This is a genomic window from Parasulfuritortus cantonensis (genome assembly GCF_004337445.1).
Taxonomy (GTDB): Bacteria; Pseudomonadota; Gammaproteobacteria; order Burkholderiales; family Thiobacillaceae; genus Parasulfuritortus; species Parasulfuritortus cantonensis.
On the sequence record NZ_SJZB01000031.1, the window covers coordinates 1 to 55,983 of the forward strand.

A 55,983-nucleotide genomic window follows, 5' to 3' on the forward strand; every position below is an offset into this window, starting at 1 on the left:
GGTATGCGGCTTGCCGTCCGCGCCGAGCGCGCGCACGGTGAGCTGGGTGATCTCGTAGTCGAAGTCGACGAAGCCCTCGACGATGACCCGGCCGCGGTTGACCCGGCCGGCTTCCTTGGCGTAGTCCCAGGCCGCCCGCAGCTCGTCGGCGCCGTCGACCTTGCTCTGGCCCTTGCCGGACGACGACATCACCGGCTTGACCAGGCAGGGGTAGCCGATGCCGGCATCGACCGCCCGCTTGAGTTGCTCGTAGGAGTCGGCAAAGGCGTACGGCGAAGTCGGCAGTTTGAGCACTTCCGCGGCGAGCCGCCGGATGCCTTCGCGGTTCATGGTCAGGTTGACCGCGCGCGCAGTCGGGATGACCTTGCACAGGCCGTCCGCTTCCAGCTGCATCAACGTCTCGGTGGCGATGGCCTCGATCTCGGGCACCACGAGGTGGGGCTTTTCCGAGTCGATCAGACGCGCCAGGACGTTGCCGTTGGTCATGTCGATGCACTGCGTGGCATGCGCCACCTGATGCCCCGGGGCGCCTTCATAGCGATCGACGGCGGTCACTTCGACGCCCAGCCGCTGCAGGGCGATGATGACTTCCTTGCCCAGTTCACCGGCCCCCAGCAACATCACCCGGGTCGCCGAGGCGGTCAACGGAGTCCCAATTTGCATTTACCACTCCTCTCGTTCGCGCATGCCACATAGAATGTGGCCTACCGAACACAAGCATATCGGAATGACCGGGGTTCCGGCCATCCCCAGGAAGGATAGAACCATGCGCCGCATGCTCCCTTTGGTCCTGCTACTGTGCGCCCAGGCCGCGCCCGCCGAGGACTGGCTGTACCTGACCTATCCGGGCGACACGCCGCTCAAGATCGGCCGCGACTACCTGAACAAGCCGTCCGACTGGGACAAGGTGCTCAAGCTCAACAAGGTCAAGAACGAGTACGTGCTGCCGGTCCACACGCGCATCCGCATTCCGGTCGAACTGCTCAAGGTGACGCCGGCCCCGGTCACCGTCAGCCACGTCGAGGGCAACGTCCGGGTCAAGCCGGACGGCGGCACCTTCCGGCCCCTGGCGGTGGGCGACAAGCTGACCGGCGGCGAAACCGTGCTGACCGGGCCGCGCAGCTTCGCCGGCTTCGTCCTCGCCGACGGCAGCAAGCTGACCCAGCAGGCCTCCTCCAAGCTGAGCTTCGGCCGCCTCGCCGCCTACGGCAAGACGGGCATGGTCGCCACCGAGCTGGACCTGGAAAACGGCCGCATCGAGGCCGGCGCCAGCAAGCAGATCGGCCCCGCCGGCGGCTTCAAGGTCCGTACGCCGGTGGCGGTGGCCGGCCTGCGCGGAACCGCCTTCCGGCTCAACGTCAGCGACGACGGCAAGGTGCTGCGCAACGAGGTCCTCGAAGGCATCGTCGGCATCGACGCCCAGGACCGGGAGGTCCAGGTCAAGGCCGCCGAGGGCACGGTAACCGAGCAGGGCAAGGCGCCGGAAGCGCCGCGGCCACTGCTGCCGGCGCCCTCCGCCCAGGGCATCCCCACCCATCTGGTCGCCCTGCCCCTCAACTTCGCCTGGCCGGGCATGCCGGACGCCAAGGGCTGGCGTGCCCAGGTCGCCGCCGACCCCGGCTTCCAGAAGATACTGCTCGACAGCGAAGGCAGCCAGCCGAGCGCGCAATGGGAAGCGGCACCGCCTGACGGCCATTACTTCCTGCGCATCCGCGCCGTCGACACCGCCGGGCTGGAGGGTCTCAACACCGACCTGGCGTTCGATCTCGACGCCCGCCCGCTGCCGCCCCAGGCCCTCGCGCCCAAGGCCGACGAACGCAGCTACCAGGAACAGGTCACCTTTAGCTGGGCGGCCGCGCCGGAGGCCCAGGGCTACGTGCTGCAGATCGCCCCGAACGGCGATTTCGCCCCCGGCCAGACCGTCGAGCGGCGTCTGGAGGCCGTCCTCAGCGCCACCGAGAAGCTGGCGCCCGGGCAATACGAGTGGCGTCTCGCCAGCCTGGACGAAAGCGGCCAGGCGCACGGCTGGGGTGCCGCCCGCGGCGTCCGCGTGCAGCCGCTGCCGAACCCGCCCAAGGCGGACACCCGGACCGAGAACGGCCAGGCCGAGTTCGCTTGGTCGGCGGCCGGCGCGGCCGCCAGCTACGACGTCGAGATCGCCCGACGCGCCGACTTCGCCAGCCTCGAAGGCAAGCTGCACGTGACCGAAACCAAGGCGGCCGCCAGCCTCAAACCGGGCCGCTACCACTGGCGCATCCGCGCCCTCGAGGCCGACGGCCAGGCCGGGCCCTGGAGCCGGCCGGCGGCACTGGTCATGCCCCCGGAAGCGCCCGGCGACATCCGGGTCAACGTCAGCATCGGCGTGCTCTCGATCACCTGGCAGGGCAACGCGCCGGCCTACCGGCTGGAATTCGCGCGCGACGCCAACTTCGAGGTGCCGCTCTTCAACCACCGCGAGGAAGTCACCCACACCCGCCTGGCGACGCCGGAACCCGGGCAGTACTGGGTGCGCGTGATCGCCCTGAGCGAGACCGGCTCGCGCGGCGGCCAGAGCAAGCCGGTGAGCTTCACCATCGACCGCTGGCAGTGACCGGGCGCGGCGGCTCCGGCTGCCGCCCCGTCTAGGGCGCCTTCTCGTCAGTTGAGCTGGATGCGCACGCCGAACGGTACCGGCGCCTTGCCCTTGACCAGCCAGACCACCGGGAAGCGCGGCTCGGCCGCCGGGAAGCGCCCCTCGGCATCGGTGAAATAGACCAGCAGGTCGGGGTCGAGGCGGTCGCGGTCGAGCCACTCGAAGACCGGCCGGAAGTCCGTGCCGCCCCCGCCCAGCAAGCCGTCCGGGAGGTTCATCGCCTCCCACATCGCATAGCGCCAGGGGCCGCCCTCGGCCAGCTTGTCGTCGCAGGCGTGCAGGACGACGTCGGCACGCACCTGGGCCTTGAGGGCGTCGATCTCGGCCAGGAACTCGCGCAATTCGTCGTCGCCGATCGAGCCGCTGGTGTCGAGCACCACGGCCACCTTGACGCTCTGGCTGTACAGGCGCGGCATCATGGCCTCGCCTTCGCGCCGCGAGGTGCGCTGGAAGCTGTAGTCGTCGCGCGCCGCATTCATCATGTAGCGCGCCAGCAGGGCGCGCCAGGGCAGCTTGGGGGCGAGCAGGTCATCGACCAGGCGCATCATCGAGCTGGACAGCTTGCCGGCCTGGCGGGCCGCGGTGGCCGCCGCCGCCAGGCGGCCCTGCCACTGTTCGTCGAGCTGGTCCAGGTCCATGGGCGGCTGGGGCGGCGCGTCCTGTTCCCCGGCCTCGGCCTGGCTCGCCTCGGACGCGTCGCCCTGCTCGCCGGCCCCGCCCTCCTCCTCGCCCTCGCCCTGGTCGCCGCCCTGGGAATCGTCGTCCCGGTCCTCGTCCTCGGGTTCGCCCTCGCCGCCCTGGCCGCTGCCGCTGTCGTCGAACAGGTGCTGGTCCATGGTCTGCTCGGGCGGATCCTCATGCAGGAGCGGGTAGATCTCCTCGGCCGACAGGCCGCGGTACTGGGCGTTCATGAGCGCCGCGTCGGGCGGCGGCATGCGCTCGTCGTCGAGGATCATGTTGACCGCGTAGTCGCAGGCCACGTCCCAGCGATGCTTCTGGCGATGGTTGCGGCGGTTGAAATGGGACAGGGCGCAGTGCATGGCCTCGTGGGCGAGGACGAACTGGGTCTGGTCCAGGGTCAGGCGGGCGATGTAGTCGGGGTTGAAGTAGAAGAAACGGGCATCGGTGGCCGTGGTCTCGCACCACTTCGGGTCGGCCGCCTTGAGCGGCAGGTGCATGACCAGGGAACCCAGGAAGGGCTTGTCCAGGATCAGCCGCGTGCGCGCCGCCGCGAGCTTGGTCTCGATGGCCTTGATGTCCTGCGCCATGGCGGGCTCAGATGGCCGGCTTGAAGTCGTACAGCATCAGCTCCGCCACGCTGTTGGCCCAGGCGACGAACTCGGGCACCCGGAAGAGCGGCTGGCCGACGGCGCGGTGCAGGTCGGTGACCAGCATGACGCCCATCTCGCGCTGCGGGAAGGTCTTGGCGTACTTCAGCACGTTGCCCAGCTTGGCGGGATCGCCGGCCGACTCCTTGGCCCGCCGGACCAGGGCGGCGGCGACGCCGTACTGGAGGTCGATGCTCTTGGGCACGCCGACGTCCTGGCCGGCCAGGATGGCGTCGATGTCGGGCAGGTTCTCCAGGTTGTCGATGAAGGCCTTCAGCTCGACGCCGCAGGCCTGGCCGACGCAGGCCTGCAGGGCGTCGCCCAGGAGGTCGTGGCGGTCGGCGAACTTGTGCAGGGCACGGTGGGCGTATTCCCAGGAACGCGGGCTCGGGAAGGCCACCGGGTTGTGGGCGGCGTCGTAGTTGAACAGCATGTCCGGCCGAAAGCGCAGGAAGCCGAGGATGCGCTCGTCGATGCCGTGGTCGAGCGCCCAGCCGATCCAGTCGTCCAGGTTGGCCTCGACGTCGAAGTGGGTGAAGCGGTTCGCCAGGGGCGCCGGCATGGCGTAGGTGACGCCGCGGTCGCCCTGGCGGTTGCCGGCGGCGAAGATCGCCCAGCCGTCCGGGATGGTGTACTCGCCCAGGCGGCGGTCGAGGATGAGCTGGTAGGCGGCGGCCGACACCGTCGGCGGCGCGGCATTGATCTCGTCCAGGAACAGGATGCCCTGCTCGCCGTGGCGCCGGGCGTCCGGCAACATGGCCGGCACCGACCACTCGACGTTGTCGCCCTTGCGGAACGGGATGCCGCGCAGGTCGGTGGGCTCCATCTGGGACAGGCGGATGTCGATCAGCGGCACGCCGTGCTTCTTGGCGATGCCGGCGATGATCTGCGACTTGCCGACGCCGGGCGGCCCCCAGAGCATGACGGGGGTGTGCTGACCGTCGGCGCAACTGGCGAATTCGCGGTCCAGGATGGTCTCGATATGCGATGGGCGCATGCTGTTCTATTCCTCGCGTTGTCCGGTGCCGCAGCGCGGCCTTGCAAACTGTGCCCCCGTCCAGACGGGGACGACGAAATCGATCTGCCCAGCCTCAGCCGAAGCCGTCTTCCTCGGCATTGGCGGCCTCCTGCAGGCGTGCCGCCACCAGGGCGGCGTTCAGGCCAGCCCGGTCGATCACCTTGGGCAACAGGCGGTACACCTGGGCCAGCCAGCGTGGCCGCCGCCAGGCGGCAAGCTCCAACTCGGCCCGGGTAGCATCGGTCAAACCGGGCCAGCAAAGCAAGAAGGGCGACAGCCACGCATGATAATCGTGAATAGCCGACTTTTCCAGTCGACTATTCCAGGCGTCGGTCACCAGCAGCTCGGGAAACTCCGCGCCGCCCAGGTGCCGGCCCTGCCAGGCGGGCGCCAGGCGGTAGCCGGTCAGGCCTTCGCCGGCGCCGTCCGGGCGGCGCCGGAACCACTGCGCTCCGGCATAGGGTCGGGCCCGGCCGTTGACCTGGCGTTCCAGGAAGTCGCGATGGCGCGGCGCCCCGGCCCCGGCCGGCAACCGCTCCGCCAGGGCCGCGGAGTGGTAGCCGCGATAGGTGAGCGCGAACGGCAGCCAGGCCAGCTCAGCCAGGCCGTGGTGATGCCGGCTCGGCGCCTGGGCGTCGAGCAGCGCCAGGGGCCGGCCGGATTCCTTGTCGAGCAGCCAGAGTTCGACGCTGTCGATGAGCGGGAAGGGCAACGCCGGGCGGCCTTGCAGGGCGGCGAGCAGTTCGGGGTGGCGGGCGCCGACCCCGGCCACCAGGCCGCGGCCCTCGACCCAGACGCCGACCGGCCGTACCCAGCCCTGACCGTCGTCGGCGCGCAAGTGCCAGGTCACCCCGTCCAAGCTGCGTGCCTCGCCGTCGCCGACCTCGACGTACTGGACCACACCACGGTAAGGGTTCAGGCGGCGCTGGGCGTAGTACCGGGCGCTCACGTGGCCAGCAACTGGCGCAGCAGCGCCTTCACGGTGGCCGGCTCGAACGGCTTGTCACAGACGCCCACGACGCCGAGGTTGTGCACGGCCGCCAGGCGGCCCTGGTCGGTCTCGCTGGTGACCATCAGAATGGGTACCGATTTCTGCCAGCCGGCGCGGACGTACTCGATCAGCGCCTTGCCGTCCATCTCGGGCATGTTGTAGTCGGTCACCACCAGGTCGACCGCGTGCTCCGCCAGCAACGCCGCCGCCTCGGCCCCGCCTCCGGCCTCGATGAAATGACGGGCGCCCAGGTTTTCCAGCACGTGCCGGATGTAGCGGCGTGCCATCGGGCTGTCGTCGACCACCAGGATGCGCAGCTCGTCGAGCGCCAGGCCGCCCGCTTCCAGGCTGTCGTCGGGATTCAGCCAGTCCAGCGTGGCCCGCAGGGCGGCCGCCAGCTTGTCGAGCCCGAACGGCTTCGGCAGGATGGCGCAGGCGCCCGACTGGCGTACCGGATCGAGCAGCTGCGGGCGCTCCTCGCTGGAGATCAGGATGAACGGCAGGTCGGCCAAACGCGGGTCGGCGCGCATCGCCAGGATCAGGTCGGTGCCGGTCATGTCGGGCAGGTACATGGAACTCAGCACCAGGTCGGGCGGCTCGGCCGCCATGGCCGCCAGGGCCTCCCGGCCGCTCTGGACGGTCGCCACGCCGGCGACGCCGAAGCCGTTCAGGTGGCCGGCGATGATCCTGGCCTGGATCGCCGAAGGCTCGACCAGCAACAGGGATAATTCGTGTACCGAGGTGGGCGCGTCCATGCTCGCGGGCGGGTTGGAGGGTTCGAGGCGTTACCTGTGCTACCGTTCAACTGTAGCAACGAACCGGCCCGTACGCACATGCCCCAAGTCATCCGTCGCGAACACATCCGGACCTGGCTGCCGCCGCGCCCGCGCGATTGCCACAAGGGCGACTTCGGCGACGTCGGCATCCTGGGCGGCGCCCCGGGCATGGCCGGCGCCGCGCTCCTGGCCGGGCGCGCGGCCCTCTGGCTGGGTGCCGGGCGGGTCCACGTCGGCCTGCTCGACGAACGCCTGGCGGTCGATCCGCTGGTTCCCGAACTGATGCTGGCCGCGCCCGAGCGGCTGCTCCGCCTGGCCCTGCCGGCCTGCCTGGCGGTCGGCCCCGGCCTCGGCCAGGGCGAGGCCGCGCACGCGTGGCTGGAGGCCGCCGTGGCCAGCGACCTGCCGCTGCTCCTCGACGCCGATGCCCTCAACCTCGTAGCCGGCGACGCCGAACTGGCCGGCCGCCTGCGCGGCCGCCCCGCGCAAACCCTGCTGACACCCCATCCCGGCGAGGCCGGGCGCCTGCTCGGCCTCGCCACGGCGGCCGTCCAGGGCGACCGTCCGGGCGCCCTCGCCGCCTTGGTCGACCGTTACGACACCGGCGTCCTGCTCAAGGGCGCGGACAGCCTGATCGGATTCCCGGACCGGGAACCCTGGCGCAACGAGACCGGCAACCCGGGCATGGCGGCGCCCGGCATGGGCGACGTCCTGACCGGCATGATCGCCGCCCTGGTGGCCCAAGGCCTGGATATGGAACGCGCCGCGGTGCTCGGCGCCCACCTGCACGGCGCCGCCGGCGACCGCGCCGTGGCCGACGGCCGCGGCCCGAACGGGCTCACGGCCGGCGAACTGGCGCGCACCGCGCGCACCGTGCTGAACGGCTGGCTTTACGGCTGAACGAGCTTGCAGGGACCGCAGAAACGCTCGCGCAGGTAGGTGCTGAACTCGTCCGCCACCTCGGGGTGCTTCATGGCGTATTCGACCGTCGCCTGCAGATAGCCGAACTTGGAACCGCAGTCGTAGCGGGTGCCCTCGAAGGCGTAGGCGAGCACCTGCTGCTCCTTGAGCAGGGACTGGATCGCATCGGTGAGCTGCAACTCGCCGCCGGCGCCGCGCTCGATCTGGCGCAGGTGCTGGAAGATGCGCGGAGTCAGGATGTAGCGACCGACCACGGCACGGTTGGAGGGCGCGTTCTCGGGCTTCGGCTTCTCGACGATCCGGGTCACCCGCGACAGGCGCTCGGACATCGGATCGCTGGCGACGATGCCGTAGGAGCCGGTCTCGGACGGATCGACGGTCTGCACGCCGACGATGGAGCTCTGGTAGTAGTCGTACTGGTCGCACATCTGCTTGACGACGCCCGGCTCGGCGTCGATCAGGTCGTCGGCCAGGATGACCGCGAAGGGCTCGTCGTTCACGGCCGGCTCGGCGCACAGTACGGCGTGACCGAGGCCCAGGGCCTCGGCCTGGCGGATGTAGATGCAGTTGACGTAGCTGGGCAGCAGGTTGCGCAGCTCGGCGAGCGCCTGCAGCTTGCCGCGCGTCTCCAGCTCCACCTCCAGTTCGTAGGCCTTGTCGAAGTGATCCGAGATGGCCCGCTTGGTGCGGCCGATGATGAAGATCAGGTCGGTGATGCCGGCCGCCACCGCCTCCTCCGCCGCGTACTGGATCAGCGGCTTGTCGACGATGGGCAGCATCTCCTTGGGGGTGGCCTTGGTCGCGGGCAGAAAGCGGGTGCCCAAACCCGCGGCCGGGAATACGGCCTTGGTGACGCGTTTCATTGCTGACCTCCACTGGCACCGGGCCAACGGCCGGCGGTGTGGCTGGAATGGAAAACTCCCTGTATGTATTTCAAGTCAATTCCTCTCTACTTGTTGCAACAACATTACCAGACTGTGCTCGTCGAGCACGGTAATACCCAATTCTTGCGCCTTGGTGAATTTTGACCCCGGATCGGCCCCGGCGACAACATAGTCGGTCTTTTTCGACACGCTGCCGGCCACCTTGCCGCCCGCCGCCTCGATCATGGCCTTGGCCTCGTCGCGGGTCAGCCCGGGCAGGGTGCCGGTCAGGACGACGGTCTTGCCGGCCAGGTGGCCGGCCGTGGCCCGCCTGGCCTCGCCGTCGCGCCAGGCGCCCGCGCCGCGCAGGCGTTCGATGACGGCGCGGTTGTGCGATTCGGCGCAGAAGGCCAGGATGGACTCCGCCACCACCGGGCCGACGTCCGGCACCTCGAGCAGGGCCGCCTCGTCGGCCGCCATGAGGGCGTCCAGGCGGCCGAAGTGGCGGGCCAGATCCTTGGCGGTCTGTTCGCCGACGTTGCGGATGCCGAGCGCGAAGACGAAACGGTGCAGGTCGCGGCCCTTGCTGTCGGCGATGGCCTGGACCAGGTTGGCGGCGGATTTCTCGCCCATGCGTTCGAGCCCGGCGAGGCTGGCCTGGTTGACGCGATCCGGGTCGTACAGGTCAGCCGGGTTCTGCACCAGGCCCCGGTCGACCAGTTGCTCCACCAGCTTGTCGCCGAGCCCCTCGATGTCCATGGCGCGGCGGCCGGCGAAGTGGATGATGGCCTGCTTGCGCTGGGCCGGGCAGCTGAGGCCGTTGCTGCAGCGGGCCACCGCTTCGCCATCGATGCGCACCACCGGGCCACCGCATTCCGGGCAGTTGTGCGGCAGTTCGAAGGGCGCATGCAGGGGCGTCACCAGGTCGTGCATGGGGCGCCGGTCCAGGACCACCGAGACCACCTCCGGGATGACGTCGCCGGCCCGGCGCACGATCACGGTATCGCCGACCCGGACGTCCTTGCGCCGTACCTCGTCCTCGTTGTGCAGGGTGGCGTTGGTGACCGTGACGCCGCCGACGAAGACCGGCGCCAGGCGTGCCACCGGGGTGATGGCGCCGGTACGGCCGACCTGGACCTCGATGGCCTCGACGGTGGTCAGTTCCTCCTGGGCCGGGTACTTGTGCGCCACCGCCCAGCGCGGCTCGCGGGCGACGAAGCCGAGTTGCCGCTGCAGGTCGAGCCGGTTGACCTTGTAGACGACGCCGTCGATGTCGAACGGCAGGCTGTCGCGTTGCGCCGCGACGGCGCGATGGAACTCGACCAGGGTGGCGCCGCCGGGACCGACCGCGCGCACCTCGCTGACCGGCAGGCCGAGCCCGGCCAGGGCGTCGAGCAGGGCGCCGTGGCTGGCCGGCAGGTCCCAGCCCACGGTCTCGCCGATGCCGTAACAATAGAACGACAGCGGCCGCTGCGCGGCCACCGCCGGGTCGAGCTGGCGGATGCTGCCGGCGGCGCCGTTGCGCGGGTTGACCAGGGTGGCCCGGCCGAGCGCGCGCTGCCGGGCGTTGTAGCGCTCGAAGTCGTCCCGGCGCATGTACAACTCGCCGCGCACTTCCAGCACCGCCGGCGGCGCGTCGGTCGCCAGGCGCAGCGGGACGGCGTGCACGGTGCGCACGTTCTGGGTGACGTCCTCGCCGGTCTCGCCGTCGCCACGCGTGGCGGCCTGGACCAGGACGCCGTCCTCGTAGCGCAGCGACATGGCGAGGCCGTCGAACTTCAGCTCGGCGGCGTACTCGATCGGCGGATCGGTCTCGGCGAGGCCGAGTTCGCGGCGCACCCGGGCGTCGAACGCCAGGGCGCCGGCCGCCGTGGCGTCGGTCTCGGTGCGGATGGACAGCATGGCCACCCGGTGGCGTACCGGCGCGAACGCGGCCAGTGCCTTGCCGCCGACCCGCCGGGTGGGCGAGTCGGCGCGCGCCAGCGCCGGAAATTCCGCCTCGAGCCCTTGCAGCTCGCGGAACAGGCGGTCGTACTCGGCATCCGGGATGGTCGGGTCGTCGAGTACGTAATAGGCGTAGTTGTGGCGTTCGATCTCGGCCCGGAGCTGCGCGGCCCGGGCGGCCGCCTCGGTGGCGGTCATGCGAACAGGCGCAAGGCCCGTTCGCCCCCGGCCGGCACGCCGTGCCCGGCCATGCGGGCGTAGATGGCTTCCAGGCTGCGCCGGTCGCGCTCAAGGCTGGCCCGGCTGACCGGGCGGCCGCCGTCGTCGACCAGGTGGCCGTGCAGGCGCTCGGCCAGGGCCAGGCCCAGTTCGGTCATGCGGTCGAAGGCGGCGAGGCCGTCGGCGACGCGCGGCACGTCGAACAGCAGCGAGACGCCGTGGGCCGTCTCGTCCTGGCCGGCGCCGCCGTCGGTCAGGGTGAACAGCGGCCGGCGCGCCGCGTCCTTGAGGACGTAGGTGCCGTCGGCGCCTTGCTCCAGCCCGGCCTGGACGGCCAGTTCGTTGACCGTGTCGTTGGCGAAGCCTCCTTCGCTAGGGATGACGTTGAGGCCGATCAGCATGTCGACCTCGGCGCAGAAGCCGTCCAGCGCCTTGGCCCGCTCGACCGCCTCGGCCTTGTCCTGGCAGGAGATGGCGCCGCCGTGTTCGGTGGCGAACTCGTACAGGCGCCGGCAGAAGGTTTCCAACTGCACCTCGCTGACCGGCCCGGCCCGATCGGCCAGGAGCAGCCCCATCTCGACCGTGTCATAGGCGCGCGCGGCGTGGCCCATGACGGCTTCCCAGCCGCCGTCCTCGCGCCGGCCGACCATGCGGATCGGCTTGCTGATCCGGCGCAGGCCGTCCTGCAGCGCGGCGAACTGCACCGTCGTGGGCTGGGTGTAGCGCAGCCGGGCCACGTATTCGACCTCGGCGTCGAGAGGGCTCTCCGGCGCCAGCGGCTGCACGCCGGGCGCCACCGGCGCCTCGGCGACCACCGGCGCTGCCGGCTCGCCGGCGGCCGGCTCCGGCAACGGCTCGCTCGCGGCGGCGAACGGCACGGGTTCGGGCTCGACCGCCATGTCCCAGCCGACCTCGGGTTCCGCCACGGGCTCGCCGGCCGGCACGTCGTCGAGCAGCTGGATACGCGGCTCGATGCGGGTTTCCGGGATATCCTCGTGCAGGGGCAGGTCACCCAACGACACCGGCTCGTCATGTTCGACCGGCTGGAACAAGCGTTCCGCCTGTTTGCGCGAACGCCGCTCCTGCCAGAAGTTGTAGAGCATCACCGCCCCGACCAGGCCGATACCGAGGGCGATCAAGGTGTAGTGCAACGAGGTCAAGGCTCCGTCTCCCGTGTCATTGGCGGATTGGCAGCGGGCTCCATGACCTGGAAGAAGATCTCGTCCTTCCTGATCATGCCCAATTCATAACGGGCCCGGGCCTCGATGGCGCCGTAGCCCGTCTTGAGGTCGTTGACCTCGGCGGCCAACTGGGCATTGCGGGCGGCCAGGACCTGGTTGGCCGCCCGCTGCTCGGTGATCTGGCGTTGCAGATCCCAAACCTTCAGCCAGCTGCCCTTACCCAGCCAGAGCGGGTATTGCAGCAGTACGATCAATACGGCCAAAACCCAGTTCAGGCCCCGCATCTCACCTCTGTTGGTTGAAGGCGCTCAGACCCGGATAGACCGCCATGGTACCCAGTTCCTCTTCGATGCGCAGAAGCTGGTTGTACTTGGCGATACGGTCCGAACGGGACAGGGACCCGGTCTTGATCTGGCCGGAGTTGGTGGCCACCGCGAGGTCGGCGATGAAGCTGTCCTCGGTCTCCCCGGAACGGTGCGAGACCACCGAGGTCCAGGCGGCGCGCTTGGCCATCTCGATGGCGGCCATGGTCTCGGACAGGCTGCCGATCTGGTTGACCTTGATCAGGATGGAGTTGGCCACGCCCTTCTGGATGCCTTCCTTGAGGATCTTGGTGTTGGTCACGAAGATGTCGTCGCCGACCAGTTGGATCTGCTTGCCCAGCTTCGCGTTCAAGCCCGCCCAGCCGTCCCAGTCCTGTTCCGCCATGCCGTCCTCGATGCTGATGATCGGGTACTTGGCGACCCAGGCGCCCAGGTAGTCGGCGAACTCGGCGGAGGACAGCTGCAGGTTCTCGGCACTGATGTGGTACTTGCCGTCCTTGTAGAACTCGGAGGCGGCGCAGTCGAGGCCGATGAACACCTGCTCACCCGGCTTGTAGCCGGCCGCCTCGATGGCCTCGACGACGAACTTCAGGGCGTCCTCGTTGCACTTCAGGTGCGGCGCGAAACCGCCCTCGTCGCCGACGCTGGTGGCGTAGCCGGCCTTGGCGAGCAGCTTCTTCAGGTTGTGGAACACCTCGGCGCCGGCGCGCAGGGCCTCGTGGTAGGTCGGCAGGCCGGCCGGGATGACCATGAATTCCTGCACGTCGATGCCGCTGTCGGCATGGGCGCCGCCGTTGATGATGTTCATCATCGGCACCGGCAGGCTCATCGGACCGGCACCGCCCAGGTAGCGGTACAGCGGCAGGCCGGCCTCTTCGGCGGCCGCGCGGGCGCAGGCCATGGAGACCGCCAGGATGGCATTGGCGCCCAGGCGCGACTTGTTGTCGGTGGCGTCCAGGTCGATCATGGTCTTGTCGATGAAGGACTGCTCCTCGACGTCGAGCCCCATGACCGCCTCGGCGATCTCGGTGTTCACGTGTTCGACGGCGTTGAGCACGCCCTTGCCCAGGTAGCGGGCCTTGTCGCCGTCGCGCATCTCGATCGCTTCGCGGCTGCCGGTGGAGGCACCGGACGGGACCGCGGCACGGCCGAGTACGCCGGATTCGAGCAGGACATCGGCTTCCACGGTGGGGTTGCCGCGGGAGTCGAGAATCTCACGGCCAACTACATCGACGATTGCACTCATTTTTCTCTCACTTTCATCGTTGTGCGCCCTCGTGAGGCGCGGATATCACGGCCTGACGCTGTCTTCGACGAAGCCGCGCTGCTTCACCAACACATCAATCTCTTTCAAGGTCTCCAACAGCTCGCGCATGAGCCCGAGGGGCCAGGCGTTGGGGCCGTCCGACAGGGCCTTGGCCGGGTCCGGGTGGGTCTCCGCGAAGAGCCCGGCGACCCCGACCGCGACGGCGGCACGCGCCAGGACCGGCACGAACTCGCGCTGGCCGCCCGAGGCGGTACCCTGGCCACCCGGCTGCTGCACCGAATGGGTGGCGTCGAACACCACCGGGCAGCCGGTCTCGCGCATCACCGCGAGACCGCGCATGTCCGATACCAGCGTGTTATAGCCGAAAGAGACGCCGCGTTCGCAGACCATGATGGTGTCGGCGCCGCCGTTGGCGGCTTTCGCCTTGTCGACCACGTTCTTCATGTCCCAGGGGGCGAGGAACTGGCCCTTCTTGATGTTGACCGGCTTGCCCGAGGTGGCGCAGGCATGGATGAAGTCGGTCTGCCGGCACAGGAAGGCCGGCGTCTGCAGGACGTCCACCACCGCCGCCACCGGGGCGATCTCGGCCTCGGTGTGGACGTCGGTGAGCACCGGCACGCCGATACGCGCCCTGACCTCGGCCAGGATGCGCAGGCCCTCGTCCAGGCCGAGACCGCGGAACGACTTGCCGGACGAGCGGTTGGCCTTGTCGAAGGAAGACTTGTAGATGAACGGTACCGCCAGCTCGGCGCACAGTTCCTTCAACTGGCCGGCCGTATCCATGGCCAGTTGCTCGGACTCGATGACGCAGGGTCCGGCGATCAGGAACAACGGCCGGTCGAGGCCGACTTCAAAGCCGCACAGGTTCATTCGAACTCCCCTGACAATCCGGCAATCTGTGGCGGTGGCTGGTCGGGGCCGACGTCAAAGCCACCCGGGCTCATTTGCTTTCCTTGTAGGCCAGCGCCGCCTCGACGAAGGCCTTGAACAGCGGATGGCCGTCGCGCGGGTTGGAGGTGAACTCGGGGTGGAACTGGCAGCCGACGAACCAGGGATGCATCGCCTGCGGCAGCTCGACCATCTCGCACAGCCCGGTGCCCGGGGAACGCCCGGCCACGGTCAGGCCCTTGGCCACGAGATCGGCGAGCAGGGTGTTGTTGACTTCGTAGCGGTGGCGGTGGCGCTCGACGATCTCGGCCTTGCCATAGACCTGGCGCGCGAGGCTGGCGTCGTCGAGCTTGCAGACCTGGCCGCCCAGACGCATGGTGCCGCCGAGATCGGATTGGGCGTCGCGCTTCTCGACGTGGCCATCGCGGTCCAGCCACTCGGTGATCAGGCCGATGACCGGATAGGGCGTCTGGGCGTCGAACTCCGTCGAGTGCGCCCCGGCCATGCCGGCGACGTCGCGGGCGAATTCGACGACCGCGAGCTGCATGCCCAGGCAGATGCCCAGGTAGGGGACCTTGTGCTCGCGGGCATAGCGGATCGCCGCAATCTTGCCCTCGGTGCCGCGCTTGCCGAAGCCGCCCGGGACCAGGATGGCGTGCACGCCGGCGAGCGGCGTGAGGTCGCCGCTTTCCAGGGCTTCCGAGTCGATGTAGTGGATGTTCACCTTGCTGCGGGTGTGCATGCCGGCATGGCGCAAGGCCTCGGTGAGCGACTTGTACGACTCGGTCAGATCGACGTACTTGCCGACGAAGGCGATGTCCACCTCGTGCAGCGGGTGTTCGAGGGCCTCGACCAGGCGTTTCCAGACCGTCAGGTCGGCGGCGTGGGCGAGGATCTTGAGCTTGTGGCAGACGATCTCGTCCAGCATCTGGTCGTGCAGCATGGCCGGGATCTTGTAGATCGAGTCGGAGTCCGGCACCGAGATCACGGCCTCGGCCTGGACGTTGGTGAACAGGGCGATCTTGCGCTTCTCGTCGGCCGGAATCTCGCGGTCGGCCCGGCACAGCAGGATGTCCGGCTGGATACCGATCTCGCGCAGCTCCTTGACCGAGTGCTGGGTCGGCTTGGTCTTCAGCTCGCCGGCGGTCGGGATGTAGGGCAGCAGCGTGAGGTGGATGAAGCAGGTATGGTCGCGGCCTTCCTCGATGCCCATCTGGCGGATCGCCTCCAGGAAGGGCAGCGACTCGATGTCGCCGACCGTGCCGCCGATCTCGACGATGGCCACCTCGGCATCCTTGGCGCCCTGGCGGATGTGCAGCTTGATCTCGTCGGTGATGTGCGGGATGACCTGGACGGTCTTGCCCAGGTATTCGCCGCGCCGTTCCTTCTTGATCACCGACTCGTAGATCTGGCCGGTGGTGAAGTTGTTGCGCTTGGACATCCGGGCCCGGATGAAGCGTTCATAGTGGCCGAGGTCGAGGTCGGTTTCGGCACCGTCCTCGGTAACGAACACCTCGCCGTGCTGGAAGGGACTCATGGTGCCGGGATCCACGTTGATGTACGGATCCAGCTTCATGAGGGTGACTTTGATGCCGCGCGATTCCAGAATCGCGGCCAGGGATGCGGCGGCAATGCCCTTCCCGAGGGAAGAAACCACGCCGCCGGTGACGAAGACGTAACGGGTCATCATCGGTTTTCTGTATGGTGATGCGGAATTTTACCGGATGCCGGGTAGGGCTGGAAACAGGCGCCGCATTTCCGGGCCTTCACGCCCTGGTGATGTGTTGGCATCATGGCGGTATAACAAACCCGGCGCTCCCGCGCGACGACACTACAACAATGGACACTCCCCTCATCACCCAGGACGTCATCCGGTCCATCGTCGCGCTGACCGAACAGCGCGACCAGCGCTCCCTGGCGCAAAGCCTGCTCGACACCGTGAGCGAGATGCTCGGCGGCGTCGAAGGCTGGCTGGTCAACGTCACCCCGGGCAACCCGGCCGGGCCGGACTGTGCCCTGCTGCTCGGCGACGAACTCCGCCTGCCGCCCGGCCTCGTCGACCTGATCCGCCTGCGCCCGGCGCCGGACGGTTTCGAGCAGCTCGACTACCGCGGCCACAGCTACCTGCTCACCCAGTTGCACGATGCCGAGCACGAGCGCGCCAACCTGCTCGTCCTGGGCCAGGGGCACTGGCCGGCCAACGAGCTGCAGATGGCCCAGGGCATGATCCGGGTCTACCAGAATTTCGTCGCCCTGCTGCGCGACAGCGAGAAGGACACCCTCACCGGCCTGTTCAACCGGCGCAAGCTGGAACTCAAGCTCAAGGAGATCGCCCAGCAGGGCTGGGGCCGGCGCCAGCGCGACAAGGCCCTGGGCGACTACCTGGCGATCATGGACCTGGACCGCTTCAAGGCCGTCAACGACAACCACGGCCACCTGATCGGCGACGAGGTGCTGCTGGTGTTCGCCAACCTGCTACGGCGCGCCGTGCGCGACAGCGACCTGATCTTCCGCTACGGCGGCGAGGAGTTCGTGGCCCTGCTCCAGGAAGCCCCCAACGACGCCATCGAGGAGATCCTCGAACGCGTCCGCCAGACCGTCGAGGAGCACGCCTTCCCGGTCGTCGGCCGGGTCACCGTGAGCATCGGCTTCGCCCGCATGGACGACCGCACGTCGCCGCTCGAAGCCCTGGAACAGGCCGACCAGGCCCTCTATTACGCCAAGGACAACGGCCGCAACCAGGTGCGCGAATACGCGAGCCTGGTCAACCAGCACCTGCTCGAAGCCGTCCACCGCGACGGCGGCATCGAGCTGTTCTGAACGCGCGCCTCAGCCGACCCACTTCCGGGCATTGCGGAACAGGCGCAGCCAGGGGCCGTCCTCCTGCCAGGCGTCCGGATGCCAGGAATGCTGGATGGCGCGGAACACCCGTTCCGGGTGCGGCATCATGATCGTGAAACGGCCGTCCGGCGTGGTCAGGCCGGTGATGCCGCCGGGCGAACCGTTCGGGTTGAGCGGATAGGTCTCGGTCTTGCGGCCGCGGTTGTCGACGTAGCGCAGGCAGACCTCGGCCCCCTTGCGCGCCGCCTTGTCGGCGAACACCGCCCGGCCCTCGCCGTGGGAAACCACGATCGGCATGCGGCTGCCGGCCATGCCGTCGAACAGGATGGACGGCGTCTCGGCCACCTCGACCATGACGAAGCGGGCCTCGAACTGTTCCGACAGGTTGCGCTCGAAGCGCGGCCACTGCTCGGCCCCGGGGATGATGGGCGCCAGGCGGCTCATCATCTGGCAACCGTTGCAGACGCCCAGGGCGAAGCTGTCGTCGCGCCGGAAGAAGGCCTCGAAATCGTCCCGGGCGCGCGGGTTGTGCAGGATCGAGGCCGCCCAGCCGCCGCCGGCGCCGAGCACGTCGCCATAGGAAAAACCGCCGCAGGCCGCCAGGCCCTTGAATTTCTTCAGCGAGACGCGGCCGGCCAGGATGTCGCTCATATGCACGTCGACCGCCTCGAAACCGGAGCGGTGGAAGGCGGCCGCCATCTCGACCTCGCCGTTCACCCCCTGCTCGCGCAGGATCGCCACCTTGGGCCGGGCCTTGCGGCTCTTCACGTAGGGCGCGGCGACGTCCGCGCCGACGTCGAAGCTGAGCTTGGCGTGCAGGCCGGGGTTGCGGTCCGCCCCCTGGGCCTCGAATTCCTGCCGGGCGCAATCCGGGTTGTCGCGCAGCGACTGCATGCGGTAGCTGGTTTCCGACCAGGCCGCCAGGAGGTCGTCGCGTTCCTCGTCGAAGACCGGCTTGCCCTCGCGCAGGACGCGGATGCGGTCCTGCCTGTTGAGCTGGCCGATGACGAAGAACTCGTCGCGCAGGCCGGCCTCCAGGCACAGCGCCATGACCGCCTTGGTGTCGGCCCGGCGCACCTGCAGGACGGCGCCCAGTTCCTCGTTGAACAGGATGCCGAACAGGCGCGAGGTGTAGGGCGCGTGCGGCTCCGGTGCGCCCTCGACCTCAAGCATGATGTCGCTGTGCAGGCGGTGGTAACGCAGTTCGTCGACGTCGATGTCGAGGCCGGTGCGGCCGGCGAAGGCCATCTCGCACATAGCGGCGAACAGACCGCCGTCGGAGCGGTCGTGGTAGGCGAGCAGCTTGCCCTCGCGGTTGAGGCGCTGGATGACCGCGAAGAAGGCCTTCAGGCGGGCCGGCACGTCGACGTCCGGGCAGGCGTCGCCGAGCTGGCCGTAGCAGTTGGCCAGCACCGAGCCGCCCAGGCGGTTGTTGCCCTCGCCCAGGTCGAGCAGGATCAGGTCGGTGTCGCCCTGGTCGGTACGCAGTTGCGGGGTCAGGGTGCGACGGGCGTCCGGGGTGGGCGCGAAGGCGGAGACGATCAGGGACAGGGGCGAGACCACCGCCTTCTTGACGCCGTCGTCCTCCCAGGTGGTGCGCATGGACATGGAGTCCTTGCCCACGGGGATGCTGATGCCGAGTTCCGGACACAGCTCCTTGGCCACCGCGCGCACGGTGTCGAACAGGGCGGCGTCCTCGCCCGGGTGGCCGGCGGCGGCCATCCAGTTGGCCGACAGGCGGATGTCGGAGATATCGGCCACGGCGGCCGCGGCCAGGTTCATGATCGACTCGGCCACGGCCATGCGGCCGGAGGCGGCCGGGTCGATCAGGGCCAGCGGCGTGCGCTCGCCCATGGCCATGACCTCGCCGGCGTAGGTGTCGTAGCCCAGCGTGGTGACGGCGCAGTCGGCCACCGGCATCTGCCAGGGCCCGACGAACTGGTCGCGCGCGGTGTAGCCGCCCACGGTACGGTCGCCGATGGTGATCAGGAAGGACTTGCTGGCCACGGTGGGGTGGCGCAACACGCGGTAGGCCGCCTCGCGCAGGTCCAGGCCGTCGGCGCCGAACGGTTCCAGCTTGGCGGCCACGTGCTTGACGTCGCGGGTCATCTTGGGCGGCTTGCCGAGCAGCACGTCCATGGGCATGTCGACCGGGTTGTTCTTGAACTGGCGGTCGCTGACCACCAACTGGCCCTTGCGGGTGGCCTTGCCGACCACGGCGAACGGGCAGCGTTCGCGCTCGCAGATGGCCTTGAACAGGTCCAGGCTGTCCGGGGCGATGGCCAGGACGTAGCGCTCCTGGGCCTCGTTGCACCAGATTTCCTTGGGCGCCATGCCCGGCTCCTCGCTGGGCACGTCGCGCAGTTCGAACTTGGCGCCCAGGCCGGCGCCGTGGGCCAGTTCCGGCATGGCGTTGGACAGGCCCCCTGCACCGACGTCGTGGATCGACAGGATGGGGTTGGCTTCACCCATCTGCCAGCAGCGGTCGATGACCTCCTGGGCACGGCGCTGGATCTCGGGATTGCCGCGCTGCACCGAGTCGAAGTCCAGGGCCTCGGCGTTGGCGCCGGAGCCCAGGCTGGAGGCCGCGCCGCCGCCCAGGCCGATGAGCATGCCGGGGCCGCCCAGCTGGATGAGCAGGGTGCCGGGGGCGAATTCCTTCTTGAATACGTGGTCCTCGCGGATGTTGCCGACCCCGCCCGCCAGCATGATGGGCTTGTGGTAGCCGCGCACCTGGCCGTCCGGGGTGGCCAGCTCGAAGGCGCGGAAATAGCCGGCCAGGTTGGGCCGGCCGAACTCGTTGTTGAAGGCGGCGGCGCCGATGGGACCGTCGATCATGATCTGCAGCGGCGACACGATGCGGCCCGGCTTGCCGTAGTCCTGTTCCCAGGGCAGTTCGAAGCCCGGGATGCGCAGGTTGGACACAGAGAAGCCGCACAGGCCGGCCTTGGGCTTGGAGCCGGTGCCGGTGGCGCCCTCGTCGCGGATCTCGCCGCCGGAGCCGGTGGCGGCGCCCGGGAACGGCGCGATGGCGGTCGGGTGGTTGTGGGTCTCGACCTTCATCAGGATGTGGGTGGCCTCCTTGTGGAAGCCGTAGCGGCCCTTGTCGTCCGGGTAGAAGCGGCCGATGGTGGCGCCCTCGATCACCGAGGCGTTGTCGGAATAGGCCGACAGGGTGCCTTGCGGACGCACCTTGTGGGTGTGCCGGATCATGCCGAACAGGGATTCCTTCTGCTTCTCGCCGTCGACGACCCAGTCGGCGTTGAAGATCTTGTGCCGGCAGTGCTCGGAGTTGGCCTGGGCGAACATCATCAGCTCGACGTCGGTCGGGTTGCGCTTGGCCTTCTTGAAGTTGTCGACCAGGTATTCGATCTCGTCCGGCGACAGGGCCAGGCCCCACTCGGCGTTGGCCTTTTCCAGGGCCTTGCGGCCGCCCTTGATGACGTCGACGCTGGCGAACGGGGGTGCCTCGACGTGGTGGAACAACCGTTCGGCCTCGCGCTCGTCGGCCAGCACGCTCTCGGTCATGCGATCGTGCAGGTGGGCCAGGGCGGCGGTCCGTTTGGCCGGGCTCACCGGCTTGCCGTTCTTGTCGGCCAACTCGTAGGCGATGCCGTATTCGATGCGCGACACCGCGGCCAGGCCGCAGTTGCGCGCGATGTCGGTGGCCTTGGAGGACCAGGGCGAGACGGTGCCCAGGCGCGGGGTCACCAGGAGGGCGCGGGCCGCTGGCTCGTGCGCTCCGGCCTGCAGGAGTTCACCGAGGAATTCCCGCTCGGCGTCGCCCAGGGGGCCGGACAGTTCGACGAAGTAGCGGTACTCCGCCACCACCTTGGCCACCCCCGCGGCACGCAGTTTGTCGAGAAGCTTTTCGATGCGGAACTCGGACAGGGCGGGCAGACCGCGCAGGAAGATCACTTGAGACATGGCTGACTGGCGACTAAGCGGACGGCGCATTCTAACCGAATCCGCCCCGCCCGACGCCGCCGCTCGGCCGGACGGAAACGGATACCGCGGGTGTCAGCGGCCGGGCTGGGCGAGCCAGTCGGCGAGCCGTTTCTGGACCTGCTCCAGTTGGTCGGCGTTCAAGTGCGGCATGATGGCCTCGACGTTGTCCTTGGCCAGCTTGTAGCCGCCCCGGAAGGCCAGCTCGAACCAGAACAGGGCCTGGCTGTCGTCCTTGGCGACGCCCTCGCCCTTCTGGTACATGTCGCCGAGCGCGTACTGGGCGTCGGCGAGGCCCTGCCGGGCCGAACGCATGAACCAGTCGAAGGCGGCCTTGTCGTCCTCCTCGTGGCCCTGGCCGGCGCTCAGCATCACGCCGAGCATGTATTCGGACTGCGAATAGCCGGTCTTGGCGGCCTCGGAGAACAGCCGGAAGGCCCTGTCGTAATCGACGCAGGAGTAGGCGGAAAGCGCCTTGTCGTAGGCCGCCTTGTCGGCATCCTGAGCGGCATCCGGGGCGGCGCAAGCCATGCCGCTCAACAGGGCGGCGACGGCGGCGGTCAACAGGCGGCTGGTCATGTCGGCATTCTCCTCCGTGGTCATCGACCGGCATAGCTTGCCCCGTTGCGGCGCTGACTGCCAGCCGATTTTTTTGATCCCGGCCGGGCCGGGTCGAGCCGGCCCGGCCGGCGACCGCCGGCCTGCGGTATAGTCCGGAGCATGAATCCGATTCCCCAGCCCGCCCGATGAAATACTGCAGCGCCTGCGGCGCCCCGGTCAGCCGGCGCATCCCGAGCGGCGACAACCGCCACCGCTACGTCTGCGACAGCTGCGGCACCATCCACTACGAGAACCCGCGCATGGTGGTCGGCTGCCTGCCGGAATGGCACGACAAGGTCCTCCTCTGCCGGCGCGCCATCGAACCCCGCTACGGCCTCTGGACGCTGCCGGCGGGCTTCATGGAGAACGGCGAAACCACCGCCGAGGGGGCCCTGCGGGAAACCCTCGAGGAGGCCGGGGCGCGGGTCGAGATCGTCGACCTGTACAGCCTGATCAACGTGCCCGACATCGACCAGGTCTACCTGCTGTTCCGGGCCCGCCTGCTCGACCTCGACTTCGCGCCCGGCGAGGAGAGCCTGGAGGTGGCCCTGTTCGACGAGCACGACCTGCCCTGGGAACAACTCGCGTTCCGCACCGTGCGCAAGACGCTGGAACATTATTTCGAGGATCGGCGCCGGGGCCGCTTCCCGCTCCACTTCGACGACCTGGACCGCCGCTCATGAGCCAGATCACCTTCGGCTACAGCGACAGCGAGGACCGCGTCTGGCTCGCCAGTACCGGCGGCACGCGCTTCTGGCTGACCCGGCGCCTGGTCAACGGACTCCTGCGGCCGACCTGCGACCTGCTCGAGAAGACCGTGCCCGGCGGCGACGTCCCCAATGCCCTGCCGGCCAGCCAGCGCATCGCCATCGAGCACGAGGAGTCGCTCGCCGACAGTCCGGAAGGGCTGCCCGCGATCGAGAAGAACAAGGAAACCCGGGGCGCCGGCAACGCCCCGGTGAAGCCGCCCGCCCTGGTCACGATCGTCACCGTCCAGGCCGACGCCAGCCGCTGCGCCTGGATCGTCACCGCGGCGGCCAAGCCGGCCCGCATCGAGGTCAACCGGCTCGAATTCCACCGCCTGCTGGCCGCCCTGTACCGGACCGCCGAGGCCGCCGGCTGGGGCCTCGCCAATCTGCCCGGCTGGCTGACCGGCCGGCCGCGGCCGGACTGAGGGTCAGGCCCCCAGCAGGGCGTTCATCCGCTTCACGAAGCCGGCCGGATCGGCCAACTGGCCGCCGTCGAGCAGGACCGCCTGGTCGAGCACCAACTTGGCCAGTTCGCCGAAGCGTTCGCCCGCCTCGCCGTCCAGACGCTTCACCAGGGCGTGGCCGACGTTGACCTCCAGGATCGGCTTCTCGGCCGGCGCGTTCTGGCCCATAGCCTTGAGCATGCGCGCCAGGTGGCCGCTCATGTCGTGTTCGCCGGCCACCAGGCAGGCCGGGGAATCCACCAGTCGGGAACTGACCCGGACCTCCTTGACCTCGTCCTTGAGGGCCTCCTGGATGCGCTCCACCAGGGCCTTGGCCTCTTCGGCCTTGGGGGCCTCCTCCTCGGCCTGGTCGGCCGCCTCCGACTTCACGGCCGACAGGTCGAGATCGCCCTTGGCGACGCTGGCCAGGGACTTGCCGTCGAACTCGAACAGGTGCGAGACCAGCCACTCGTCGACCCGGTCGGTCAGGAGCAGGACCTCGATGCCCTTCTTGCGGAAAATCTCCAGGTGCGGGCTGGACTTGGCGGCGGCCAGGCTGTCGGCGGTGACGTAGTAGACCTTGTCCTGGCCTTCCTTCATGCGGCCGATGTAGTCGGCCAGAGAGACGGTCGGCTCGTCGCTGGCGGTGGAACGGAAGCGGCACAGGCCGGCGATGCGGTCCTTGTTGGCGTGGTCCTCGCCGACGCCCTCCTTGAGCACCTCGCCGAAGTTCTCCCAGACCTTGGCGTAGTCGTCCCGGCGGTTCTCGGCCAGGTCGTCGAGCAGGTCCAGGGCCTTCTTGACGCAGCCGGCGCGGATCATCTCCATGTCCTTGGTCTGCTGCAGGATCTCGCGCGAGACGTTGAGCGGCAGGTCGGCGGCGTCGATCACCCCGCGCATGAAGCGCAGGTAGGCCGGCATCAGCTTGCGCGCGTCCTCCATGATGAACACGCGCTTGACGTACAGCTTGACGCCGGTCTTGGCCTCGCGGTCCCAGAGGTCGAAGGGGGCGTGGGCGGGCACGTAGAGCAGGACGGTGTAGTCCTGGCGGCCCTCGACCCGGGCGTGGATCCAGGCCAGCGGGTCCTCGTAGTCGTGGCCGACGTGCTGGTAGAAGGCCTTGTACTCCTCCTCCGTGATGTCGTTCTTGGACCGGGCCCACAGCGCGTTGGCCTTGTTGACGGTCTCCTCCTCGCCCTTGTCGTTGACGAAGACGATGGGGATGGCGATGTGGTCGGAGTATTGCCGGATGACCGCCTTGATGCGCCATTCCTCGAGGAACTCGGTCTCGCCTTCCTTCATGTGCAGGACGATCTCGGTGCCGCGGCTGTCCTTGTCCACCGTCTCCAGGCTGTATTCGCCGCTACCTTCGGACTCCCAGCGCACGCCGTGCTCCTGGGTGAGCCCGGCGCGCCGGGTGGTCAGGGTGACCTTGTCGGCGACGATGAAGCTGGAATAGAAGCCGACCCCGAACTGGCCGATCAACTGGGCGTCCTTCTGCTGGTCGCCGGTGAGCTTGCCGAAGAATTCTTTGGTGCCCGACTTGGCGATCGTGCCGATGTGCTCGATCACCTCCTGGCGGTTCATGCCGATGCCGTTGTCCCGGATGGTCAGGGTCTTGGCCTCCTTGTCGGCCGAAATCCAGATCTTCAGTTCCGGCTGATCCTCGTACAGGGCGCCGTCGTTGAGCGCCTCGAAGCGCAGCTTGTCGGCCGCGTCGGCGGCGTTCGAGCACAGTTCGCGGACGAAAATCTCCTTGTGCGAGTACAAGGAATGGATCATCAGGTGCAGCAGTTGCTTGACCTCGGCCTGGAAGCCCAGGGTTTCCTTCACGTTTTCGCTCATCGTTGCAAGTCCAGAAAATGAAACCGGCCCCGTAGGTGGGGCCGGCTTGGCGATACTTCAAGAGCCAGTCAATGCTCCGTGATCTCTTGTAGCGGCGCATCGAACTTGTCGAGCGGCAAGGGCTCGGCTACGAGACAGGCCGGCCCCTCCCCCGTCGCGCGCAGGTCGTAGGCCCGGAGCGCCCGCGCCTTCCCAGGACGTTCGACTGTCATGATCCGGGCGTAATCGTGGTCGGTATTGAAGAAACGCCGGAACTGGACATAGCCCAGGCGGCCATCGCCCGTGTAGTCGCCAACCAGGTAACAGCCGGCGTATTGGCCGGAGAAATACAGGCTCTCCGACCGCTTGCCAGGCTCCAGCACGACCACCGCCCGGTCCATCACCATGTGACCACTCATGCCGAGCCCGCGGTAGTTGCTCTCCAGGCAGGTGTAGGTGCGGCGGCCGACCTGGACACGGTAGACATCGATAGTGTCCGGAAACCAGGTCATCGTATCGCGCGGGAATCCCCACTTCCTGGCCATATCTTCCACACGGAAGGTCTTCTTGCCCCAACGGAGCACTTGGACAGGTTCATCGGAATAACTGAGCGCGGGCAGCGCGGGCTGGGGTGGATCGGGTTCGAAATCGTAATCGGTCGGGGGAGCATAGTTGCCTTCCAGCATGACCGAATCAAAACGTCCGGGCACCCGGACCATCGTGCCGCTTTTAAGCGACTTGACCCATTCTTCCACAACCTCCTGGGGGACGTCTGCAGAAGCGAAGGTTGCCCATAACATCAATAGAATCCAAGCATATCTCATCTATGTTCCTTTCCGCCTGTCGCCTGCAAGTACTCCCTCGTATAACGCCAGAATACTGTCCCACCCAAGGCCGTCGTCGATTCGTAGGTACAGGTATAACGCCCTCTCTCCGAGGCGTTCCGCTTCACGCCATTCTTATCCTTCACTTCCCAATATTTCACGACTTCAGGAATCGATTTTTCCTTGACGCTATAAATATTGTGGTTGTCACTTGAAAAACGTATGCCACGATTCACTTTCTGGTGTCTTGCGTAGTTTGACTTGAGATCCGCGCCATCCCAAAACCAGGCCCCGTTCGAGTAATCGGTCAGTCCCCCGATGGCATGGCGTGCCGCCTTGACGGCTGTCTTCATTCCGGAATCCTTGCCGATGGCTTCCTCCGTGGCGTTCATCAGCCGATCGAAGCGCGCGTTGCCGTCAACGAGCACGAATGAAAACTCCTGCGCCTCTTTGCTCTGCAGGAATTGCAACAAGGTGTAGCCGCGCGCCTTCGCTTGCCGGACCATCACGCTGGCGATGGCGGCCATTTCCTCGAACACGTCCTTGGCCGAGCCTTCGCCATAGGCGACCGCCACCAGCAGGCGCGCTTCCTCGGTAACCGTGCCCACGTCATCCGGAACGGACTGGGGGATTTCACCGCCAAGGACGGAGGCGGCGGAGTAGCCGTTGGCGCCATCGTCCCATCATCGACTGCCGGGCTGTTCGCTCCCATGCCCAAAGGCCCCGGAATCCTCGATCCAGCCATGTTTGACCTCCCACCGACGGGCTGTTGACCAGCCTTTTTTCTTGTGGCGTATGTATGCACTATCGGAAATCAGTCTATCGATCCGGTCTCCCAACGCTCCCTCACCTATGTGCTTCCCTCGATGCCGTGTCAGCGCAGGCCGAGCACGTCCTGCATGTCGAACAGGCCGTTCTCCTTGCCGGCCAGGAAGCGGGCGGCGCGCAGGGCGCCGAGGGCGAAGGTCATCCGGCTGGAGGCCTTGTGGCTGATCTCGACCCGCTCGCCGACGGTGGCGAACAGGGCCGTGTGGTCGCCGACGATGTCGCCGCCGCGCACGGTGGCGAAGCCGATGGTGGACGCCTGGCGCTCGCCGGTGACGCCCTCGCGGCCGTACACGGCGCATTCCCTGAGGTCGCGGCCGAGCGCCTTGGCGATCACCTCGCCCATGCGCAGGGCGGTGCCCGACGGGGCGTCGACCTTGTGCCGGTGATGCGCCTCGACGATCTCGACGTCGTAGCCCTCGTTGAGCACGCGGCTGGCCACGTCCAGGAGCTTGAAGACCAGGTTGACGCCGACGCTCATGTTGGGCGCGAAGACGATGGGGATGTCGTGCGCCGCCGCGGCGATGGCGGCCTTGCCCGCGGCGTCGAAGCCGGTGGTGCCGATCACCAGGGCGACCTTGTGCCTGCGGCAGGCCTCGATGTGGGCCAACGTGGCCTCGGGCCGGGTGAAGTCGATCAGGACATGCGCACCGGCCAGGCCGGCATCGAGGTCGTCGACGATGGCGACCTGGGCCGGCGCCGCCACCAGTTCCCCGGCATCGCGCCCGAGATAGGGGCTGCCGGCCCGTTCCAGGGCGGCGTGGATACGCATGTCGGGGGCACCGGCCACCGCCTCCAGGAGGACCCGGCCCATGCGCCCGGAGGCGCCTGCGATGACGATGTTCATGGTCATGGCTTGGCTGCCTCCGCCGCCTCCGCCGCGGGCGCCGGCTCAGCGGGCTGGGCGGCCTCGGCCGGCTTGGCCGGGGCGGCCACGACGTCGCCCTCGATGCGTACCAGGCGGTCGCTCTCGAACAGGACGGTGATGTGGCGTTGTTCCAGGATGTCGCCGCCCTTCTTCAGGCTGTAGGCGTAATCCCAGCGGTTGCTGTGGAAGGGGTCCACGATCAGCGGGGTTCCGAGCAGGAAACGCACCTGCGCGGTCGACATGCCCGGCTTGAGCGCGCTCACCTGTTCCTGGGTCACCACATTGCCCTGCGGGATTTCGAGGTGGTATGGCGTCAGGCTCTCGATCGGGTTGAAGTTGCCGACGCGCTCGCGCCAACTGCTGCAGCCGACCAGGGGAAGCGCGACCAGGAAAACGAGTACCAATTTTCTCATCATGGATGAACCGTTAGGGAAAGCCGCGCTATGATAACGCGCCAGTCAAGCTAGAGCACACCATGACCAGTGGAGATCAACTGAAAAGCCTGGGGCTGAAGGTTACCGGGCCGCGGCGCAAGATCCTGTCCCTGTTCGAGGACACCGATCGATCCCACCTGTCGGCCGAGGACGTCTACAAAACCCTGCTTTCCGAACACGAGGACGTCGGCCTGGCGACGGTGTACCGGGTGCTCACCCAGTTCGAGCAGGCCGGCATCCTGACCCGGCACCGCTTCGACAACGACAAGGCGGTGTACGAGCTCAACAAGGGCAACCACCACGACCACCTGCTCTGCATCCAGTGCGGCCGGGTCGAGGAATTCTACGATCCCGAGATCGAACGCCGGCAGAAGAAGATCGCCGCCGACCGCGGCTTCCGCATCCACGACCACAGCCTCTACCTGTACGTCGAGTGCCTGCGCGAGGATTGCCCGCATCGCCGCCATGACGGCGATGCCGGCGAAGAGGAATCCTGATCAGCCGGCGCCGCCGGCCAGCATCTCCTCGGCGTGCCGGCGCGTCGTCTCGGTGATGGTCACGCCGCCCAGCATGCGGGCAAGTTCCTCCACCCGCTCGCTCCGCTCCAGGGCCGCCACGCGGCTCAAAGCGTGCCCGGCCACGGTCGCCTTGCTGACCCGGAAATGGCCATTGGCGCCGGCCGCCACCTGGGGCAGGTGGGTGACGCAAAGGACCTGATGGCGACGGCCGAGGTCGGCGAGCAGGCGGCCGACGATCTCGGCCACGCCACCGCCGATGCCGGCGTCGACCTCGTCGAACACCAGCACCGGGGCGCCGGCCGTTTCCGACAGGATGGTCTGCAAGGCCAGGCCGATGCGCGACAGCTCGCCGCCCGAGGCCGTCTTGGCGAGCGGCTTGGCGCCCTGGCCGGCATGCGGCGCGACCAGGAACTCCACCGATTCGAGGCCGGTGGCCTCCGGCTGGCACGCCGCCAGCGCCACCTCGAGGCGGCCGCCCTGCATGGACAACCGCTGCATCGCCTGGCTCACCGCCTCGGCCAGGCGGGCGGCCGCCTCCCGGCGCCGTCCGCTCAGGCTGTCGGCCAGCTTCATGTAGGCCGTCCGCGCCGTCTCGGCCGCGCGCGCCAGCCCGGCCGGGTCGGCCAGGCGTTCCAGCTCGGCCAGGCGCGCGCTCGAGGTTTCCAGCAGCGCCGGCAGTTCCTCGGGCCGGACCCGGAACTTGCGCGCCGCGTCGCTGATCGCCGCCAGACGCGCCTCGGCCTGCTCGAGCGCCTCCGGATCCAGGTCGACCCGCTCGGCGTAGTGGTTCAGCTCGCGCACCGCCTCGCCGGCCTGGATCAGGGCGCCGTCGAGCATCTCGACGGCACCGGCGAGGTCGGCGTCGATCTCGGCCAGACCGGCCAGGCGGCCGTGCGCGGCGTGCAGGCGGCCGAGGACGCCCTGCGCTTCGTCGTCCAGCAGGCCGGACAACTGCTGGACGCCCTGGAGCAGCTCGGCGGCATGGGCCAGGCGGCGATGATCGTCCTGCAGGCGGCCCCACTCCTCCGGACTGAAGGCCAGGGCGGCCAGTTCGTCGACCCGCCATTGCAGGCGTTCGCGCTCCTCGGCCGCCTCGGCGGCATGGGCTTCCGCCTCGCGCCGCGCCTTGTCCCGGGCCTGCCAGTCGCGCCAGGCCTCGGCCACCCGGGCCGCCAGGTCGCCGGCACCGGCGTACTGGTCCAGGATGCGGCGCTGCTCGCCGGCCCGCAGCAGCGAGTAATGGGCATGCTGGCCGTGGATGTCGACCAGGAACTCACCCGCCTCCTTGAGCTGGGCCAGGGTCACCGGGCGGCCGTTGACGAAGGCGCGCGAGCGGCCGCCGGCCTCGATCACGCGGCGCAGCAGGCAGGTGTCGTCGTCGCCCTCCAGGCCGTTTTCGCGCAGCCAGGCGGCCAGTTCCGGGGTCACCGCGAAGCTGGCCGTCACCTCGGCGCGGTCGCCGCCGGTGCGCACCACGCCCGATTCGGCACGCTCGCCCAGGGCCAGCTGCAGGGCATCGAGCAGGATGGACTTGCCCGCCCCGGTCTCGCCGGTGAGCACCGAAAAACCGGCCCCGAACTCCAGGTCCAGGCGATCGACCAGGACGAAGTCCCGGATGGACAGGCCGAGGAGCATCAGAGCTTCTCGCCCCAGCGCAGCTTCTGGCGCAGGGTGTCGTAATAGTTGTGGTCGACCGGCTGCAGCAGGCGCACGGTGTTGCGGGCGCGCTGGATGACGACCCGGTCGCCGATGCGCATGTCGCGATGGCTCTGGCCGTCGAAGTGAACCCGGCAGTCGTCGGCGTGGATCAGGTTGATCTCGATCTCCGACCGGCTGTTCACGGCGATCGGCCGCGCCGACAAGGTGTGCGGGCAGATCGGCGCCAGCACCACGGCCTCCAGGGTCGGGTGCAGGATGGGCCCGCCGGCCGACAGGGCATAGGCGGTGGAGCCGGTCGGCGAGGCCACCACCAGGCCGTCGGCGCGCTGGCTGTAGACGAACTTGTTGTCGATGTAGACCTCGAACTCGATCAGCCGGCCCGTGGCTCCCTTGCTCACCACCGTGTCGTTGAAGGCATACATGTGGAACTGCAGGTCGCCGGCGCGTTCCAGGGAGCAGTCGAGCATGATGCGCGGCTCCTCCACGTAGCGCCCGGACAGCATCTCGTCCAAGGTGGCCTGCATGGTGTCGACGGAGACGTCGGCCAGGAAGCCCAGGCGGCCCTGGTTGATGCCGATCAGCGGGACGTGGAAGTCGACCAGGGTGCGCGCCACGGCCAGCATGGTGCCGTCGCCGCCCATGACGATGGCTAGGTCGATTTCGTTGGCGATATCCATCAGCGGCGCGCAGGGCAGCTCGGTGAGATGGCAGAACTCGGCCGTGTGCGTGGTCAGCACCACCTCGTGGCCGCGCTGGATGAGGAAATTGGCCAGCCTCAGCATGTAACCGCTGATGCTGGTGCTGTCGTGTTTGCCCACCAGGGCGATCTTCTTGAAAATTTGTGGCATAGGCGGAATTATAGAGTCGAGTTTCCCTGTGAACGATGGCCAAAGAATGCTCAATGAACGTGCCCGCATCCTGCTCAAGACCCTCGTCGAATGCTACATCGACGACGGCCAGCCCGTGGGCTCCCGCACCCTGGCCAAGCAAACCGGCCTGAACCTGTCGCCAGCGTCGATCCGCAACATCATGTCCGACCTCGAGGAAGGCGGCTACATCGCCAGCCCGCATACCTCGGCCGGCCGGGTGCCGACGCCCAAGGGCTACCGCCTGTTCGTCGACACCCTGCTGACCGTCAAGCCGCTCGCCAACCCGGACCTGAGCCGCATCGAGGCGAGCCTGGTCCCCGACGACCCGCAGCGCCTGGTCACCTCGGCGTCGCGCCTGCTCTCGGAGCTGACCCAGTTCGCCGGCGTCGTGGTCGCCCCGCACCGGCGCCAGCAGGTGTTCCGCCAGATCGAGTTCATCCGCCTGTCGGACAAGCGCATCCTGCTCATCATCGTCACCCCGGACGGCGAGGTCCAGAACCGCATCCTGATCACCGACCACGCCTACAGCGAGAGCCAGCTCGTCGAGGCGGCCAACTTCTTCAACCGGCACTACGGCGGCCTGTCCTTCGAACTGGCGCGCAGCCGCCTGGTCCAGGAACTCTCCGACCTGCAGTCCGACATCAGCCGGCTCATGCAGGCGGCGGTCCAGGCCGGCAGCGAGGCCTTGGGCCAGAACGGCCCCGGCTACGTGCTGAGCGGCGAAGTGAACCTGCTTCGTGCCCCCGACCTGGCCACCAACATGGAACGCCTGCGCCAGCTGTTCAACCTGTTCGAACGCAAGACCGACCTCATGCAACTGCTCGACCTGGGCGGCCGCGCCAACGGCGTGCAGCTCTACATCGGCGCCGAATCGGGCGTCACCCCGCTCGACGAATGCAGCGTCATCGCCGCGCCCTACGAGGTGGACGGCCAGGTGGTCGGTACCCTCGGGGTGATCGGGCCGACCCGCATGGCCTACGAACGGGTGATCCCGATCGTCGACATCACCGCTCGCCTGCTCTCCAACGCCCTCTCCTTCCACTGACTTGCGGGCGGCGCCCGCCGTACTGCCGACCATGACCGACTTCCTGCCCGAGCCGCCCTTCCGTCACGACCAGCCCAGCCGCATCGGCGTCCTGCTCGTCAACCTGGGCACACCCGACGCCCCCACGGCGCCCGCCCTGCGTGCCTACCTGAAGGAATTCCTGTCCGACCGCCGCGTCGTCGAACTGCCGCGCGTGCTCTGGTGGCCGATCCTCAACGGCATCATCCTGAACACGCGGCCGGCCAAGTCGGCGGCCAAGTACGCCAGCATCTGGCTGCCCGGCGGCTCGCCGCTCAAGGTCCATACCGAGCAACTGACCGCGCGGCTGGCGGCCGAACTGGGCACCCGCCTGGGCCTGCCCCTGGTGGTCGACTACGCCATGCGCTACGGCCGGCCCTCGGTGGCGGCCGCGCTGACCGCCATGCGGGAGAAGGGTTGCGACCGTATCCTGGTCCTGCCGCTCTACCCGCAGTACGCGGGCAGTACCGTCGGCACCGCCCTGGACGCGGTCCACCGCGTCCTGCTCAAGACCCGCACCCTGCCGGACGTCCGCAGCGTGCGCCACTACCACGACCGGCCCGGCTACATCGGCGCGCTCCGGCAGAGCGTCGAGGCCTATTGGGCCGAGCATGGCCGCCCCGACATCCTGGTCATGAGTTTCCACGGCGTACCCAGGCGGACGCTGGAACTGGGCGATCCCTACCACTGCGAATGCCTGAAGACCGGGCGCCTGCTCGCCGAGGCCCTGGGCCTGGCACCCGAGCAATACCGCATCACCTTCCAGTCGCGCTTCGGCAAGGCCGAATGGCTGCGCCCTTACACCGCCGACACCCTGGTCGAACTGGGCCGCACGGGAACCGGCCGGGTCGACGCCATCTGCCCGGGTTTCGCGGCCGACTGCCTGGAGACCCTGGAAGAGATCGCCATGGAGGGCAAGGCCAGCTTCCTCAACGCCGGCGGTCGCGAGTTCCATTACATCCCGGCCCTGAACTGCCGGCCGACCTGGGTGGCCGCGCTGGCCGACCTGGCCGAGGAACAGCTGACCGGCTGGCTGCCGGATCCGGAGCAGCATGCCGGCGACGCGGAACGACTGCGCGAGCGGGCACGCCGGGCGATCGCCGCCGGAAGCCCGGAATAGGCCAGAAAACCCCGGCAATATTAGGGTTTGCTTGTTGAATAATTGCCATCGTTCTTCCATCATCACGAGGCAAATCAAGGGCGCCTTCGGGCGTGGTTACTTGATTCGGTTTGGCGGCCTGGCCGCCATTTTGTCAAGCTTGGAGGAGCATTATGAAAAAAACCCTCGCTGTAACTCTGGTGCTGGCTGGCACGCTCGGTGCTGTCGCCACGGCTCAGGCCGTCGACGTGCGTGCCCGTTTCATCGCGGCCAACTGCTCGTACTGCCACGGCCCCGATGGCAAGAGCCGCGGCGCGATTCCCAGCCTGGCCGGACTCGAGCCGGGCTACTTCGTCGCCCAGATGAAGGCGTTCAAGGACGGCTCCCGCCCCGCCACCGTCATGAAGAAGCACGCCAACGGCTACAGCGAAGCCGAATACGAGGCCATGGCCAACTACTTCGCTTCCATCAAGTAATCGCGATCAGGAGAACACAATATGACCATCAATCGTCGCGACTTTCTGAAAGTCTCCGCTGGTGCCGCGAGCCTCGCTGCGGTCGGCACCCTGGGTGGCTGCGCTTCCGTGCAGACCGGTAGCGCCGGGCCCAAGGTCGTCGTGGTCGGCGCCGGCTTCGGCGGCTGCACCTTCGCCAAGTACCTGAAGGCCTGGTACCCGGCCGCCAACGTGACCCTGATCGAACCGAACGACCACTTCACCTCCTGCCCGTTCTCCAACACCGTGCTGGCCGGCATCAACAAGATGGAAGACATCGAGTTGCCGTACACCTACATCAGCAAGCTGGTGGACACCTGGGTGCCGGACACCGTGGTCGCCATCGACACCGCCAAGCAGACCGTCACCACCGCCGGCGGCAAGACCTTCCCCTACGACCGCCTGGTCCTCTCCGGCGGCATCGAACTGCTGTTCGACCGGGTACAGGGCTACGACGCCGAGACCCAGAAGACCATCAAGCACGCCTGGAAGGCCAGCCGCGACCAGACCGGCGTCCTGCGCCAGCAACTGGAAGCCATGCCCGACGGCGGCACCTTCGTGATGTCGGTGCCGATGTCGCCGTACCGCTGCCCGCCCGGCCCGTACGAGCGCGCCTGCATGGTCGCCACCTACTTCAAGGAAGCCAAGCCGAAGTCCAAGATCATCATCCTGGACGGCAACCCGGACATCGCCTCCAAGAAGCCGCTGTTCCTGGCCGCCTGGAAGAAACACTTCGGCTACGGCACCGACAACAGCATGATCGACTACCGTCCGAACAACATGCCGCGCTCGGTCGACGCCAAGAAGATGATGGTCGGCACCGAGTTCGACGACGTCAAGGGCGACGTCATCAACGTCGTGCCGCCGATGCGCGCCGCCGCGGTCACCGGCCTGGCCGGCGTGCGTGACGGCAACAACGGCAACTGGTGCACGATCGATTACCTGACCTTCGAGTCCAAAGTCGCCAAGAACGTCCACATCCTGGGCGATTCCGCGCTGACCAACTTCCCGAAGTCCGGTTCGGTCGCCAACAACACCGGCAAGATGTGCGCCTACGCGCTGTCGGAAATCTTCGCCGGCCATCAGCCCGACCCGGCCCCGGTGGTGACCAACACCTGCTACTCCGGCACCGGCCAGGGCACCGCCTTCCACGTCGCCACGGTGTTCCGCTGGAACGAGGAGAAGAAGTCGCTGGTGCCGCCCAAGGACGCCAACGGCATCTCCGCCGAGGAAAGCGAACTGGAAATGGCCTACATGGAAGCCTGGGCCATGAACGTCTGGTCCGACACCCTCGACCTGCCGGCGGACTACAAGTTCACCGCCAAGGGCTGAGCCGGTCGTCCCGTACCGACCAGGGGGCTTCGGCCCCCTTTTTCATTGCTGGCCCGTCAACCGCCGTCGGCGTCCGGTCGTGACGCCGGGACCGACTTGCGCGGCCACAGACGCCAGCCGAGCAGGCAGAGCAGGCCGCCGACCAGGGCCGCGGCGAGGCCGAGGCCGCCGAAGGTGATGACGAAGACCTCGGTCGCCCGGTCGCTGTAGCCGGTGAACATGGCCACGGCCAGCCAGGTACCGTACAGGACCATGGGCATCCCGATCACGAACAGGGTGGCGGCGGCAACGGATCTGAGCATGCCGGTCTCCTCAATCGCTCCGTCCGGCCATGGCCTGCACCTCCGCGCTGCGCCGGGTCGGCCGCGCCTAGAGATCGAACACCTGGTCGGGGACCAGGGCACGCGGGCTGCCGCAGGGCAAGGCCACGCTCGCCAGTTCGGCCATGATCGCGTCCTCGCCACCCGGTTTCAGGTGGGTGATCCACACCGACACGCCCGGCTTCAGTTGGGCCAGGTCCGGCAACAGGGTGGCCGGGCAATAGTGCCCGGAGACGTCGGCGATGTGCTTGAGATCGTTGGCGAAAGAGGTCTCGACGATCAGGTGTTCGAGGTCGTCGGTGGCATTGGCGATGGCGATCAGGTCGGGATGGCTGCCGGTATCGCCCGAGAACAGCAGGCTGGCACGCTGGCCGCGCAGCAGGTAGCCGACCGCCGGCCGCCCGTGCTTGGCCGGGATGGCGGTAATGGTGCGGCCGGCCATCGGCACCGGGGCGCCGACCGCCAGCGGCGCGTAGGCCAGATAGGGCTTGTCGGCGGTCGGGACGCGGGCGAAGTCGGGCCAGAGATGCCAGTTGAACAGGTGGGCCTTGAGGGTATCGATCACCTCCGGCAGGGCGTGCAGCACCAACGGCGCCGCCCGCCCGACGCCGACGCTGTCGAGCAGCGGCGGCAGGGCCAGGATGTGGTCCAGGTGGGCGTGGGTGACGAACAGGTTGGCGATCCCCGCCATCTCCTCCAGACTCAAGCGCATGACCCCGCTGCCGGCATCGAGGAGGATGTCGTCGTCGATCAGGAAGGAGGTGGTCTGGCGCCCGCCGCCGATACCCCCGGAACAGCCCAGTACCCTGATTCTCATGGTTCGGCCCCGCTCATTTGGTGGTGAATGTGAAGGCGCCGTCCCAGTCGTCTGGGGGCGGTTCGGCCCGGAAGTGGGCGATGCGGCCGAGGTAGACGTCGTACAGCTTGGTCGGCCGCCGGCCGTTCAGCACCTGCAGCTTCGCCTCCGCGGCATCCCAGCGCCGGGCCAGGTAGTCGGCCAGGGCGGCCTCGAACTCGGCGGCCTCGTCCAGGCGTTCCTTGGCCACCTCGCTGGCGATGCCGAGCGGTTCGTAGATGGTCACGGGCACCTGCTTGCCCTTCACGCGCACCCGGTCGACGGTCATGAAGGCGAGGTCCGGGCAGGCCGCCTTGGTGTCCTCGCCGATCAGGACCAGGGAGCCGTACTGGCGGGTCAGGCCTTCCAGGCGCGAGGCCAGGTTCACGGCGTCCGCCATCACCGTGTAGGCCATGCGGAACTGGGAACCCATGTTGCCGACCGACATGCGCCCGGTGTTGACGCCGACGCCGATGCGCACCGGCGGCCAGCCATGCGCCTCCAGTTGCGGGTTCAGCTCCGCGAGGGTGGCCTGCATGGCCATCGCGGTGAGGACGGCGTCGCGGGCGTGGCGCTCGTCGCTCATGGGCGCGCCCCAGAACGCCATGATGGCGTCGCCGATGTACTTGTCGATGGTGCCGCGGCTTTCCTGCACCAGCTTGGTCATGTGCGACAGGTAGGCGTTGAGCATGTCGGCGAGCTGCGAGGCCTCGAGCTTCTCCGAGATGCTGGTGAAGCCGACGATGTCCGAGAACAGCACGGTCATCACCCGCGATTCGCCGCGCAGGCTGTAGCGCTCCGGGTCCTTGGCCATCTCGTCGACCAGTTCCGGGGGGACGTACTGGCCGAACAGGCGGGTGATCTGGGCCTTGGAACGGGCTTCGACGAAGAAGCCGTACGACATGTTGATGACGAACAGGCCGAGCACGGTGACCAGGGGCGAGGCCGCCGCGAGGTGCATGTTCCAGGCCCGCCAGAGGTAGTAGTCGCCGGCAAGCAGGCCGGCGCCGACCAGCAGCGTCGCGAGCAGTGCCCAGATCGGCGCCGCGAAGGGCAGCAGCACCGCCATGGCGAGGCCGGCGAGCAATACGGTCAGGACCTGGATCCGGGTTGCCGAGAGCGGCTCCCATTTGACCGCGCCGTCGAGGATGCCCGAGATCATGTTGGCGTGGATCTCGACGCCGGGGAAGACCTGGGCCGTCGGGGTCACGCGCAGGTCCATGATGCCCGGCGCGCTGGAACCGATCAGCACGGCCCGGCCTTCCAGCTTGGCGGCCTCGGCGCTGCCGTCGAGCACGCGTGCGGCGGAGACGTATTCGAATGCGCCCGGCGGCCGGTACGGCACCATGGCGCGCGCCTCGGCGTCGAGCGGGATGACCAGGCCGTCCAGGTCCAGGGCCGGCGGGCGCGCCCCGGCGGCCGGGCGGACCGTCGGCGTCCCGGCGCCCATGGCCTGCTGGGTGGTCAGCAGGGCCAGCGAGCCATAGCACTTGCCCTGGTGTTCGATGACCAGGGGCATGCGCCGGGCGACGCCGTCGAAGTCGGCCTCCATGTTGAAGAACCCGGCGGTCGCCGCCTTGGCCTGCAGGCTGGGCAGGTTGGCGCTGTAGGCTTGGCCGACCTCGGGCCGGATGCCGACCTTGTGCAACCCGGCGCAGTCCAGCAGGGGGGCCGGCAGGCCGTCCGGATTGGTGGTCTCGGCGCCCTGCGCGAAATTGAAGTAGTAGCCGAGCACCGACGGCCAGCCCGCCACCGCCTGGCCCAGCTTGGCGTCGTAGTCGAGGCCGGGACGCAGTTGTTCGAGGAGGCCGGCAAAGCCGGCGTCGCCGGCCAGGCGGCCCTTGGCCAGATGCTCCAGCACCGGCAGGCCGGAACTCTGGTCCGGCTCGGCGAAGACGATGTCGTAGCCGACCGAGGCGACGCCGTATTGCTGGAACAGGTTCTCGGTCAGCCTGGCCATCTTGTCGCGCGGCCAGGGCCAGCGGCCGACTTCCTGCAGGCTCTTCTCGTCGATGTCGACGATCACCACCCGCTCGTCCACGGCCCGGATCATGCCCAGGTTGAGCTTGTAGTCGTACAGGGCGGCATCGAGCTTGTCCAGGATGCCCAGGTGATAGACGCCGGCGACGTGGCCGAGCAGCAGGGCCAGGAAAACCAGGCTGGCGGCGAACTGCTGCACGAAGCGGCGGCCGCGCAGGTTCATGGCGGGAAGTTTGAACTTGGGCAAGGGCATCGTCAGTCGTCGATCATGTCGGGATTGTATCCCGGTATGGTCCGGACATCGGGGTCGTCGTTCTGCTCGGGATCAAGATACCGGCGCGCGTAGTCCATATAGACCCGCTCGCGCATGAAGACGTCGAACAGGTCGGGGTCGATGTGCTGCTCGACCTTCATGCGTCCCAGTATCGCCAGGGTCTCCGAGAGCGGCTTGCCCGGCTTGTAGGGACGGTCGCGCGCGGTGAGCGCCTCGAAGATGTCGGCGATCGCCATCATGCGGGCCGGGATCGACATCTGGTCGCCGGTCAGGCCGCGCGGATAGCCCTTGCCGTCCATGCGCTCGTGGTGGCCGGCGGCATATTCGGTGACGTGGCGCAGGTGCTTGGGCCAGGGCAACGCCTCGAGCATGGCGATGGTCATGTCGATATGGCGGTTGATGATGCCCCGCTCGGCGTCCGACAGGGTGCCGCGCGGGATGGCCAGCATGGCCGCCTCCTCGGCATCCAGGAGGGGCCGCTCGGCGCCGTCCGGGCCGTGCCAGCGGTACCCGCCGGCGAGTGCGCCGAGACGCGCCGTGTCCTGCTCCGACATCGCCTCGCCGCCCTGGTTGATGCGGCGCAGGAAGGTGCGTGCGGCATCCAGCTCGGCATCGGCCTCGGCCTGGCCGGCGTCGACCTCGGCGCGCCAGCCGGCGTCCGGCGCCAGGCGTGCCAGTTGGGCCTCCAAGGCGCGGATGCGGGCGTCGCGCCGGAGCACCTCGATGCGGGTGTCGACGAGGGCGATACGGTCGAACAGGGTCTCCAGCTTGGTCGACTTGTCGACCACGTGGACGGGCGTGGTGATCTTGCCGCAGTCGTGCATCAGGGCAGCCAGTTCCAGTTCCCGGCGCATGGCGTCGTCGAGGACGAAGTCCTTGAGCGGCCCGGCCCGGGTGCGGTCGGCGGCCTCGGCCAGGAGCATGGTGATGATGGGCACGCGCTGGCAATGGCCGTGGGTATAGGGCGACTTCTCGTCCAGGGCGGCGTTGATCACCTTGATGAAGGCGATGAACAGGGCCTCCAGGCGGCTGATCAACTGGCGCTTGTTAAGCAGCATGGCGGCCTGGGAGGCGAGCGACTCGGCCAGGTACTGGCTGTCGCGGTCGAAGGCCACGACCTGGCCGGACGCCGGGTCGAGGGCGTTGATCAACTGCAGGACGCCCATGATCTCGTCCTCGTGGTCGATCAGCGGGACGGTCAGGAAGGACTGCGAGCGGTAGCCGTTGGCCTGGTCGAAGGCGCGCGCCCCGGAGAAGTCGTACTCGGTGACCGCGTACACGTCCTCCAGGTTGATGGTCCGGCGCCGGTTCGCCGCCGCCGCCGAGACCGCGTGCAGGTTGGCCGAACCGTCGGCCTGGCGCAGCGGGATCGGCGTCAGGGTCAGGCGCTCGCCGGCCGGGCCGCCCAGGCGCAGGGCCAGGCTGTTGTTGCGGATGATCTCGAAGTGCAGGGCGCCGTCGCGCGCCAAGTACAGGGTGCAGCCGTCGGCGTCGGTGAGTTCCAGGGCGGCGTCGACGATGTGCCCGAGGGTCCGGTCCGCATCCGGCTCGGCCGACAGTTCGATGCCCACCGCCACCAGGCGTTCCAGGCGTTCCAGCAGATTCGATCGCTTGCTCGTCACGGAGACTCCTCCAGTTTCGTGGCGCGGGCGGCGACTCCAATGATAGGCAAACCACGGCCATCGCGCATGGCGTTATCATGCCGGCCATGGACGCCATCATCCAAGACCTGACCCGACGCGGCGCCGGCCTGCTCGCCTGGCTGCGCGCCTGGCGCGGCTTCGGCCACTTCGCCGCGGTCGCCATCGTCGAGGCCCTGACGCCGGCGTCCTACAACAACGCCACCCGCTCGGTGGTGCAGAAGCAGATATATTTCACCGCCTGGCAGATCCTGCCCACCTTCACGGTGTTTTCCGCCGTGCTGTCCTTCGTGCTGATCCAGATCGTGGTCGACACGGCGCGCAATTACGGCTTCGCCCAGCACGCCCTCGAGGCCTCGGTGCGCATCCTGGTGCTCGAGATACTGCCCCTGCTCACCGCCCTGTTCGTCGGCCTGCGCTCGGGCGCGGCGATCAACACCGAGGTCGCCCTGATGGTGGTGCACAACGAGATGAAGGCGCTCGAGGATACCGGCGTCGACCCGATGCGTTTCGAGTTCATCCCGCGCGTCATCGGCGGCGTCATCTCGGTCCTGGCCCTGACCGCCGTGGCGAGCGCCGTCGCCCTGGTCCTGGCCTACCTGGCGGTGTACGGCTTCCAGGCCTGGAGCGTGCACGAGTACAACCGCGTCATGGGCAACATATTCAACCTGCCGGTCATCGCCATGCTCTGGGCCAAGGTGTTCGCGTTCGGCCTGGCGGTGACCGTGATCCCGATCTCGGAGGGCCTGGCGGCCCCCGCCGGCAAGCTGTTCTTCGTGCCCATCTCGGTACTGCGCGGCATGGTGCGGCTGTTCTTCGTCCTGATGCTGGTCGAGGTGCTCTCATTAGTGCTCAAGTACATCTGAAATGGGTGGCCGACGATGCCGACCGGCGCGTCGTCATCGCCCCCGCGCATGACCCGGACAACTCCCTGGTGTCCGAGGAACTGCCCCTGCGCGCCAACCTGTCGGTGCTCGAGAACATCGCCATCGTGCCGCAGTACCGGCACAACATGGCCTACGAACAGGCGGCCGACCTGGCCTGGACGCTGCTCGTGCGCCTGAACCGGAGCGACTGCGCGTTCAAGCGCGATCCCGACCTCAGCCACGAGGAGCGTTTCGTCGCCAAGCTGTTGCGCGCCGTGATCCGGGCGCCTTCTATAATCTTCATCGACCGGCCGGCGCTGCTGCTGCCGGATACCCATTACCCGCCCTTCGTCTCGGCGACCCTGGACGGGGTCGCGGACAAGATCAACGAATGCTGGATCGTGGACTACTCATGGAACGAGCCCCTGTACGCGCCCCGCTGATCAAGAACCTGGAATTCAAGGTCGGCCTCCTGCTGGTCCTCACCCTGCTCCTGGCCGTGACCTTCCTGGTCTATGCCCTGTACGTGCGCGGGGCCTTCGAACGTACCAACCGGCTGACCCTGGTGACCGAGAACGCCGAAGGGGTCGAGGCCGGCATGACCATGACCTACGCCGGCTTTCCGGTCGGCCGGGTCAAGCGCATGGACCTGACTGAGACCGGCCAGGTGCGCATCGAGATGGCCATCCCGGTCAAGGACGCCAAGTGGCTGCGCGAGACCAGCGTGTTCACCCTGGAGAAGTCCATCGTCGGCGGCGCCAAGATCCGCGCCTTCTCCACCGACCTGAAGGCGCCCCTGTTGCCGAACGGCGCCGAGCGGCCGCTCTACACCGGCGACGCGGCCAAGGACCTGCCCGAGATCATGGCCGAGGTGAAGTCGATCCTGGCCAACGTGAACGCCATCACCAAGGCCGATTCCAGCCTCAGCCAGAGCCTCGCCCACGTGAAGACCGTGACCGAGCGCATGGCCGGCCAGTACGGCGTCCTCGGCGGCATGCTGGGCGAGCCGGAAAACGCCGCCAAGGTGGTCCAGACCATCGACCACGCCAATACCCTGGTGACCAGCCTGAACGGCGTCTCCCAGAAGGCCGACGGCATCCTGGGCAAGACCGACCAGCGCATGTTCGGCAAGGACGGCGTCATGGACGAGGCCCAGAAGGCGGTGGTGCAGATCAACGGCATCCTGGGCGACGTGCGCGACAGCCTGAAGAAGGCCGACGCCATCCTGGCCAACGGCCAGGCCATCTCGGCCAACGTCAAGGACGCCACGGTGGACATGGCCGGCCTGCGCGCCGAGGTGGACGACAGCCTGGCCAAGGTCAACGGCCTGATCAACGAGATCAACCGCAAGTGGCCGTTCGCCCGTGACGTGGAGGTGAAACTGCCATGATGCGCCGCGCCGCCCTGCTCAGCCTGCTCGCCCTGGCCGCCTGCGCCGGTTCGCCGCCCCCGCCGGACTGGAAGATGAATGCCCAGAGCGGCCTCGAAGGCTTCCAGAAACACTACCTGGACGGCAACGCCCGGCTGGCCGACCTGAGCTTCGCCAAGGCGCGCGCCGAGGCGGCGCGCACCGGCCGGCCGGACTTGGTCGCGCGCATCGAACTGGCCCGTTGCGGCGTGCGCGCCGCCGCCCTGGAATTCGACGACTGTCCGGGCTACCAGGCGCTCGCCGAAGGGGCCGCGCCGGCCGAACGCAGCTATGCCGCCTTCCTGTCCGGCGCCTGGCAGGGCCTCGATGCCAAGACCCTGCCGACCCAGTACGCCCCGGTGCTCAAGGCCGGCGGCGAGGCCAAACTGGCCGAGGTAGCCGACCCGGTATCCAGGCTGATCGCGGCCGGCGTCCTGTTCAAGGCCGGCCGATTGCCGCCGGCCGGCATCGTGGACGCGGTCGAGACCGCTTCCGGACAGGGCTGGCGGCGCCCGCTGCTGGCCTGGCTGGGGGTCGAACTGCAACGCGCCCGGGCGGCCGGAGACGGCGACGCCGCCGCCCGCATACAGCGCCGCATCGACCTCGTCGCCACGTCGGTCAAACCCTGATTCGCCGCTTGCTAAAGACGAGCAATTTACTCATATAATCGTCCTACCATTGGGGGAGACGATACGATGACTAATTTGCTGTCCTGGTTGAACGCGCCGTGGCCATGGTATGTGGCCGGCCCGCTGATTGGTTTGATGGTGCCGCTGATGCTGGTCATCGGCAACCGTTCGTTCGGCATATCCAACAACCTGCGCCACCTGTGCGCGATCACCCAGCCGAACCAAATCGATGTCGATTTCTTCAAGTACGACTGGAAGGAACACACCTGGAGCCTGGTCTTCGTGATCGGCACCGGCCTGGGCGGGTTCCTGGCCGGCGTGGTGTTCGCCAACCCGGACCCGGTCGCCCTCAGCCCGGCGGCCGTGGCCATGATCCACAACTGGGGCTTCGCGGCCCCTGCCGGCCTGCTGGTCCCGCCCGAACTGTTCGACCCGACGCTGCGCAACCTCACCTTCCTGTTCGCCGCCGGCGTTCTGGTCGGCTTCGGCACCCGCTATGCCGGCGGCTGCACCTCCGGGCACGCCATCACCGGACTGTCCACCCTGCAACTCGCTTCGGTCTATGCGGTACTCGGCATCTTCGCCGGTGGCCTGCTGTCGGCCTGGCTGCTCGTGCCGCACCTGCTGAAATGAAACGCTACCTTCCCTACCTGCTGGCCGGCCTCGCTTTCGGCTTCGTCCTCGTGAAGTCGGAAGCGGCCTCCTGGTATCGCATCCAGGAAATGTTTCATTTCCAGAGTTTCCACATGTTCGGGATCATGTTCACGGCCATCGCCACCGGCCTGGCCAGCGTCCAGGTCATCAAGTACCTGGGACGGCGCCGGTCCCTGGACGGCCAGACCATCGAGATTCCCGTGAAGCCGCCCGGCCGCAAGAGCTACATCCACGGCGGCTTCATCTTCGGCCTCGGCTGGGGCTTGATCGGTCTCTGTCCCGGACCGGTATTCGCCCTGGTCGGCACCGGCTCGATCGGTGCCCTGGCGGTGCTCGCCGGTGCCCTGCACGGCACCTGGCTGTACGGTGCCCTGAAAGACAAGGTACCGCATTAAATCCATTGATTGGGATGTCAAATTGTTGTTTTGACAGGCTCATGCCGGCGTTCTAACCTTGCCGGCGGCATAGCCCGTCTTAACTTGAATGTCCTGCGGAACGGGCTCCGGACGCCCGAATTTGATTGAGGAGACAAAATGCGTAAACAGCTGTTGACCCTGGCCGCCGCCATCGCCTGCGCCGGCACCGCCCAGGCCGCCCCCCTGATGTCCACCGAATGGGCCCAGCAAGCCTGCCAGTACTGGAACACCAACACGGCCCTGACCAAGGACCTGTTCGAGAAGTGGGGCAAGAACGACGGTGGCCGCGGCTACAAGGTGATCCACATGTACCGCACCGACTGCGGCGAGGCGACCAAGGTCGAGATGACCATCTCCACCAAGGACGGCAAGACCAGTTGCGTATACGCCGGCCCCGTCCAGCACGCCAAGCTGGACCCCGGCATGGACTACAAGATGCACGCCGAAACCAAGCGCTGGCACGAGATGGGCAACGGCGAGTACGGCCCCATGCGGGCCATGATGTTCGGCCGCCTGCAATTCGAAGGCCCCAAGGTCGAGGCCATGAAGGTGATGGGCCCGTTCGAGCAGTTCCTGCTCATCCCCGGCAAGATTCCGGGCGACGACACCTGCCCGGGCAAGTAACCTGCTCCACCCCGAGAATAGGCCCGCCTCGTGCGGGCCTTTTCTTTGCCCGCGGCCCCGAGCGCAAGCGCCACCCTGTCGCCGCGACGACCATGCGAATTTGCATAGTATTCACATAAATGCTTAATATCGCATTAGTTGCAACGCAGTGGCGTGGCCGGCTGCCCGGAAACCCCATCCCCGTCCGACCTGCCCCTCCGGCAACCATTCCGTCCTTGCCCGGAGGCGCTGTTGAAGAAGCTGATCTGGATTCTTGCCGGCACCCTGTTCGCCGCGCCGGCCGTCGCCGACACCAAATCCCTCTATCTGCGCATGCTCGCCGGCATCGAGCGGGAGATACCCGTCGAGACGGGTTTCCCGGCGGAGCGGGCACGCCTCGACAGACTGCTCTCCGCCTTGTTGCCCGCCTACGTCGCCATGTATCGCGGGGCCGCCACCCCGCGCATCCGCCTGGTCCACGACGATGGCAGCCTGGCCTGCTCCCTGGACAACGGCTTGGTCCTGGTCAATCCGCGCCTCAGCGCCCTGTTGCCCGATGCGGTGATCTCGGGCGTACTCGCCCATGAACTGGTCCATGTCGCCATGGAACACGGCTGGATACGTACGGAAACGGCCTACGACGCCCTCGGCGGCACCGCCGCGGCACGGCTGACCGGGGCGATGACCGGGCGGCACCCGTTGAAGGGCAGCGCGTCCTGGTCCGCCCTGTTGTACGCCCAGGAATTCCAGGCCGACAGCGAGGGCCGACGCCTGCTGGTCAGGTCAGGTCTGCCCGCCAGCTGGCTGGGCCAGGCGATCCAAGGGGTCGCGGATGCCCGGGACTCCGGTTCGCATCCGAGCGGTGGCCAGCGCCTGGTGGCCCTGGCCGGACGCTAACCCGGCTGTACCCGGCCGCCCGCGCCGGGGCGGTCAGTGCAGCTTCGGCGCGCCCTGTTCGGCCGGGAAACCGCTCTGAATCTCTTCCGCCGAGGCGTCCCGGATGGACAGGATCTCCGCCACGCAGCGGCCCACCCGCCCGGCCATGGGGCTGTTGCCGTCGAGGGTGATGCGGCCGTCGGCAATGGCGGTGACCCGGAAGGTCAGGACATCGCCGTTGTCGTTCTGCAGATCGGCCTCGGCACCGACGTAACGGATCTGCGGCGGCACGTTGTCGAGGTCCTCCTCGATCACCAGCTCGGGATCGCGGTCGCCGAACGCCCCAGCCGGCAGGATGGCCTCGACGCGGTCGCCCACCTTGTGGCCGTCCAGGCTATGCTCGATCTCGTCGAACAGGCCGCTGCCGGCCCCGTGCACGTAACCGGTCGGCATGTCCTGCTGGCCCATCACGTTGCCGGCTTCGTCGAGCACGCTGTAGCGTATGTACACCACCTTGTGCTTGCTGACGACGTCTTCGCTCATGGCGGTCTCCGCTGCTGCATCAATCGAAAGGACCGGCAGTTTACCAGATCAACCGTGGCCGCCGCGCCGCATCACCCCGCCCGACTCGGCCGGTCCGCCGCCACGGCTCAGCGACAGCGTCAGGCTGGCCGGGACCGGCTGTTCGAGCAGCTGGTAAAGGCGCCGCAGCTTGGCCCGGTAGAGCTTGTCGAACGCCGCCACGCTGTCGCCCGGGTTGTAGTCTCCGAACCACCAGAACCAGTCCGAGCTCTCGCAGGAGCGCAACTGCAACTCGGCCTCGCGCCGGCGCGCCGGCCGCAACTCCTTGACGTGCTGGTCGTAGACGGCCTTGGCGGCGCAGAGCAGGTCCCAGGCGCGGTTCTTCGCCGGGTCGCCCATCCAGGTCGTGAAGTCGCCGTACACCCAGCTGCCGGCGGTGAGGGTGGGCAGCACCTTGACGTTCTTCGGATAGAGGTCGAGATACTCGGAGAAGGTGGTGACCCGGACGGACGGGTGTTCGACCAGGGCCTGGTAGAGTTCGGACAGGAAGTACCAGCCGTTGTACGGGTAGTACTCCCAGGCGTTTTCGCCGTCCAGGACCACCGTCACCACCGGGTCCGGCTGTTCGACGGCGCGGTAGCGGTCCTCCAGGGTACGCAGGAAATGGCGCACGGCATCCTGGGCGAACCAGCCCTTGTATTCGAAGCCGATCAGGTCGGACAGATGGTCGTCGCGGAAAAAGGTGACCGTCTTCTGGCCGGTCAGCCGGCAGGGCCGGCTCAGCCAGGGGTAGGGATGGCTGGCGTCGAGGCCGGCGTGATGCAGGCTGTGCCGGAGCACGCCCTCGCCGCTCGCCGCCCAACGCACGCCGGCCTTGGAGAAGAGGTCGAGGGTGGCCGTCGAGATGCTGCCCTCGGCGGGCCAGAGACCGGCCGGCCGGCGTCCGAAATGGCTCTCGTGGACGCCCATGGCCGCCTCGATGTGGGCCTTGACGCGCAGGCGCCCGCCCGGGTAGCCGGCGCTCGCCGGCAGGTGCAGACCCGGCCGGGCCTCCCGCGCGGACTGGAAATCGAGCAGCAGGGGGGCGATCGGATGGCTGTGCGGGGTCGCCGACAGCTCGATCTGGCCACGCTCGCCGAGCACGTCGAAGCGCGGCACCAGGTCCGCGATGACCTCGCCGATCAGGCGGTACAGCCGGCCGCGCTCCTCCATGTCGAAGCCGGAGCCCTTCTGCATCAATTCCACCAGCCAGCCGTGCTCGCGGCGCACCGTCTCGCCGGTCCAGGCCAGGTGGTACCAGGTCACCAGGTCGCCGAGATACTGGTTCGAGAAATAGTCCACGGCGGCGTCGCCGTCCTCGAACGCGGCCTGCCATAGGCGCGACAGGCGGCGATAGCCGGGGAACGGATCGAGCATGGTCGGGAAGTTGAGCTTGAAGCAGGCCTCGATCAGGGCGCGCCGCTCAGCCAGCGGATAGCGGCTCAGGTCGGGTTCGATCAGGGCGGCCAGGAGCGGATCCCGGATCGTGCCGGAGCGGAACTGCTCGACGTAGTCATCCAGTTGTTCGAGCAGGGTGGGGACGAAGTTCACCACCGCCCGCATGCCGGGCTGGGCTTCCAGGTGCGCCGCCATGTCGGCGTAGTCTTTGATTGCGTGCAGATAAGTCCAGGGCAGGAAATAACGGCCTTCTTCGGTACGGTAGTCGGGCTGGTGGAAATGCCAGCAGAGGACGAGATGTATCACTGGGTCAACCCTCGGTTGAGTCGGTGCGGACCATTTTAGCGCCGATGCCGGTCGGCGCCCTTGCGCTCGCCCGACAAAGCCGCTACTTATCGCCTCAACGTATCTATCCCGACAAGCCGCCTTGACCCCCGCCATCGCCCACAACTTCGTCCGCCCCTTCCTGTTCGAACACCTCGACGTCCGCGGCGCCTGCGTGCACCTCGGTGACGTCTGGCAGGCACTCCAGGCCCGGCGCGGCTACGCCCCGCCGGTCGCCCGCCTGCTCGGCGAAATGGCCGCGGTCACGGCCCTGATCGCCGCCAACCTGAAGCAGCCCGGACGCATGTCATTCCAGCTCCAGGGCCAGGGTCCGGTACGCCTGCTGGTACTCGACTGCGACGAGCAGTTGCGCCTGCGCGGCATGGCGCGCGCCGATGCCGGGGTCGCCGAGGCGACCGTGCCCGACCTGCTCGGCCATGGCCAACTCGCCCTCACCCTGGACAGCGTCGGCATGCGGCAGCCCTACCAGAGCCTGGTGCCGCTCGACGGCGACAGCATCGCCGGCATCTTCGAGCACTACCTGGAGCGTTCGGAGCAGTTGCCCGCCCGCCTCTTCCTGATGGCCGACGGCAGCGCGGCCGCCGGCCTGTTCCTGCAGAAGCTGCCCGACGCCGACCGGCGCGACCCGGACGGCTGGCGCCGCGTGCAGATTCTCGCCGAGACGGTGCGCGCCGAGGAACTCGGTGGCCTGACCACCCTGCAACTGCTCGGCCGTCTGTTCCCGGAAGAGGACATCCGCCTGTTCGATCCCCGCCCGGTCACCTACCACTGCCCGGAGGACTGGGGCAAGGTCGAGAGCATGTTGCGCTCGCTCGGCCGCGACGAGTGCGAGGCGGTGCTGCGTGAGCACGGCGAGATTCACATCCACGACGAGATCTGCGGCCACGACTACCGCTTCGATGCCGGGCGGGTGGCGGAACTGTTCGGCCGCGACCGCCATGTATGAGGCGCTGGTCCCGGCCGAGCTGGGGTTTGCCGAATCCGGAGTGCCCTACTCGGCGCTATACGGCGACCTCTACCATTCCGCCGAAGGCGGCCCCGGCCAGGCGCGCCACGTCTTCCTGCGCGGCAGCCAGTTGCCGGCGCGCTGGCAGGGCCGCGCCCGCTTCGTCATCCTGGAGACCGGCTTCGGCACCGGCCTGAACTTCCTGGCCACCTGGGCGGCCTGGCGTGCCGATCCGGAGGCCTGCGATCGCCTGCACTACGTCTCCGTGGAGAAACATCCGTTCCGGGTCGACGACCTCGCCCGCCTGCACCAGGCCTGGCCGGAGTTCGCCGAACTGGCGGCCGAACTGCGCGCCAGCTGGCCGACCCTGGCCCCGGGCATGCATCGCCTGACCTTCGCCGACGGCCGCCTGGTCCTCACCCTCCTGTTCGGCGACGCCGAGCGGATGTTGACCAGCCTGCGCACCGGGGTCGACGCCTTCTACCTGGACGGCTTCGCGCCCGACAAGAACCCCGATCTCTGGTCGGCCGCGCTGATCGGCCGGCTCGGCGACCTGGCCAACTGGGGTGCCTCGCTGGCGACCTGGTCGGTCGCCCTGCCGGTGCGCGGCCATCTCCAGGCCGCCGGCTTCCGCTGCGACCCGAGCCCCGGCTACGGCCGCAAGAAGGAGATGCTCGCCGGCCGCTACGTGCGCGAACGGCCAGCCGCGCCGCCCCCGACCGGCGCGCCCTGGTTCTCGGCGCCGGGGTCGCCGGCAGCACCTGCTGCGAGCGCCTGGCGGCGCGCGGCTGGCGGGTCCAGCTGATCGACCGCCGACCCGGCCCGGGCATGGAGGCCTCCGGCAACCTGGCCGGCATCCTGATGCCCCTGGTGGCACGCGACGACAGCATCGCCGCGCGTTTGTCGCGCGCCTGCTACCTGCACGGGCTGCGCTTCTGGCAGGGCCCGGGGCGGGATGCCGGGGCGCGCCTGGCCACCTGTGGCGTCATGCAGTTCGCGCGCACCGGCGAGCAGGAAGCGAGCATGCGCCGGACGGTCGCGGAACTGGGCCTGCCCGGCGAATTCATCCGCTACCTGGATCGCGACGGTGCCCAGGCCCGGCTGGGCTACCCGGCACCGGCCGGTGGCTGGCTGTTCGGCCAGGGTGGCTGGGCCAACCCGCCCAGCCTGTGTCACGCCGCGCTGGCCCTCGCCGGCGGCCGAGTCAGCACCTCCTTCGGGACGCCGGTTGCCGGCATCGAGCGGGTGGCCGGGACGTGGCGGGTGCTCGGCGACGACGGCCGTTGCATCGGCGAAGCCCCGGTGCTGGTCCTCGCCAACGGCGCCGATGCCGTCCGCCTACCCCAGGCGGCGCCGCTGCCGATCAAGCGGGTGCGGGGCCAGGTGACCCTGGTACCGGAAGGCCGCCTGCCGCCCCTGTCGGCGGCGCTCTGTCGGGAAGGCTACGCGGCACCCGCGGTCGACGGTCTGCACGCGGTCGGCGCCTCCTACGACTTCGACGACGACGGCACGCCGCGGCCGGCCTGCGATCTTGCCAACATGCAGCGCCTGGACGGACTGCTGCCGGCCCTGAACCTGGATCCCGCCGGCTTCGCCAGCCGGGTCGGCTTCCGGCCTGTGGCCCCGGATCGCCTGCCCATCGCCGGTGCCTTGCCGGATTGGTCGTGCCTGCCCGACGCGACCTCCGCCCGGCTGGGCGACCTCCCCCGCCAGGCGGGCCTGTACGGCCTGCTCGGCTACGCGTCGCGCGGTCTGGTGTGGGCGCAATTGCTCGCGGAAGCCCTGGCCAGCGAACTGGAGGGCGACCCCATGCCCTTGGAAAGCGAACTGCTGGAAGCGGTCGATCCGGGGCGCTTCGCCTTGCGGGCGATCAGGAAAGGGCGCGGCTGACCCGCGCCCCCTGCAGGAACCGGGCTACTTGCCGGCCGGGGCGCCGCCGGCGGCCTGCGCCATCGTGTCCTGGATGATGTAGGGCGCTTCGACGATGCGCATGAACTGGCCCATGCCGACGCCCGGCCAGCCGAGCGCGATGCGGTAGCGCGCGAACAGATGGTCGACCTTGGGACCGACCACGTAGATTTCATACGGCAGGGCCGCGATGTTGTCGGCACCGATGACCTTGACCCACGAGGCGTCGCCCTCCTTGGGATCGGTCATGGCGACGCCGAAGACCGCGATCTTCTTCTCGGGCATGATCACCTCGTAGACCTTGCTGGTCTTGGCGGTGCCGCGCGCCAGGTTTTCCTCGATCGCCTTGATGGCATCGTCGAAGGTCAGATGCTCGATGAGCAGGTTCTTGTCCGACTCGAAGCTCTCCATGCCGAACATGTACTGGTAGTCCGGCAGGTCGCTCTTGGCGACGTCGCCGCCGAAGGTGCCGTGGCTGCCCAGGGCCTTCGCCAGCCTGGCCTGCAGCCCCTTGACGGTCCGCTCGGCGGTCTTGAAGCCGGTGCGGAAGTAGGCGCGGTACCAATAGTCCGGATTCATGTAGGAAATGCTGCCGTCGGCCTTGACGCCTACCCGGATGGCGGCACCGACGATGCTCGGGCCGCCCAGCGACTTGATCGTCGCCAGCATGGCGTTATCGGTCGCCACCACCACGCCGTAGCCGGGCAGGCCCGCCGGCGCGTATTTGCCGATCACGTTGAAGCCGCCCTTGACCAGTTTGCCCTCGACCTGGCCCATGACCGTATAGATGTCGCCCGCGGCCACCTTGTCGGCGTTGATGTAAGGCGATACCGCCCAGGCCATGGTGCTGCCCGCCATGAGCAGCAACGCGCCCAACCACTTATGCATGTTTGTCTCCAGACATCCAAACCAAAACGGGGCCGGCATGGGCCGGCCCCGCGATTCTACTACGGCGTCACCGCTTAGAACTTGTTGGAATACATCAGTTGCCAGCTGGTCTGGCTGTGGTCGATCTTCGAGCCGTCGGAAGCCGTCACCTTCACGCTGGGCGCCAGCGCCAGGCTGAAGTTGACCTCCGAACTCGGGGTCAGGTCATAGCCGAAGCCCATCGTGTAGTGTTCCTCGACGATGGCCGGGAACAGATAGTTCACGGTGCTGTTGGGAATCGGATTGGAAGCCCGGTTGTAACCCGCCCGCAGGCTCAGCTTGTCGGTGGCCTTATAGCCGACACCGAGGGAGAGAACGGTCTGGTCGTCCCAGTTCTGCGGCATGGTCGCCAACATCACGCTGCCATCAGGCGCGTTGAACTGCATGGTGAAGTCCTTCATCACCTTGGACCAGCGGATACGCTTGACGTCCATGGCGAGCATGAGGCGGTCCGTCGCCTGCCAGGAAGCACCCACACCATAGGTTTCCGGCCACTGGAAATCCTTGACCTTGATCTTGCCGGTCATGGTCTGGACGACGTCTTGGTAGTTGCCCGCGCCGTCGGTCACCTGCATGGCCAGGCTGACCTTCGCGTTGTCCGTGCTCATATCGCCCAGGCTGGTCTTGCTGTGATAGGTGGCACCCAGGGACACAGTGTTGGAAAGCTTGTAGGTGAAGCCCAGCTTGCCGGCATAACCATAGCCCTTGGCCTTGCCGGTGAAGTCGCTGGAGTCGGAAAAATCGAAGTAGCCGCCGTAGATGTCGGTAATGCCGGCGGTGGAGCCGTCGCTCATCTGGCCCATCAGGCCATCCACCATGGTGCCGGAGATCAGGCCGCTGCCGATCATGTTGTACATCATGGCGCCAGGCATCGCCATCTTCAGGTCCATCATGGCCCAGACGAAGTCCAGGCTGCCGCCGACGTTGAAGCGATCATTGACGTTGTAGGCCACCGGCAGGATCAGGCGGCCGACGCCGACTTCGGAGCGCTCGGTCAGACTGGAAAGGCCAAGGGTGTCCGAGGGCGCATGCAGGCCGTAGCCCATGGCGTAACCAGCACTCAGGCCCATGGCCGAGTATTGGGCGCCCAGGCCGGGATCATATTCAGTACCCATGCCGCCTTGGGCGAACAGGGCGAGGCCGTAGGTCAGCTTGCCGGTCTTCTTGGCCCAACCGATGGCGGGCATGTAGAACGCGGTCGACTTGCTGTCCTCGTCATAGCCCATCATGTCGTTGCTGAGGTTAACGTCCGGATGCAGGCCGCCGAGCGCGATGTCGAGGCGGCTGCCTTCGCTCATCAGGCCCAGGGTAGCCGGGTTGTTCATCACCGCGGCAGTGCCGTTGTCGTACGCCATCGAGGCGCCACCCATGCCCCCGGCGATCGGACCGTAACTGTCCAGGTTCATGCCGTTGGTGGCATAAGCACCGGAGGCGAATCCGGCGGCGGCAAGTGCGACAGCAAGCTTTTTAAGCATCATTTCATTATCTCCTCAACCACATGCGTGGTAACGAAAACCCCTCGACTCCATCGGGGATGGTATCCAGCGACCTAATGGGCAGCAAAGAAAAACTAATTTTTTGAATATATTGATTGCACAGCGTAACAACGGGACAACAAAAAAGCCGCTCGAGAGCGGCTTTTTAAGTACTACTGATCAGATGAACAGACAGATGTCGGAATCGCCTGCGAACTCGAAGAAGGTCGCCGCCCCGACATAATCGATTCCATCGATGAAGTCGGCGTGATCGAAGCCGAACAATTCCACGGTCATCTGGCAGGCCAGGAACTTGACCTCCGCCTCCTGGCACAGCTCACGCAGTTCCGGGATGGTGGCGACGCCGTTGTTGGCGATGGTCTGCTTCATCAGCGCGGTGGCGACCGACTCGTAACCGGGGATGATGCACTGCAGGGCGTTCGGGATGTTCCAGTTGATGCCCCGGAACCACTTCGGGCCGAACGGCATCTTCATCGGCATGCCCGGGTTGGCGATCGGGCTCACCTTCAGGGCGCCGAGATCCTTGCGCACCAGCTGCAGGCCATAGAACGTGAAGAAAATCTGGGTCTCATAACCCAGGGCAGCGGCCGTGGAGGCCAGGATGAACGGCGGGTAGGCCCAGTCCAGGGTACCCTTGGTAGCGATAATCGCGAGCTTCTTCTCTTCCATCTCACACCTCGTATTCAGGTTGCGGGACTAACCTGACGAGCGGGGCTCGTCGGCCGTTTGACCAGTGTACGTCGCATCCGCCACCGCCTGCGTACGATGCCGGGCAAACTGCCCGGCCGCGTCGGCGCGAAGGTCGCGGACCACCCCGGATCGTTTTTGGATACAAACAGGGCCTCTAAACGAGGCCCTGGATCGGAAACGTACTATTACTTCTTCTTAATGAAGAAGGTGTACTCGCCGCCGGCTTCCGCGGAGGACAGCAGTTCGTTGCCGGTCTGCTTGGCGAACGCAGCGAAGTCCTTAACCGAACCCGGATCGGTCGCGATGATTTTCAGCACTTGGCCGGAGGTCATTTCGTTCAGGGTCTTCTTGGAACGCAGGATGGGCAGGGGACAATTCAAACCGCGGGCGTCGAGCTCTTTATCGAAGTTCATTTCTGCTCCTTGTTTACAAAATTAGCATGCGCTGAAAATTAGCCCGTGAACATTAAACCACTTAATGATTGAATGCAACGGGCGGCCCCGCCGCCGGTCAGGACAGCGAGGCGATGGGCTTCCCGGCGCGGGCCCAGGCGGCGATACCGCCGGACAGATTGTGCATGTTGTTGTAGCCCTTCTGCTGCATGAAGGCGCAGGCCTGGGCCGAACGCGCGCCGGACCGGCAATAGATTACCACCGGCTTGTCCTGGGGAATCTCGCCGGCCTTGAGCGGCAGCAGATGCAGGGGAATGTGGATGGCACCGTTGATGACACCGGCGGCGACTTCCGACTCGGTGCGCACGTCGATGAGGTGGATGTCATCCTTGCGTTCGTGGAGAAACTCGACGTCAACTTCCTTGATACCGTATGCGCCAAACATGTGGGACCTCGTTTTCAGTGAATATTAGTACGTGCTAATTTACTAGAAATAGTGCAGTAATTCAATAGACTACTTCGGGACGCCGGGGTTCACCATAGGCGAATATGCCACGCCGGTGCGTCCGCCGACCGGTACGTTCGTACGTGAACCCGCGTCGAATGGTCGCAGTAGCTTACAATTTACAGGATTGCCCATTCCTCAGCGTCAACCATGAACAGCAGCGAAATTCGCCAGAAATTCCTCGATTTCTTCGCCTCCAAGGGTCATACCGTGGTGGCCTCGAGTTCCCTCGTCCCGCACGACGACCCCACCCTGCTGTTCACCAACGCCGGGATGAACCAGTTCAAGGATGTCTTCCTCGGTTTCGACAAGCGTCCCTATACGCGCGCCACGACCTCGCAGAAGTGCGTGCGTGCCGGCGGCAAGCACAACGACCTCGAGAACGTCGGCTACACCGCCCGCCACCACACCTTCTTCGAGATGCTGGGCAACTTCAGCTTCGGCGACTATTTCAAGCAGGACGCCATCGCCTACGCCTGGGAACTCCTCACCCGGGTGTTCGCGCTGCCGACCGACAAGCTCTGGGTCACCGTCTACGCCGAGGACGACGAGGCCTACGACATCTGGACCAAGGCGATCGGCGTCCCGGCCGAACGGGTGATCCGGATCGGCGACAACAAGGGTGCCCGCTACGCTTCGGACAACTTCTGGATGATGGGCGACACCGGCCCCTGCGGTCCCTGCACCGAAATCTTCTACGACCACGGCCCCGAGATCCCCGGCGGCCCGCCGGGATCGCCCGACGAGGATGGCGACCGCTACATCGAGATCTGGAACAACGTCTTCATGCAGTTCAACCGCGACGACCAGGGCGTCATGCATCCGCTGCCCAAGCCGTCGGTGGATACCGGCATGGGCCTGGAGCGCATCTCCGCGGTGCTCCAGCACGTGCACAGCAACTATGAGATCGACCTGTTCCAGAAGCTGATCGCCGCCGCCGCGCGCGAGACCCGCTGTGGCGACCTCGGCAGCCCGTCCCTCAAGGTCCTGGCCGACCACATCCGCGCCTGTGCCTTCCTGGTCTCGGACGGCATCATCCCGGGCAACGAAGGGCGCGGCTACGTGCTCCGGCGCATCGTCCGCCGGGCCATCCGGCACGGCTACAAGCTGGGCGCGCGGGCCGCCTTTTTCCACAAGCTGGTGCCCGACCTGGTCGCCGAGATGGGCGACGCCTACCCCGAGCTGAAGGCCAACCAGGCCCGCGTCACCGAGGTGCTGCGGATGGAGGAGGAACGCTTCTTCGAGACCATCGAGCACGGCATGGGCATCCTAGAGGCCGAGCTGGCCGCCACCGGCGGCAAGACCTTCAGCGGTGCGACGGCGTTCAAGCTGCACGATACCTACGGCTTCCCGCTCGACCTCACCCAGGACGTCTGCCGCGAGCACGGCGTCACCGTGGACGTGGCCGGCTTCGACGCCGCCATGGCGCATCAGCAGGAGCAGTCGCGCGCGGCCGGCAAGTTCAAGATGGCGCAGGCCCTGGAATACAGCGGCCAGCCGACCACCTTCCACGGCTACGAACGACTCGTCGTCGAGGATGCCAAGGTCACCGCCCTGTACGTCGACGGCAGCCCCG

The 55,983-nt window shown here is 67.7% G+C and carries 54 protein-coding genes; 22 read left to right on the plus strand and 32 right to left on the minus strand.

Features of this window, described 5'->3' with window-relative positions:
* A partial coding sequence (locus tag EZJ19_RS08055; protein ID WP_131446430.1) for an ATP-grasp domain-containing protein occupies positions 1-663 on the minus strand: 663 nt, incomplete at its 3' end.
* A 103-nt stretch (positions 664-766) separates the two neighbouring features.
* Between EZJ19_RS08055 and EZJ19_RS08060 the strand changes: the two genes are divergently transcribed.
* The gene (locus EZJ19_RS08060) at positions 767-2,590 is read left to right on the plus strand and encodes a FecR family protein (protein WP_165873515.1); all 1,824 of its coding nucleotides are present in this window, start codon (positions 767-769) and stop codon (positions 2,588-2,590) included.
* 47 nt (positions 2,591-2,637) lie between these two features.
* Here the strand turns inward: EZJ19_RS08060 and EZJ19_RS08065 are convergent, their stop codons facing one another.
* From EZJ19_RS08065 to EZJ19_RS08080, 4 genes are all read right to left on the minus strand, one after another.
* Positions 2,638-3,900 carry a vWA domain-containing protein gene (locus EZJ19_RS08065; protein WP_131446434.1) on the minus strand — a complete coding sequence of 421 codons (1,263 nt, stop codon included), beginning with the start codon at positions 3,898-3,900 and terminating at the stop codon, positions 2,638-2,640.
* Positions 3,901-3,907: 7 nt separating this feature from the next.
* The gene (locus EZJ19_RS08070) at positions 3,908-4,957 is read right to left on the minus strand and encodes an AAA family ATPase (RefSeq protein ID WP_131446436.1); all 1,050 of its coding nucleotides are present in this window, start codon (positions 4,955-4,957) and stop codon (positions 3,908-3,910) included.
* Positions 4,958-5,051: 94 nt separating this feature from the next.
* A complete protein-coding gene (locus tag EZJ19_RS08075) occupies positions 5,052-5,927 on the minus strand; it encodes a hypothetical protein (RefSeq protein ID WP_131446438.1) in 876 nt (291 codons plus the stop codon).
* Entirely contained in the window at positions 5,924-6,724 is an 801-nt protein-coding gene (locus EZJ19_RS08080; RefSeq protein WP_131446440.1) for a response regulator, read from the minus strand. Before EZJ19_RS08080 ends, EZJ19_RS08075 begins: the two co-directional genes overlap by 4 nt.
* A 78-nt stretch (positions 6,725-6,802) precedes the next feature.
* Here EZJ19_RS08080 and EZJ19_RS08085 point away from each other — a divergent pair, with 78 nt between their 5' ends.
* Positions 6,803-7,645 carry an NAD(P)H-hydrate dehydratase gene (locus EZJ19_RS08085; RefSeq protein WP_131446442.1) on the plus strand — a complete coding sequence of 281 codons (843 nt, stop codon included), beginning with the start codon at positions 6,803-6,805 and terminating at the stop codon, positions 7,643-7,645.
* On the opposite strand, the gene galU is transcribed toward EZJ19_RS08085, so the two are convergent.
* The 7 genes from galU to EZJ19_RS08120 form a co-directional block, all read right to left on the minus strand.
* The gene (gene galU, locus EZJ19_RS08090; RefSeq protein ID WP_131446444.1) at positions 7,636-8,529 is read right to left on the minus strand and encodes a UTP--glucose-1-phosphate uridylyltransferase GalU; all 894 of its coding nucleotides are present in this window, start codon (positions 8,527-8,529) and stop codon (positions 7,636-7,638) included. The genes EZJ19_RS08085 and galU overlap by 10 nt on opposite strands.
* Positions 8,530-8,604: 75 nt before the next feature.
* Positions 8,605-10,671, minus strand: coding sequence for an NAD-dependent DNA ligase LigA (gene ligA / locus EZJ19_RS08095; RefSeq protein ID WP_131446446.1), 2,067 nt, complete (start codon positions 10,669-10,671; stop codon positions 8,605-8,607).
* On the minus strand, positions 10,668-11,852 hold the full coding sequence (locus tag EZJ19_RS16600) for a cell division protein ZipA C-terminal FtsZ-binding domain-containing protein (protein ID WP_131446448.1): 1,185 nt from the start codon (positions 11,850-11,852) through the stop codon (positions 10,668-10,670). The genes ligA and EZJ19_RS16600 overlap by 4 nt, the downstream gene beginning before the upstream one ends.
* Positions 11,849-12,157, minus strand: a complete 309-nt coding sequence (gene ftsB, locus EZJ19_RS08105) for a cell division protein FtsB (protein WP_131446450.1) — start codon at positions 12,155-12,157, stop codon at positions 11,849-11,851. Before ftsB ends, EZJ19_RS16600 begins: the two co-directional genes overlap by 4 nt.
* Position 12,158: 1 nt before the next feature.
* Positions 12,159-13,442, minus strand: a complete 1,284-nt coding sequence (eno, locus tag EZJ19_RS08110; protein ID WP_131446452.1) for a phosphopyruvate hydratase — start codon at positions 13,440-13,442, stop codon at positions 12,159-12,161.
* 45 nt (positions 13,443-13,487) lie between these two features.
* On the minus strand, positions 13,488-14,333 hold the full coding sequence (kdsA, locus tag EZJ19_RS08115; protein WP_131446454.1) for a 3-deoxy-8-phosphooctulonate synthase: 846 nt from the start codon (positions 14,331-14,333) through the stop codon (positions 13,488-13,490).
* A 70-nt stretch (positions 14,334-14,403) separates the two neighbouring features.
* On the minus strand, positions 14,404-16,038 hold the full coding sequence (locus EZJ19_RS08120; RefSeq protein WP_131446456.1) for a CTP synthase: 1,635 nt from the start codon (positions 16,036-16,038) through the stop codon (positions 14,404-14,406).
* A gap of 152 nt (positions 16,039-16,190) precedes the next feature.
* On the opposite strand from EZJ19_RS08120, the gene EZJ19_RS08125 reads away from it, so the two are divergent.
* Positions 16,191-17,171, plus strand: a complete 981-nt coding sequence (locus EZJ19_RS08125) for a GGDEF domain-containing protein (protein WP_165873516.1) — start codon at positions 16,191-16,193, stop codon at positions 17,169-17,171.
* Between the two features lie 9 nt (positions 17,172-17,180).
* Here EZJ19_RS08125 and purL read toward each other — a convergent pair whose 3' ends face one another.
* Both purL and EZJ19_RS08135 read right to left on the minus strand, forming a co-directional pair.
* A complete protein-coding gene (gene purL, locus EZJ19_RS08130) occupies positions 17,181-21,119 on the minus strand; it encodes a phosphoribosylformylglycinamidine synthase (protein WP_131446460.1) in 3,939 nt (1,312 codons plus the stop codon).
* A 93-nt stretch (positions 21,120-21,212) separates the two neighbouring features.
* Positions 21,213-21,716, minus strand: a complete 504-nt coding sequence (locus EZJ19_RS08135) for a tetratricopeptide repeat protein (protein WP_165873517.1) — start codon at positions 21,714-21,716, stop codon at positions 21,213-21,215.
* A gap of 167 nt (positions 21,717-21,883) precedes the next feature.
* On the opposite strand from EZJ19_RS08135, the gene EZJ19_RS08140 reads away from it, so the two are divergent.
* Together EZJ19_RS08140 and EZJ19_RS08145 are read left to right on the plus strand one after the other, a co-directional pair.
* Positions 21,884-22,420 (plus strand): NUDIX hydrolase, encoded by a 537-nt coding sequence (locus tag EZJ19_RS08140; RefSeq protein WP_131446464.1) that lies wholly within the window; start codon positions 21,884-21,886, stop codon positions 22,418-22,420.
* A complete protein-coding gene (locus tag EZJ19_RS08145) occupies positions 22,417-22,911 on the plus strand; it encodes a hypothetical protein (protein ID WP_131446466.1) in 495 nt (164 codons plus the stop codon). The genes EZJ19_RS08140 and EZJ19_RS08145 overlap by 4 nt, the downstream gene beginning before the upstream one ends.
* A gap of 3 nt (positions 22,912-22,914) precedes the next feature.
* Here EZJ19_RS08145 and htpG read toward each other — a convergent pair whose 3' ends face one another.
* From htpG to EZJ19_RS08170, 5 genes are all read right to left on the minus strand, one after another.
* Entirely contained in the window at positions 22,915-24,774 is a 1,860-nt protein-coding gene (gene htpG, locus EZJ19_RS08150) for a molecular chaperone HtpG (protein ID WP_131446468.1), read from the minus strand.
* A gap of 68 nt (positions 24,775-24,842) precedes the next feature.
* A complete protein-coding gene (locus EZJ19_RS08155) occupies positions 24,843-25,553 on the minus strand; it encodes a hypothetical protein (RefSeq protein WP_131446470.1) in 711 nt (236 codons plus the stop codon).
* Between the two features lie 20 nt (positions 25,554-25,573).
* The gene (locus EZJ19_RS08160) at positions 25,574-26,185 is read right to left on the minus strand and encodes a hypothetical protein (protein WP_131446472.1); all 612 of its coding nucleotides are present in this window, start codon (positions 26,183-26,185) and stop codon (positions 25,574-25,576) included.
* Positions 26,186-26,451: 266 nt separating this feature from the next.
* Positions 26,452-27,255, minus strand: a complete 804-nt coding sequence (gene dapB / locus EZJ19_RS08165) for a 4-hydroxy-tetrahydrodipicolinate reductase (RefSeq protein ID WP_131446474.1) — start codon at positions 27,253-27,255, stop codon at positions 26,452-26,454.
* Complete coding sequence (locus EZJ19_RS08170) at positions 27,252-27,686, minus strand: outer membrane protein assembly factor BamE (RefSeq protein ID WP_240754703.1); 435 nt, start codon at positions 27,684-27,686, stop codon at positions 27,252-27,254. The genes dapB and EZJ19_RS08170 overlap by 4 nt, the downstream gene beginning before the upstream one ends.
* A gap of 59 nt (positions 27,687-27,745) precedes the next feature.
* On the opposite strand from EZJ19_RS08170, the gene fur reads away from it, so the two are divergent.
* Positions 27,746-28,201, plus strand: coding sequence for a ferric iron uptake transcriptional regulator (gene fur, locus EZJ19_RS08175; RefSeq protein ID WP_131446476.1), 456 nt, complete (start codon positions 27,746-27,748; stop codon positions 28,199-28,201).
* Here fur and recN read toward each other — a convergent pair whose 3' ends face one another.
* Complete coding sequence (gene recN, locus EZJ19_RS08180; RefSeq protein WP_131446478.1) at positions 28,202-29,857, minus strand: DNA repair protein RecN; 1,656 nt, start codon at positions 29,855-29,857, stop codon at positions 28,202-28,204. It lies immediately after the preceding gene.
* A complete protein-coding gene (locus tag EZJ19_RS08185; protein WP_131446480.1) occupies positions 29,857-30,729 on the minus strand; it encodes an NAD kinase in 873 nt (290 codons plus the stop codon). Before EZJ19_RS08185 ends, recN begins: the two co-directional genes overlap by 1 nt.
* Before the next feature lie 46 nt (positions 30,730-30,775).
* Between EZJ19_RS08185 and hrcA the strand changes: the two genes are divergently transcribed.
* From hrcA to EZJ19_RS08205, 4 genes are all read left to right on the plus strand, one after another.
* A complete protein-coding gene (gene hrcA / locus EZJ19_RS08190) occupies positions 30,776-31,795 on the plus strand; it encodes a heat-inducible transcriptional repressor HrcA (protein WP_131446482.1) in 1,020 nt (339 codons plus the stop codon).
* Positions 31,796-31,826: 31 nt separating this feature from the next.
* On the plus strand, positions 31,827-32,933 hold the full coding sequence (hemH, locus tag EZJ19_RS08195; RefSeq protein ID WP_131446484.1) for a ferrochelatase: 1,107 nt from the start codon (positions 31,827-31,829) through the stop codon (positions 32,931-32,933).
* Between the two features lie 152 nt (positions 32,934-33,085).
* Positions 33,086-33,388: a c-type cytochrome gene (locus tag EZJ19_RS08200; protein ID WP_131446486.1), complete on the plus strand. Its 303-nt coding sequence runs from the start codon at positions 33,086-33,088 to the stop codon at positions 33,386-33,388.
* A 21-nt stretch (positions 33,389-33,409) separates the two neighbouring features.
* On the plus strand, positions 33,410-34,738 hold the full coding sequence (locus EZJ19_RS08205; protein WP_131446488.1) for an FCSD flavin-binding domain-containing protein: 1,329 nt from the start codon (positions 33,410-33,412) through the stop codon (positions 34,736-34,738).
* A 56-nt stretch (positions 34,739-34,794) separates the two neighbouring features.
* Here EZJ19_RS08205 and EZJ19_RS08210 read toward each other — a convergent pair whose 3' ends face one another.
* The 4 genes from EZJ19_RS08210 to EZJ19_RS08225 all read right to left on the minus strand — a co-directional run bounded on the left by EZJ19_RS08210 (position 34,795) and on the right by EZJ19_RS08225 (position 39,769).
* Entirely contained in the window at positions 34,795-35,040 is a 246-nt protein-coding gene (locus EZJ19_RS08210) for a hypothetical protein (protein WP_131446490.1), read from the minus strand.
* 67 nt (positions 35,041-35,107) lie between these two features.
* Positions 35,108-35,875 (minus strand): 3',5'-cyclic-nucleotide phosphodiesterase, encoded by a 768-nt coding sequence (locus tag EZJ19_RS08215; protein ID WP_131446492.1) that lies wholly within the window; start codon positions 35,873-35,875, stop codon positions 35,108-35,110.
* 13 nt (positions 35,876-35,888) lie between these two features.
* The gene (locus EZJ19_RS08220; protein WP_240754704.1) at positions 35,889-38,126 is read right to left on the minus strand and encodes a CHASE2 domain-containing protein; all 2,238 of its coding nucleotides are present in this window, start codon (positions 38,124-38,126) and stop codon (positions 35,889-35,891) included.
* Positions 38,127-38,128: 2 nt separating this feature from the next.
* The gene (locus EZJ19_RS08225) at positions 38,129-39,769 is read right to left on the minus strand and encodes an HD-GYP domain-containing protein (RefSeq protein WP_131446494.1); all 1,641 of its coding nucleotides are present in this window, start codon (positions 39,767-39,769) and stop codon (positions 38,129-38,131) included.
* 86 nt (positions 39,770-39,855) lie between these two features.
* On the opposite strand from EZJ19_RS08225, the gene EZJ19_RS08230 reads away from it, so the two are divergent.
* The 8 genes from EZJ19_RS08230 (at position 39,856) to EZJ19_RS08265 (ending at position 45,260) form a co-directional block, all read left to right on the plus strand.
* On the plus strand, positions 39,856-40,653 hold the full coding sequence (locus EZJ19_RS08230) for an MlaE family ABC transporter permease (RefSeq protein ID WP_165873518.1): 798 nt from the start codon (positions 39,856-39,858) through the stop codon (positions 40,651-40,653).
* A gap of 5 nt (positions 40,654-40,658) precedes the next feature.
* On the plus strand, positions 40,659-41,096 hold the full coding sequence (locus EZJ19_RS08235; protein WP_131446498.1) for a hypothetical protein: 438 nt from the start codon (positions 40,659-40,661) through the stop codon (positions 41,094-41,096).
* Complete coding sequence (locus tag EZJ19_RS08240; protein WP_131446499.1) at positions 41,066-42,043, plus strand: MlaD family protein; 978 nt, start codon at positions 41,066-41,068, stop codon at positions 42,041-42,043. The genes EZJ19_RS08235 and EZJ19_RS08240 overlap by 31 nt, the downstream gene beginning before the upstream one ends.
* On the plus strand, positions 42,040-42,690 hold the full coding sequence (locus tag EZJ19_RS08245; RefSeq protein ID WP_206199369.1) for a hypothetical protein: 651 nt from the start codon (positions 42,040-42,042) through the stop codon (positions 42,688-42,690). The genes EZJ19_RS08240 and EZJ19_RS08245 overlap by 4 nt, the downstream gene beginning before the upstream one ends.
* A 66-nt stretch (positions 42,691-42,756) precedes the next feature.
* A complete protein-coding gene (locus tag EZJ19_RS08250) occupies positions 42,757-43,323 on the plus strand; it encodes a YeeE/YedE family protein (RefSeq protein WP_131446501.1) in 567 nt (188 codons plus the stop codon).
* On the plus strand, positions 43,320-43,739 hold the full coding sequence (locus tag EZJ19_RS08255; protein ID WP_131446503.1) for a DUF6691 family protein: 420 nt from the start codon (positions 43,320-43,322) through the stop codon (positions 43,737-43,739). The genes EZJ19_RS08250 and EZJ19_RS08255 overlap by 4 nt, the downstream gene beginning before the upstream one ends.
* A 138-nt stretch (positions 43,740-43,877) precedes the next feature.
* Complete coding sequence (locus tag EZJ19_RS08260) at positions 43,878-44,384, plus strand: SCP2 sterol-binding domain-containing protein (RefSeq protein ID WP_131446505.1); 507 nt, start codon at positions 43,878-43,880, stop codon at positions 44,382-44,384.
* A 231-nt stretch (positions 44,385-44,615) separates the two neighbouring features.
* Positions 44,616-45,260, plus strand: a complete 645-nt coding sequence (locus tag EZJ19_RS08265; protein WP_131446507.1) for a M48 family metalloprotease — start codon at positions 44,616-44,618, stop codon at positions 45,258-45,260.
* Positions 45,261-45,293: 33 nt separating this feature from the next.
* Here the strand turns inward: EZJ19_RS08265 and EZJ19_RS08270 are convergent, their stop codons facing one another.
* Together EZJ19_RS08270 and EZJ19_RS08275 are read right to left on the minus strand one after the other, a co-directional pair.
* The gene (locus tag EZJ19_RS08270; protein WP_131446509.1) at positions 45,294-45,782 is read right to left on the minus strand and encodes an FKBP-type peptidyl-prolyl cis-trans isomerase; all 489 of its coding nucleotides are present in this window, start codon (positions 45,780-45,782) and stop codon (positions 45,294-45,296) included.
* Between the two features lie 48 nt (positions 45,783-45,830).
* Entirely contained in the window at positions 45,831-47,504 is a 1,674-nt protein-coding gene (locus tag EZJ19_RS08275) for a glycoside hydrolase family 57 protein (protein WP_240754705.1), read from the minus strand.
* Positions 47,505-47,625: 121 nt separating this feature from the next.
* On the opposite strand from EZJ19_RS08275, the gene hslO reads away from it, so the two are divergent.
* Genes hslO through mnmC1 form a run of 3 tightly spaced genes read left to right on the plus strand, consistent with a single transcriptional unit; the run spans position 47,626 to position 50,379 of the window.
* Positions 47,626-48,489, plus strand: a complete 864-nt coding sequence (hslO, locus tag EZJ19_RS08280) for an Hsp33 family molecular chaperone HslO (RefSeq protein WP_240754706.1) — start codon at positions 47,626-47,628, stop codon at positions 48,487-48,489.
* Entirely contained in the window at positions 48,482-49,294 is an 813-nt protein-coding gene (gene mnmC2 / locus EZJ19_RS16355) for a tRNA (5-methylaminomethyl-2-thiouridine)(34)-methyltransferase MnmC2 (RefSeq protein WP_240754707.1), read from the plus strand. Before hslO ends, mnmC2 begins: the two co-directional genes overlap by 8 nt.
* Entirely contained in the window at positions 49,264-50,379 is a 1,116-nt protein-coding gene (gene mnmC1 / locus EZJ19_RS16360) for an FAD-dependent 5-carboxymethylaminomethyl-2-thiouridine(34) oxidoreductase MnmC1 (protein WP_240754708.1), read from the plus strand. Before mnmC2 ends, mnmC1 begins: the two co-directional genes overlap by 31 nt.
* A 24-nt stretch (positions 50,380-50,403) precedes the next feature.
* Here mnmC1 and EZJ19_RS08290 read toward each other — a convergent pair whose 3' ends face one another.
* From EZJ19_RS08290 to EZJ19_RS08310, 5 genes are all read right to left on the minus strand, one after another.
* Positions 50,404-51,285, minus strand: a complete 882-nt coding sequence (locus tag EZJ19_RS08290) for a hypothetical protein (RefSeq protein ID WP_131446513.1) — start codon at positions 51,283-51,285, stop codon at positions 50,404-50,406.
* Between the two features lie 74 nt (positions 51,286-51,359).
* On the minus strand, positions 51,360-52,802 hold the full coding sequence (locus tag EZJ19_RS08295; protein WP_131446515.1) for an OmpP1/FadL family transporter: 1,443 nt from the start codon (positions 52,800-52,802) through the stop codon (positions 51,360-51,362).
* Positions 52,803-52,979: 177 nt separating this feature from the next.
* Positions 52,980-53,489 carry a sulfur carrier protein DsrE2 gene (gene dsrE2, locus EZJ19_RS08300; protein ID WP_131446517.1) on the minus strand — a complete coding sequence of 170 codons (510 nt, stop codon included), beginning with the start codon at positions 53,487-53,489 and terminating at the stop codon, positions 52,980-52,982.
* 206 nt (positions 53,490-53,695) lie between these two features.
* Positions 53,696-53,923, minus strand: coding sequence for a sulfurtransferase TusA family protein (locus EZJ19_RS08305; RefSeq protein ID WP_131446519.1), 228 nt, complete (start codon positions 53,921-53,923; stop codon positions 53,696-53,698).
* Positions 53,924-54,020: 97 nt separating this feature from the next.
* Complete coding sequence (locus EZJ19_RS08310; protein ID WP_131446521.1) at positions 54,021-54,347, minus strand: rhodanese-like domain-containing protein; 327 nt, start codon at positions 54,345-54,347, stop codon at positions 54,021-54,023.
* A gap of 210 nt (positions 54,348-54,557) precedes the next feature.
* Between EZJ19_RS08310 and alaS the strand changes: the two genes are divergently transcribed.
* Positions 54,558-55,983: alanine--tRNA ligase (gene alaS / locus EZJ19_RS08315; RefSeq protein WP_131446523.1), on the plus strand; the 1,426-nt coding region annotated here is incomplete at its 3' end.

What these genes read in the sequence shown, in the direction of transcription:
- recN (WP_131446478.1), bottom strand. Translation starts at nt 29,857, where the DNA reads ATGCTCCTCGGCCTGTCCATCCGGGACTTCGTCCTGGTCGATCGCCTG.
- EZJ19_RS08060 (WP_165873515.1), top strand. Translation starts at nt 767, where the DNA reads ATGCGCCGCATGCTCCCTTTGGTCCTGCTACTGTGCGCCCAGGCCGCG.
- EZJ19_RS08255 (WP_131446503.1), top strand. Translation starts at nt 43,320, where the DNA reads ATGAAACGCTACCTTCCCTACCTGCTGGCCGGCCTCGCTTTCGGCTTC.
- EZJ19_RS08080 (WP_131446440.1), bottom strand. Translation starts at nt 6,724, where the DNA reads ATGGACGCGCCCACCTCGGTACACGAATTATCCCTGTTGCTGGTCGAG.
- EZJ19_RS08120 (WP_131446456.1), bottom strand. Translation starts at nt 16,038, where the DNA reads ATGACCCGTTACGTCTTCGTCACCGGCGGCGTGGTTTCTTCCCTCGGG.
- dsrE2 (WP_131446517.1), bottom strand. Translation starts at nt 53,489, where the DNA reads ATGGAAGAGAAGAAGCTCGCGATTATCGCTACCAAGGGTACCCTGGAC.
- EZJ19_RS08310 (WP_131446521.1), bottom strand. Translation starts at nt 54,347, where the DNA reads ATGTTTGGCGCATACGGTATCAAGGAAGTTGACGTCGAGTTTCTCCAC.
- EZJ19_RS08210 (WP_131446490.1), bottom strand. Translation starts at nt 35,040, where the DNA reads ATGCTCAGATCCGTTGCCGCCGCCACCCTGTTCGTGATCGGGATGCCC.
- dapB (WP_131446474.1), bottom strand. Translation starts at nt 27,255, where the DNA reads ATGACCATGAACATCGTCATCGCAGGCGCCTCCGGGCGCATGGGCCGG.
- EZJ19_RS08185 (WP_131446480.1), bottom strand. Translation starts at nt 30,729, where the DNA reads ATGCCACAAATTTTCAAGAAGATCGCCCTGGTGGGCAAACACGACAGC.
- EZJ19_RS08290 (WP_131446513.1), bottom strand. Translation starts at nt 51,285, where the DNA reads ATGCATAAGTGGTTGGGCGCGTTGCTGCTCATGGCGGGCAGCACCATG.
- EZJ19_RS08250 (WP_131446501.1), top strand. Translation starts at nt 42,757, where the DNA reads ATGACTAATTTGCTGTCCTGGTTGAACGCGCCGTGGCCATGGTATGTG.
- EZJ19_RS08230 (WP_165873518.1), top strand. Translation starts at nt 39,856, where the DNA reads ATGGACGCCATCATCCAAGACCTGACCCGACGCGGCGCCGGCCTGCTC.
- EZJ19_RS08085 (WP_131446442.1), top strand. Translation starts at nt 6,803, where the DNA reads ATGCCCCAAGTCATCCGTCGCGAACACATCCGGACCTGGCTGCCGCCG.
- ftsB (WP_131446450.1), bottom strand. Translation starts at nt 12,157, where the DNA reads ATGCGGGGCCTGAACTGGGTTTTGGCCGTATTGATCGTACTGCTGCAA.
- EZJ19_RS08205 (WP_131446488.1), top strand. Translation starts at nt 33,410, where the DNA reads ATGACCATCAATCGTCGCGACTTTCTGAAAGTCTCCGCTGGTGCCGCG.
- EZJ19_RS08065 (WP_131446434.1), bottom strand. Translation starts at nt 3,900, where the DNA reads ATGGCGCAGGACATCAAGGCCATCGAGACCAAGCTCGCGGCGGCGCGC.
- hemH (WP_131446484.1), top strand. Translation starts at nt 31,827, where the DNA reads ATGACCGACTTCCTGCCCGAGCCGCCCTTCCGTCACGACCAGCCCAGC.
- EZJ19_RS08215 (WP_131446492.1), bottom strand. Translation starts at nt 35,875, where the DNA reads ATGAGAATCAGGGTACTGGGCTGTTCCGGGGGTATCGGCGGCGGGCGC.
- EZJ19_RS08170 (WP_240754703.1), bottom strand. Translation starts at nt 27,686, where the DNA reads ATGATGAGAAAATTGGTACTCGTTTTCCTGGTCGCGCTTCCCCTGGTC.
- hrcA (WP_131446482.1), top strand. Translation starts at nt 30,776, where the DNA reads ATGCTCAATGAACGTGCCCGCATCCTGCTCAAGACCCTCGTCGAATGC.
- EZJ19_RS08125 (WP_165873516.1), top strand. Translation starts at nt 16,191, where the DNA reads ATGGACACTCCCCTCATCACCCAGGACGTCATCCGGTCCATCGTCGCG.
- EZJ19_RS08140 (WP_131446464.1), top strand. Translation starts at nt 21,884, where the DNA reads ATGAAATACTGCAGCGCCTGCGGCGCCCCGGTCAGCCGGCGCATCCCG.
- kdsA (WP_131446454.1), bottom strand. Translation starts at nt 14,333, where the DNA reads ATGAACCTGTGCGGCTTTGAAGTCGGCCTCGACCGGCCGTTGTTCCTG.
- EZJ19_RS08200 (WP_131446486.1), top strand. Translation starts at nt 33,086, where the DNA reads ATGAAAAAAACCCTCGCTGTAACTCTGGTGCTGGCTGGCACGCTCGGT.
- mnmC2 (WP_240754707.1), top strand. Translation starts at nt 48,482, where the DNA reads ATGTATGAGGCGCTGGTCCCGGCCGAGCTGGGGTTTGCCGAATCCGGA.
- fur (WP_131446476.1), top strand. Translation starts at nt 27,746, where the DNA reads ATGACCAGTGGAGATCAACTGAAAAGCCTGGGGCTGAAGGTTACCGGG.
- EZJ19_RS08305 (WP_131446519.1), bottom strand. Translation starts at nt 53,923, where the DNA reads ATGAACTTCGATAAAGAGCTCGACGCCCGCGGTTTGAATTGTCCCCTG.
- EZJ19_RS08220 (WP_240754704.1), bottom strand. Translation starts at nt 38,126, where the DNA reads ATGCCCTTGCCCAAGTTCAAACTTCCCGCCATGAACCTGCGCGGCCGC.
- EZJ19_RS08295 (WP_131446515.1), bottom strand. Translation starts at nt 52,802, where the DNA reads ATGATGCTTAAAAAGCTTGCTGTCGCACTTGCCGCCGCCGGATTCGCC.
- galU (WP_131446444.1), bottom strand. Translation starts at nt 8,529, where the DNA reads ATGAAACGCGTCACCAAGGCCGTATTCCCGGCCGCGGGTTTGGGCACC.
- EZJ19_RS08155 (WP_131446470.1), bottom strand. Translation starts at nt 25,553, where the DNA reads ATGTTATGGGCAACCTTCGCTTCTGCAGACGTCCCCCAGGAGGTTGTG.
- htpG (WP_131446468.1), bottom strand. Translation starts at nt 24,774, where the DNA reads ATGAGCGAAAACGTGAAGGAAACCCTGGGCTTCCAGGCCGAGGTCAAG.
- EZJ19_RS08260 (WP_131446505.1), top strand. Translation starts at nt 43,878, where the DNA reads ATGCGTAAACAGCTGTTGACCCTGGCCGCCGCCATCGCCTGCGCCGGC.
- EZJ19_RS08145 (WP_131446466.1), top strand. Translation starts at nt 22,417, where the DNA reads ATGAGCCAGATCACCTTCGGCTACAGCGACAGCGAGGACCGCGTCTGG.
- EZJ19_RS08245 (WP_206199369.1), top strand. Translation starts at nt 42,040, where the DNA reads ATGATGCGCCGCGCCGCCCTGCTCAGCCTGCTCGCCCTGGCCGCCTGC.
- EZJ19_RS08240 (WP_131446499.1), top strand. Translation starts at nt 41,066, where the DNA reads ATGGAACGAGCCCCTGTACGCGCCCCGCTGATCAAGAACCTGGAATTC.
- EZJ19_RS08135 (WP_165873517.1), bottom strand. Translation starts at nt 21,716, where the DNA reads ATGACCAGCCGCCTGTTGACCGCCGCCGTCGCCGCCCTGTTGAGCGGC.
- EZJ19_RS08270 (WP_131446509.1), bottom strand. Translation starts at nt 45,782, where the DNA reads ATGAGCGAAGACGTCGTCAGCAAGCACAAGGTGGTGTACATACGCTAC.
- ligA (WP_131446446.1), bottom strand. Translation starts at nt 10,671, where the DNA reads ATGACCGCCACCGAGGCGGCCGCCCGGGCCGCGCAGCTCCGGGCCGAG.
- eno (WP_131446452.1), bottom strand. Translation starts at nt 13,442, where the DNA reads ATGAGTGCAATCGTCGATGTAGTTGGCCGTGAGATTCTCGACTCCCGC.
- EZJ19_RS08070 (WP_131446436.1), bottom strand. Translation starts at nt 4,957, where the DNA reads ATGCGCCCATCGCATATCGAGACCATCCTGGACCGCGAATTCGCCAGT.
- purL (WP_131446460.1), bottom strand. Translation starts at nt 21,119, where the DNA reads ATGTCTCAAGTGATCTTCCTGCGCGGTCTGCCCGCCCTGTCCGAGTTC.